Origin of the sequence: Chroococcus sp. FPU101 (assembly GCF_017312365.1) — a bacterium.
Taxonomy (GTDB): Bacteria; Cyanobacteriota; Cyanobacteriia; order Cyanobacteriales; family Microcystaceae; genus Chroococcus.
Map to the genome: position 1 here is coordinate 1 of NZ_BLJI01000008.1, position 57,671 is coordinate 57,671.

Annotated in this window: 43 protein-coding genes, 1 tRNA gene and 1 pseudogene (1 of these 45 running past the window's edge); 26 read left to right on the forward strand and 19 right to left on the reverse strand. The window is 38.2% G+C overall.

Annotated elements, in window-relative coordinates:
• Positions 1-157: 157 nt before the first annotated feature.
• The 3 genes from CFPU101_RS09510 to CFPU101_RS09520 all read right to left on the reverse strand — a co-directional run bounded on the left by CFPU101_RS09510 (position 158) and on the right by CFPU101_RS09520 (position 3,627).
• Positions 158-1,132 carry a tyrosine-type recombinase/integrase gene (locus tag CFPU101_RS09510; RefSeq protein ID WP_206815123.1) on the reverse strand — a complete coding sequence of 325 codons (975 nt, stop codon included), beginning with the start codon at positions 1,130-1,132 and terminating at the stop codon, positions 158-160.
• A gap of 130 nt (positions 1,133-1,262) precedes the next feature.
• Positions 1,263-1,336 (reverse strand) — tRNA-Pro (locus CFPU101_RS09515).
• A 47-nt stretch (positions 1,337-1,383) separates the two neighbouring features.
• Positions 1,384-3,627 carry a bifunctional (p)ppGpp synthetase/guanosine-3',5'-bis(diphosphate) 3'-pyrophosphohydrolase gene (locus CFPU101_RS09520; RefSeq protein ID WP_206815124.1) on the reverse strand — a complete coding sequence of 748 codons (2,244 nt, stop codon included), beginning with the start codon at positions 3,625-3,627 and terminating at the stop codon, positions 1,384-1,386.
• Positions 3,628-3,931: 304 nt separating this feature from the next.
• Between CFPU101_RS09520 and patD the strand changes: the two genes are divergently transcribed.
• From patD to CFPU101_RS09570, 10 genes and pseudogenes are all read left to right on the forward strand, one after another.
• Positions 3,932-4,294: a heterocyst frequency control protein PatD gene (gene patD / locus CFPU101_RS09525; protein ID WP_206815125.1), complete on the forward strand. Its 363-nt coding sequence runs from the start codon at positions 3,932-3,934 to the stop codon at positions 4,292-4,294.
• A gap of 16 nt (positions 4,295-4,310) precedes the next feature.
• Positions 4,311-5,954, forward strand: coding sequence for an ABC transporter ATP-binding protein (locus CFPU101_RS09530; protein ID WP_206815126.1), 1,644 nt, complete (start codon positions 4,311-4,313; stop codon positions 5,952-5,954).
• Positions 5,955-6,040: 86 nt separating this feature from the next.
• Positions 6,041-7,123 (forward strand): amino acid ABC transporter substrate-binding protein, encoded by a 1,083-nt coding sequence (locus CFPU101_RS09535; RefSeq protein ID WP_206815127.1) that lies wholly within the window; start codon positions 6,041-6,043, stop codon positions 7,121-7,123.
• A gap of 36 nt (positions 7,124-7,159) precedes the next feature.
• The gene (gene dcm / locus CFPU101_RS09540) at positions 7,160-8,155 is read left to right on the forward strand and encodes a DNA (cytosine-5-)-methyltransferase (protein ID WP_206815128.1); all 996 of its coding nucleotides are present in this window, start codon (positions 7,160-7,162) and stop codon (positions 8,153-8,155) included.
• A gap of 14 nt (positions 8,156-8,169) precedes the next feature.
• Positions 8,170-9,210 (forward strand): annotated as a pseudogene (locus tag CFPU101_RS09545) (HaeII family restriction endonuclease).
• Between the two features lie 89 nt (positions 9,211-9,299).
• A complete protein-coding gene (locus CFPU101_RS09550) occupies positions 9,300-10,448 on the forward strand; it encodes an amino acid ABC transporter permease (protein ID WP_206815129.1) in 1,149 nt (382 codons plus the stop codon).
• Positions 10,449-10,726: 278 nt separating this feature from the next.
• Positions 10,727-11,059, forward strand: coding sequence for a hypothetical protein (locus CFPU101_RS25520; protein ID WP_242577849.1), 333 nt, complete (start codon positions 10,727-10,729; stop codon positions 11,057-11,059).
• Between the two features lie 106 nt (positions 11,060-11,165).
• Entirely contained in the window at positions 11,166-12,359 is a 1,194-nt protein-coding gene (locus CFPU101_RS09560; RefSeq protein WP_206815130.1) for an amino acid ABC transporter permease, read from the forward strand.
• Between the two features lie 93 nt (positions 12,360-12,452).
• Entirely contained in the window at positions 12,453-12,902 is a 450-nt protein-coding gene (locus CFPU101_RS09565; protein WP_206815131.1) for a Fur family transcriptional regulator, read from the forward strand.
• A gap of 33 nt (positions 12,903-12,935) precedes the next feature.
• Positions 12,936-14,630 (forward strand): DUF3685 domain-containing protein, encoded by a 1,695-nt coding sequence (locus CFPU101_RS09570; protein ID WP_206815132.1) that lies wholly within the window; start codon positions 12,936-12,938, stop codon positions 14,628-14,630.
• Positions 14,631-14,878: 248 nt separating this feature from the next.
• On the opposite strand, the gene CFPU101_RS09575 is transcribed toward CFPU101_RS09570, so the two are convergent.
• The 6 genes from CFPU101_RS09575 to CFPU101_RS09600 form a co-directional block, all read right to left on the reverse strand.
• Entirely contained in the window at positions 14,879-16,225 is a 1,347-nt protein-coding gene (locus CFPU101_RS09575) for a histidine phosphatase family protein (protein ID WP_206815133.1), read from the reverse strand.
• A 120-nt stretch (positions 16,226-16,345) separates the two neighbouring features.
• The gene (locus tag CFPU101_RS09580; protein ID WP_206815134.1) at positions 16,346-17,122 is read right to left on the reverse strand and encodes a DUF928 domain-containing protein; all 777 of its coding nucleotides are present in this window, start codon (positions 17,120-17,122) and stop codon (positions 16,346-16,348) included.
• Positions 17,046-19,487, reverse strand: coding sequence for a CHASE2 domain-containing protein (locus CFPU101_RS09585; protein ID WP_206815135.1), 2,442 nt, complete (start codon positions 19,485-19,487; stop codon positions 17,046-17,048). The genes CFPU101_RS09580 and CFPU101_RS09585 overlap by 77 nt, the downstream gene beginning before the upstream one ends.
• Positions 19,488-19,490: 3 nt before the next feature.
• On the reverse strand, positions 19,491-20,423 hold the full coding sequence (locus CFPU101_RS09590) for a DUF1822 family protein (RefSeq protein ID WP_206815136.1): 933 nt from the start codon (positions 20,421-20,423) through the stop codon (positions 19,491-19,493).
• 10 nt (positions 20,424-20,433) lie between these two features.
• A complete protein-coding gene (locus tag CFPU101_RS09595; protein ID WP_206815137.1) occupies positions 20,434-21,060 on the reverse strand; it encodes a sigma-70 family RNA polymerase sigma factor in 627 nt (208 codons plus the stop codon).
• A 312-nt stretch (positions 21,061-21,372) separates the two neighbouring features.
• On the reverse strand, positions 21,373-22,767 hold the full coding sequence (locus CFPU101_RS09600) for an SGNH/GDSL hydrolase family protein (protein ID WP_206815138.1): 1,395 nt from the start codon (positions 22,765-22,767) through the stop codon (positions 21,373-21,375).
• 143 nt (positions 22,768-22,910) lie between these two features.
• On the opposite strand from CFPU101_RS09600, the gene CFPU101_RS09605 reads away from it, so the two are divergent.
• Positions 22,911-23,396 carry a low molecular weight protein-tyrosine-phosphatase gene (locus CFPU101_RS09605; protein ID WP_206815139.1) on the forward strand — a complete coding sequence of 162 codons (486 nt, stop codon included), beginning with the start codon at positions 22,911-22,913 and terminating at the stop codon, positions 23,394-23,396.
• A 36-nt stretch (positions 23,397-23,432) separates the two neighbouring features.
• Here the strand turns inward: CFPU101_RS09605 and CFPU101_RS09610 are convergent, their stop codons facing one another.
• From CFPU101_RS09610 to CFPU101_RS09620, 3 genes are all read right to left on the reverse strand, one after another.
• The gene (locus CFPU101_RS09610; protein WP_277988742.1) at positions 23,433-24,287 is read right to left on the reverse strand and encodes an SDR family oxidoreductase; all 855 of its coding nucleotides are present in this window, start codon (positions 24,285-24,287) and stop codon (positions 23,433-23,435) included.
• 72 nt (positions 24,288-24,359) lie between these two features.
• Positions 24,360-24,746 carry a photosystem I reaction center subunit IV gene (locus CFPU101_RS26250; protein WP_206815140.1) on the reverse strand — a complete coding sequence of 129 codons (387 nt, stop codon included), beginning with the start codon at positions 24,744-24,746 and terminating at the stop codon, positions 24,360-24,362.
• A gap of 261 nt (positions 24,747-25,007) precedes the next feature.
• Positions 25,008-25,604 (reverse strand): hypothetical protein, encoded by a 597-nt coding sequence (locus CFPU101_RS09620; protein WP_206815141.1) that lies wholly within the window; start codon positions 25,602-25,604, stop codon positions 25,008-25,010.
• Positions 25,605-26,009: 405 nt separating this feature from the next.
• On the opposite strand from CFPU101_RS09620, the gene CFPU101_RS09625 reads away from it, so the two are divergent.
• Positions 26,010-27,617 (forward strand): NAD(P)H-quinone oxidoreductase subunit 4, encoded by a 1,608-nt coding sequence (locus CFPU101_RS09625; RefSeq protein ID WP_206815142.1) that lies wholly within the window; start codon positions 26,010-26,012, stop codon positions 27,615-27,617.
• 174 nt (positions 27,618-27,791) lie between these two features.
• On the opposite strand, the gene CFPU101_RS09630 is transcribed toward CFPU101_RS09625, so the two are convergent.
• The gene (locus CFPU101_RS09630) at positions 27,792-28,973 is read right to left on the reverse strand and encodes an RtcB family protein (protein ID WP_206815143.1); all 1,182 of its coding nucleotides are present in this window, start codon (positions 28,971-28,973) and stop codon (positions 27,792-27,794) included.
• Between the two features lie 126 nt (positions 28,974-29,099).
• Between CFPU101_RS09630 and CFPU101_RS09635 the strand changes: the two genes are divergently transcribed.
• From CFPU101_RS09635 to CFPU101_RS09650, 4 genes are all read left to right on the forward strand, one after another.
• The gene (locus tag CFPU101_RS09635) at positions 29,100-29,693 is read left to right on the forward strand and encodes a rhomboid family intramembrane serine protease (protein ID WP_206815144.1); all 594 of its coding nucleotides are present in this window, start codon (positions 29,100-29,102) and stop codon (positions 29,691-29,693) included.
• A gap of 160 nt (positions 29,694-29,853) precedes the next feature.
• Positions 29,854-31,326 carry an amidophosphoribosyltransferase gene (gene purF, locus CFPU101_RS09640; protein WP_206815145.1) on the forward strand — a complete coding sequence of 491 codons (1,473 nt, stop codon included), beginning with the start codon at positions 29,854-29,856 and terminating at the stop codon, positions 31,324-31,326.
• Positions 31,327-31,437: 111 nt separating this feature from the next.
• Positions 31,438-32,712 (forward strand): S8 family serine peptidase, encoded by a 1,275-nt coding sequence (locus tag CFPU101_RS09645; RefSeq protein WP_206815146.1) that lies wholly within the window; start codon positions 31,438-31,440, stop codon positions 32,710-32,712.
• 11 nt (positions 32,713-32,723) lie between these two features.
• Positions 32,724-35,537, forward strand: coding sequence for a pre-peptidase C-terminal domain-containing protein (locus CFPU101_RS09650; RefSeq protein ID WP_206815147.1), 2,814 nt, complete (start codon positions 32,724-32,726; stop codon positions 35,535-35,537).
• On the opposite strand, the gene uvrA is transcribed toward CFPU101_RS09650, so the two are convergent.
• Positions 35,534-38,395 carry an excinuclease ABC subunit UvrA gene (uvrA, locus tag CFPU101_RS09655; RefSeq protein WP_206815148.1) on the reverse strand — a complete coding sequence of 954 codons (2,862 nt, stop codon included), beginning with the start codon at positions 38,393-38,395 and terminating at the stop codon, positions 35,534-35,536. The two genes, CFPU101_RS09650 and uvrA, sit on opposite strands and share 4 nt — an antisense overlap.
• A 117-nt stretch (positions 38,396-38,512) precedes the next feature.
• On the opposite strand from uvrA, the gene CFPU101_RS09660 reads away from it, so the two are divergent.
• Positions 38,513-40,576 (forward strand): thioredoxin domain-containing protein, encoded by a 2,064-nt coding sequence (locus CFPU101_RS09660; RefSeq protein ID WP_206815149.1) that lies wholly within the window; start codon positions 38,513-38,515, stop codon positions 40,574-40,576.
• Here the strand turns inward: CFPU101_RS09660 and topA are convergent.
• A complete protein-coding gene (topA, locus tag CFPU101_RS09665; RefSeq protein WP_206815150.1) occupies positions 40,573-43,224 on the reverse strand; it encodes a type I DNA topoisomerase in 2,652 nt (883 codons plus the stop codon). The two genes, CFPU101_RS09660 and topA, sit on opposite strands and share 4 nt — an antisense overlap.
• Before the next feature lie 308 nt (positions 43,225-43,532).
• Here topA and CFPU101_RS09670 point away from each other — a divergent pair, with 308 nt between their 5' ends.
• From CFPU101_RS09670 to CFPU101_RS09680, 3 genes are all read left to right on the forward strand, one after another.
• Positions 43,533-45,071 (forward strand): NAD(P)H-quinone oxidoreductase subunit N, encoded by a 1,539-nt coding sequence (locus tag CFPU101_RS09670; protein ID WP_206815151.1) that lies wholly within the window; start codon positions 43,533-43,535, stop codon positions 45,069-45,071.
• Between the two features lie 111 nt (positions 45,072-45,182).
• A complete protein-coding gene (locus tag CFPU101_RS09675; protein WP_206815152.1) occupies positions 45,183-47,360 on the forward strand; it encodes a DNA cytosine methyltransferase in 2,178 nt (725 codons plus the stop codon).
• 133 nt (positions 47,361-47,493) lie between these two features.
• Positions 47,494-49,578 carry a DNA phosphorothioation-associated putative methyltransferase gene (locus CFPU101_RS09680; RefSeq protein ID WP_206815153.1) on the forward strand — a complete coding sequence of 695 codons (2,085 nt, stop codon included), beginning with the start codon at positions 47,494-47,496 and terminating at the stop codon, positions 49,576-49,578.
• On the opposite strand, the gene CFPU101_RS09685 is transcribed toward CFPU101_RS09680, so the two are convergent.
• Positions 49,541-50,218, reverse strand: coding sequence for a riboflavin synthase (locus CFPU101_RS09685; RefSeq protein ID WP_206815154.1), 678 nt, complete (start codon positions 50,216-50,218; stop codon positions 49,541-49,543). The two genes, CFPU101_RS09680 and CFPU101_RS09685, sit on opposite strands and share 38 nt — an antisense overlap.
• A gap of 234 nt (positions 50,219-50,452) precedes the next feature.
• On the opposite strand from CFPU101_RS09685, the gene CFPU101_RS09690 reads away from it, so the two are divergent.
• Positions 50,453-50,956 carry a bifunctional nuclease family protein gene (locus CFPU101_RS09690; RefSeq protein ID WP_206815155.1) on the forward strand — a complete coding sequence of 168 codons (504 nt, stop codon included), beginning with the start codon at positions 50,453-50,455 and terminating at the stop codon, positions 50,954-50,956.
• A 1-nt stretch (position 50,957) separates the two neighbouring features.
• Positions 50,958-52,085 (forward strand): aldo/keto reductase, encoded by a 1,128-nt coding sequence (locus CFPU101_RS09695; protein WP_206815156.1) that lies wholly within the window; start codon positions 50,958-50,960, stop codon positions 52,083-52,085.
• 59 nt (positions 52,086-52,144) lie between these two features.
• Here CFPU101_RS09695 and CFPU101_RS09700 read toward each other — a convergent pair whose 3' ends face one another.
• Both CFPU101_RS09700 and CFPU101_RS09705 read right to left on the reverse strand, forming a co-directional pair.
• Positions 52,145-52,588 (reverse strand): orange carotenoid protein N-terminal domain-containing protein, encoded by a 444-nt coding sequence (locus CFPU101_RS09700; protein ID WP_206815157.1) that lies wholly within the window; start codon positions 52,586-52,588, stop codon positions 52,145-52,147.
• Between the two features lie 205 nt (positions 52,589-52,793).
• Positions 52,794-53,441, reverse strand: coding sequence for a class I SAM-dependent methyltransferase (locus CFPU101_RS09705; RefSeq protein WP_206815158.1), 648 nt, complete (start codon positions 53,439-53,441; stop codon positions 52,794-52,796).
• Positions 53,442-53,640: 199 nt separating this feature from the next.
• Between CFPU101_RS09705 and CFPU101_RS09710 the strand changes: the two genes are divergently transcribed.
• The gene (locus CFPU101_RS09710; protein ID WP_206815159.1) at positions 53,641-53,982 is read left to right on the forward strand and encodes a hypothetical protein; all 342 of its coding nucleotides are present in this window, start codon (positions 53,641-53,643) and stop codon (positions 53,980-53,982) included.
• On the opposite strand, the gene radA is transcribed toward CFPU101_RS09710, so the two are convergent.
• Positions 53,979-55,514 carry a DNA repair protein RadA gene (radA, locus tag CFPU101_RS09715; RefSeq protein WP_206815160.1) on the reverse strand — a complete coding sequence of 512 codons (1,536 nt, stop codon included), beginning with the start codon at positions 55,512-55,514 and terminating at the stop codon, positions 53,979-53,981. The genes CFPU101_RS09710 and radA overlap by 4 nt on opposite strands.
• A gap of 519 nt (positions 55,515-56,033) precedes the next feature.
• Here radA and rpaB point away from each other — a divergent pair.
• The 3 genes from rpaB to CFPU101_RS09730 form a co-directional block, all read left to right on the forward strand.
• Positions 56,034-56,768 (forward strand): response regulator transcription factor RpaB, encoded by a 735-nt coding sequence (gene rpaB / locus CFPU101_RS09720; protein ID WP_206815161.1) that lies wholly within the window; start codon positions 56,034-56,036, stop codon positions 56,766-56,768.
• Positions 56,769-56,772: 4 nt separating this feature from the next.
• Positions 56,773-57,417 (forward strand): cofactor assembly of complex C subunit B, encoded by a 645-nt coding sequence (locus tag CFPU101_RS09725; protein ID WP_206815162.1) that lies wholly within the window; start codon positions 56,773-56,775, stop codon positions 57,415-57,417.
• Positions 57,418-57,497: 80 nt separating this feature from the next.
• A protein-coding gene (locus CFPU101_RS09730) for a gamma-glutamylcyclotransferase (protein WP_206815163.1) crosses the window boundary here: on the forward strand, positions 57,498-57,671 show its beginning. It continues 405 nt past the right edge of the window; 174 of the gene's 579 nt are visible here — the first part of the coding sequence; the start codon lies at positions 57,498-57,500; its stop codon lies beyond the right edge, outside the window.

The following is a 57,671-nucleotide window of genomic DNA, read 5'->3' on the forward strand; positions in this document are numbered from 1 at the left end:
GTCGAACATTTATGGGACGAGATTCGAGAAAAGTATTTTTCTAACCGTCTGTTTCTAAGTTTGGATAAAGTTGAGGACACTTTGTGTCAAGCTCTTAAGGAACTTGATTCTCAACCCGAACGCTTACGCTCCATGACTTATTTTCCTCATTTGAGAATTACAGTCTAATTCGCAACTTAGTATCACTAATCGTTGTCCCACTCGGAGCAGGAAAAACTAGATCTTCTGAATTGTGGTGATCCATTTTACGTTCTTTGAGCATTTGAGCTATTTTCGCCGTCAGCGTTATGGTTCTATCTTTCCCCGTTTTAGTAGTTTTGCGGTTTCCTCTCGATACAGATTCACCGATCCAGACGCTTGAACAGTCATCAGCAATATGTTTCCATTTGAGAGCAACCGCCTCTCCAAAGCGGCATCCAGTCCCAAAAAGGAATGTCACAAAATCGGCGTAATGCCGATAGTAACGGTTATTTCTGAAGGTATCTACAATCGCTTGAACTTCGGTAACTGTAAATGGTTTAACCTTTTGTTTAGGAACAGGCTTGACTTTACCAATAACGTTAGACCAAGGATTGTGGCTTAAACTCTGTTCTGCCCACTTCCAACACGCTTGCACCAAAATAAGATAGTCTTTAGCTGTTCTAGTAGAAACTTGTTTCCGCAAGTATTGGACAAAACCATCTGCATCATCCTGATCAAGCAACTCTGCTGGTTTGGAAGGAAAATATCGTTCTAGATGCTTCAAAGTCGCTGTGTAGCGGCAAAGACTACCAGTGTGCAGTTCTTTAGCTTTTGTCTGTGCTTCTATAAACTGCTTAAATAAATCAGCAACATTTAGGTGCTTTTGTTTTGAAGAAGTTGCTTTAGGGGGCTTGTACTTAGAGAGTGTGGCATCAAAGTTACCAGAAGCAATATCTAGTTCGATCTGGGTAGCTTTTGAAAGAGCAACTAAGCGATTGACTTTAGAATCAGGCAAACCGACCGCAATTGCATACCGTTTTCCTCCATATGTAAATCGCAGTCTCAAGCGTCCATCGTCACTCTCAACTTTGACTAAGCTCGTGTCAGTGGAGACACCGTTCGTTGAAAGTTCTCTTAAGGAATGATATTCTGGTTTTATATTTCCTACCATTTTCCTACCACTATTCGGTTGAAAAACGCCTAAAAAGACCCAACCTAGTAGACCGTGTTGACACTAAAAGAGTGCTAACTCAGTGGTCTTAAAAGTCTTAAAGGCTTATCTGTAGTAGGATTTAAAGCAATCGGGATGACACGATTTGAACGTGCGACCCCTTCGTCCCGAACGAAGTGCGCTACCAAGCTGCGCTACATCCCGATATTTAGTCACTTCTTCGATTATATCATATAATGTTATTTTTTGGATTAGTCTCCATCAAATTGAGTGACGCGACGCACTTCTAAGACATCACTAAGATTTTTTAGACGTTGAATGCTGTTTTCCAGTTGTTCATGATCCCGAATTTCGATGCTGAGAGAAATTAACGCGGGTTTGCCGAAACTGGTTTTAACACCTGCATTACAGACATTAATATTTTGGTCACTTAAACGAGTTAATATGTCTCGTAGCACACCGACTCGATCGATCGCTTCTATTTGTAGATCAACTTGATAGGTTTGCGCTCGTCCGTTGGTTTCAACGGGGTTCCAGTGTACAGGAATCAGTCTTTCTCCATCAATTTGCTCAACATTGGGACATTTCTGACGATGAATGGCTATTCCTTTAGCCCCTCGACTGACAAAACCCAAAATCGGTTCACTAGGTAAAGGATTACAACATCGTGCAATATAATACACTAATCCTTCTACTCCTGCGATCGGTGATTTACTCTTCGTGGTTACATTAGTCGTACGGGTAGAGGTTTGGAGCAAAGAGGGATATTCTGGAACTTTGGTGGTTTCTCGGACACGGTTAACGACATTAAATAAGGTTAACTCTCCATATCCTAAACCTGCAAGTAAATCTTCTACTGACTGATAGTTGCATTGTTTGGCTACTGTTTGCATCCGTTCCGATTTTAGCAACGCTTCTAAGCCATTTTTTCCGAGTTCTTTTTCTAATAAATCTCGTCCACGAGCAATATTTTCGTCACGGCTACAACGCTTAAACCATTGACGGATGCGATGACGTGCGCTAGGTGTTACGACAAAGTTTAACCAATCTAAACTAGGATGGCTATTTTTACTGGTCACAATTTCAACGATATCACCATTCTCTAAGGGTGTATCTAAAACTGACCAACGTCCATTAATTCGCGCTCCTTTCATATGATGACCGACTTCGGTATGGATGCGATAGGCAAAATCAACGGGGGTAGCACCTCTAGCTAAGGCAATGACATCACCATCGGGAGTAAACACGTATACATCATCCTCAAAAAGATCCCCTTTGAGTCGATCCATGTACTCTTGTGCATCTTTAACTTCTTTTAAATCATTTTGCCATTCAATGAGTTGACGCAACCAAGTAAATTTATCATCATCCGATGTTGCCGTAAAATTCGATCCCCCTGTTTCTTTATATTTCCAGTGAGCCGCAATTCCAAATTCTGCGATGTGGTGCATTTCTAGGGTACGAATCTGGATTTCTAGGGGACGACCATTTAAACTAACAACAGAAGTGTGTAAGGACTGATAACGATTAGGTTTCGGTAATCCAATATAATCTTTAAAGCGTCCTGGAATGGGAGTAAAAACATCATGGACGATCGCTAAAGTTCTATAACACTCTTCATTGGTTTCGACAATAATTCTAACCGCAGCAATATCAAAGATTTCGTGAAACTCTTTTTCTTGTCGCTGCATTTTACTATAAATGCCGTAAAGATGCTTCGGTCGTCCTTTTATTTCAAGAATTTTAACACCAATTTTCTGTAAACGTTCTTTCAGAATATTAGATATTAAATCTAATCTAGCTTCTCGATCAACTCGTTTCTCTGCGATACAAGATTGAATCTCTCGATAAGACTCTGGTTCTAAATATTTAAAGCATAAATCTTCTAATTCCCATTTAAAACTTCCTATCCCTAAACGGTTCGCTAAAGGTGCAAATATTTCTCTAGTTTCAAGGGCGATGCGTTTTTGTTTTTCGGGGTCAAGCGGTTCTAAGGTTCGCATATTATGCAGTCGATCCGCTAATTTTACAACGATGACGCGCACATCTTTCGCCATAGCTAAGAACATCCGACGAAAGTTCTCTGCTTGACGTTCTGTTTTACTAGAAAAATTAAACTTTGATAACTTAGTGACTCCTTCCACTAACTGACGAACTTCTGTGCCAAAGCGTTCCTCAATTTCCTCTACTGTTACCTCTGTATCTTCTACCACATCATGCAGAAATCCTGCTGCAACCATCGCCCTATCACCACCTAGATCTCGCAGTAACCCCGCTACAGCAATAGGATGAGCAATATACGGTTCACCTGATTTTCGCCGTTGTCCCTCATGAAGTTTGTATGCAAAATTAAACGCTTGACAGATGAGATGACTATCTTCCTTTGATGTTCCTGATGCGTCATCTAACAAACATTGTTGTAGCCATTCGGGAAGCTCGACGGAAAAGCTGTCGGTTTCAGTTTTGTCGGGTTGGGTTAAGGTGAGCGTGTTCATATTCATTCAAAAGGGGTTTTGGGAGTCACTAACATTAAGGCGAGGAATTAAGCTGTTTATTTAATTTAGCTATTCTTTTCATTAATGTGTTGATCGATTAATGAAATAAGTACATTAATTTGATGCTAGGTTGACGAAGAATCAACTTCTGCCAATTTCTTTAGCATTGATGGAGGGTGGAAATCCGAAAAAAGCGGGTTTGTTTTAATGTTTTGAGCTTTAAAACAAAACTAGAACTGAATTGATCTTATGATCAGATGCACGAGGAACTTTATTTTACAAATTTTAACTCAGATTGTCATGTATGTTACCATCTTCTCATCAAAAAGTTTATCAAAATTTTAAGGAAGCGTTAAAAGCCCTACAGGAAGCCGTCAAACACTCATCTGAGGAGCGACAAACTACTTATCATCGAGTAGAACATTTGTTTTATTCTGAGGTGATCCCATTAACCGAAGCTGAAATTAATCCAGAAATTGTTTCGCGTTGGCGTTCTATTCAAACGGAACTACATCGAATGTTTAAACTTTTGGCAACTGATTGGTTATTTTTGTGGTCATCTCGACAGATGGCGACGAAACAAGAACGATTAAATGTATTTTGCGATCGCATTGAGCAAATGATCAAATTTTGTCGCATTTTATTAGAGGAGACGGATCAATCTTAACAAGGAGCAAAGACGCATGAAGCAACCGATATTAAGTGTAGAAAATTTAAAGATTGCTTATCCGAGTCACCTCAAAAGACCAAAATGGGCTGTCAATGACGTTTCATTTACCCTATCACCAGGGGAAAAATTAGGTTTAGTGGGTGAGTCGGGATGCGGCAAATCTACAATTGGACGCGCTTTGATGCGACTACTGTCCGAAACCACCGAAATTCAAGGGAATATCTTCTATCAAAATCAATCGCTTTTATCTTTGTCGGGATCAGCTTTACGTCTATTTCGAGGGGAAGTCGTTGGGTTAATATTTCAAGATCCAATGACTCGTTTAGATCCATTAATGACCATTGGGGATCATTGTATCGAAACCCTCAAAGCTCATCAAGGAAATCTTTCTTATCGTCAAGCCAAAGAAAAAGCAATTTCTATTTTAGAAAAAGTCAAAATACCGCCGAACCGTTGGAAACAATATCCTCATGAATTTAGTGGAGGAATGAGACAACGAGTAGCGATCGCACTAGCATTACTCCTCAATCCTAGACTGATTATCGCTGATGAACCGACCACCAGTTTAGATGTTACCGTAGCCGCCGAAATTCTTCAAGAATTGACCCGTTTGTGTAGCGAAGAACAGATGGGATTATTGCTGATTTCTCATGATTTAGCCATGATTGGAGAATACTGCGATCGTATTGCTGTGATGTATCAAGGTCAGATTGTCGAATCTGGCTCAGTCAATGATATTTTTTTACATCCTCAACACAATTATACTCAGTCTCTCCTCAAAGCCGCTTTACATCTTCAAGTCACTAAAAAAGAATTAAAAAAACCTAACTTCATCACTTCCCCTTTATTAAAAGTACAAGATTTAAAACAACATTACACCCTAGAAGGTAACTTTTTTGAACAATGGGTTACAAAAGAAAAAAAATTCATTAAAGCAGTTGATGGGGTAAGTTTTGAACTCTATCCTGGGGAAACATTAGGATTAGTTGGTGAGTCAGGTTGCGGTAAAAGTACTTTATCTCGTACCATCTTGCAGTTAATTCGTCCCACCTCTGGAATCATTCAATATGAAGAAGAAAATTTAAGTAGTTTATCTACTTCTAAAATGCGCTTCTTAAGAAAAAAGATCCAAATGATTTTCCAAGATCCTCATGCTTGTTTAAATCCGATGATGACAATTGGTGAAAGTATCGCTGACCCTTTGTTCATTCATCATCTAGTCACCACACCAGAAGCCGCTAAAAAAGAAGTTTTAGAAATGTTAGAAAAAGTTGGATTAACACCAACAGAAGATTATTATTGGCGATATCCGAAACAATTATCTGGAGGACAACAACAAAGAGTCGCTATTGCTAGAGCATTAATTACTAAACCTCAATTAGTGATTTGTGATGAACCTGTGAGTATGCTTGATGCGAGTATCCAAAGTCAAGTTTTAGAATTAATGTCTGATTTAAAGAAAGAATTAAAACTTACTTATTTATTTATTACACATGATCTGTGGGTAGCGCGATATTTTTGCGATCGTATAGCAGTGATGAATAGTGGTAAAATTGTAGAAATTGGTTTAACGGAAGATGTTTTTAATCATCCGCAACATCCTTATACTCAAAAGTTATTAAAAGCGGCTCCTTTAATTCGTTCTCAGTCGGCGTAGTTATTTGATATAATTCGATTTGTTAATAAAATGAGTAATAAAAAAGAGTGTAACTAATTACACCTTAGACAATTCAATCAATTTTTATGAAGAAAAATAGCAAATCTTATATTAGTCTAGTCGTTCTTGGAATTAGCTTATTGCTTTCTAGCTGTGGAGATGAAAATGCGCCACTAACAGACCAAAATTCTACCAAACCAAACCAGACAGCGACTAATATTCAAAATAATCGTTTAGCAACCATTAAACAGCGTGGTAGGTTGATTTGTGGGATTAATGGACAGCTACCTGGTTTTAGTTTTGTCAATGAAAATGGTGAATATTCAGGGATGGATGTCGATATCTGTCGTGCGATCGCAGCCGCTTTATTTGATGATCCCACTAAAGTAGAATACCGTACATTGAGTACTCAAGAACGCTTTACCGCCGTACAATCAGGTGAAGTCGATATCCTCAGCCGTAATACAACTTATACTTTAAGTCGTGATACATCAGTTGGTCTAGAATTTGCCCCCATTACTTTTTATGATGGTCAAGGAATTATAGTTTCTAGAGCCAGTGGGATAAAAACGATAGAAGCATTGAAGGGAAAAACCATCTGTGTACAGGCTGGAACGACCTCAGAGCTTAATCTGACTGATCAAATGCGAAAACGGGGTATCGATTATACACCCGTGGTTTTTGACGATGCTGATGCCATGTACGCCGCTTATCAACAAGGTCGTTGTCAGGGTGCCACTTCAGATCGATCGCAACTAAGTTCACGACGAACTGCTTTTCCAAAACCCGATGATCACATTGTTTTAGATGCAGTCATTTCTAAAGAACCTTTAGCGGTAGCAGTCGCTAATGGTGATACAGCTTGGTCAGATGTAGTGAAATGGACGATTTATACTTTAATAGAAGCCGAAGAACAGGGAATCACTTCCAAAAATATTGGTACTTTTACTAACAGTCAAGATCCGACGGTTAAACGTTTTTTAGGAACGGAAGGCGAGTTAGGGACAGATATGGGACTGTCTAATGATTTTGCTACTCGTATTATTACCCATGTGGGTAATTACAGTGAAATATATGAGCGAAATATTACTAAAAATTTAGGTCTAGAACGCGGTTTCAATCAACTTTGGACAAAAGGAGGTTTGTTATATTCACCTCCATTCCGTTAAATAAGTAACTATTACAGTACATTTTTTAGGTACTCAATGAGTTTATTTAATAGTCAAAAAGAACTTCAATTTATTGATTTATTTTGTGGCTTGGGAGGATTTCGCATTGCGGCCGAAATTGCTTGTAAAGAGCGAGGGATCAAACCTAAGTTTATTTTTGCTAGTGATATTGATTCTGATGCTCAAAAAATTTATCATGCTAACTTTGGTGAAAAACCTCAAGGTGATATTACCCAAATTGAAGCCAGTACTATTCCTGATCATGCTATTCTACTAGCTGGATTTCCCTGTCAACCGTTTAGCATTTGCGGTGACTTAAAAGGATTTGATGATATTCGCGGTACCCGATTTTTTGATATTGCTCGTATTCTAAAAGAAAAACAACCATCGGCTTTTATTTTAGAAAATGTTAAACAGTTAAAAGGACATCAACAAGGCAAGACCCTACAACGAATTATAGACACATTAAATACTTTAGGTTATTATACAGACTATAAAATTTTAAATGCTCTTGATTTTGGCTTACCTCAGAAACGTGAAAGATTATTTATCGTTGGTTTTAGAAAACATTACTCTTTTGTTTGGCCTAAACAAAAAATTAAAATGAAATCTTTATCCGAAATTCTTGAACAATCAGTTAATGAATTTTATTTTGCTTCAGAAAAAATACGTCAAAATCGTCTTGATAAAACAATAGGAAAAAAAGAATATAATGAACCTACAATTTGGCATGAAAATAAAGCAGGAAATATAAGTGTTTATCCTTATTCTTGTGCTTTAAGAGCAGGAGCATCGTATAATTATCTATTAGTTAATGGAGAAAGACGATTAACAGAGCGTGAAATGTTGCGACTTCAAGGTTATCCAGATTCTTATCAAATATTAGGGAGTTATCAAGCAATGCGTAAACTTGTGGGTAATACGGTTGCTATCCCTTGTGTTGTTGCTGTTATTCAATCTGTACTAGATATACTATTGAAAAATTCTGAACCAACTCCAATAGTTACGCAACTTAGCTTAATGGAAATGTAAGGAATAAATTAACTATGTCTAGTGTTCAAGAAGCAAAAGATAGACTTGACACAATTATCAAAAAAGCTAGAGTTGATTTTTATAAACCGATTCAAATTGCCGAAGTTCTGCGACGTTCGCGTTTACATAATGATATTGATATTTTAAATAAAGAAACTTATCAAAATAAATCTATAAGATGGAGCGATGAAATTACAAAACGATTAATTGGTAAAGTTTCTACGTCTTCAGCTAGATATCAACATGATGTATGGAACACAACAGAGATGCCACCAGAATTACTAGAAATTCTTGATAGAGAAAATCAAAGAACTCAAGGTGTAGTAGAACGTTATATTTATTTTAAATTTAGCGAAAGACAGAAAACAATTCCTTATATTGACAACACATCTTATAATCAATTTGAATTAAGTGATTTACTTAAATTATTTAGAGTTAATTCTGGTATAAAGCGAAGTATTGATAAAGCATATGAAATTATAACTGATAGTTTATTTGAAACACTTGTAATAGCACTTGATAATAAAATTACTATTAGTATTCCTATAGATAAACAAGATTTATTAAATGAATTTTCTGATTTAGCTAAAGTCTTACTTGGTTTACAAAAAGGACAGAATTCTTGGGAATTTGCAGCCCATATTTATCGAGTAGGTGTGACTAATGCAGCAGATAGAGGTCTAGATATGTGAGCTAATTTTGGGCCTGCAATACAAATAAAACATATTACACTTGATACAGAAAGCGTAAAAAAAATCACAGATCAAATTGAAAGTGATCATATCGTTATCGTTTGCCGTGACATTGATACAAAAATTATTCAATCAATAACGCAACAAATTAGTTGGGATCAAAGAGTTCGTGGTATTATTCAAGAATCTGAGTTAATTACTTGGTATCATCGTTGTTTAAAAGGTAGATACTCTAATGAGTTAGCAAATTCGTTAATTAAATGTTTAGCAAATAGTTTTAGAAAAGTATTTCCTCATTCAGTCGCTTTAGCAGATTTTTTAGAAAGAAGGCAATATTTCGATTTAATAGTTGATAGCTTTTGAATGACAAATAACGATATAAATAAGCTAAAAATATAAATATAGACTAAGAATAAAACGTTTTTCATTAAATTTAGGTTAATTTTTTAACAATGAACAATGATAAGTTTTCTTTTTTGAGAGATGAACGAGTATTAAAAGTTGCCGTACAAATCTTTGTTGTTTTATTGGTAATTGTTCTTGTTTTAATATTCGGTTACAATTTAATTCGCAATTTTCAAAATTTAGGTTTAAGTTTTGGCTTTGATTTTCTTAAACGTCCCGCATCTTTTGGCATTGGTGATGCTGCTATATCCTATCAACCAAACGATTCATATTCTCGGGCTATTTTAGTGGGTATAGTTAATTCTCTACGAGTTATTATTGTTGGGATTGTTTTAGCTACTCTTGTTGGAATCATCACAGGTATTGCTCGTTTATCCGATAATTGGTTAATACAAAAAATAGCTACAATTTATATAGAAGTTTTTCGGAATACTCCTTTACTCCTACAATTATTTTTCTGGTACTTTGCTGTTTTTCTTAGACTACCAACGGCGGAAAACACAATTAATTTTTTAAATCTGTTTAATTTGAGTAATTTAGGTTTATCTTTACCTTGGCCGAGTAATAAGATAGCATTAATTATTTTATTACTTCTTATCATTTTTAGTGTTTATTTATGGCAAAAACGAACACAAGCGGTTATGGAGCAAGATTCATCAAGTAAAGTTTTATCATGGATTTTATTAACAATAGCAACATCTATAATCTTAATTCTTATTTTTGGTTTAAACTGGCAAATTCCGCAATTTAATCCAACAACATTATCTTTTGTCGGAGGTTTAACCCTATCTCCAGAGTTAGCTACTTTAGTGATGGGTTTAACTTTTTATACGGCTGCTTTTATTGCAGAAGTGATAAGATGCGGTATAATATCTGTTAATAAAGGACAATGGGAAGCAGCAAAAGCCTTAGGATTAAAACCATATTTAGTGATGCAACTGATTATTTTTCCTCAAGCATTACGGGTGATTATTCCTCCTTTGACTAGCGAATTTCTCAATTTAGCTAAAAATTCAAGTTTAGCGATTGCCATTGGTTATAATGATGTTTATGGAATTGCTAATACAGTTGCTAATCAAACAGGACGCTCAATCGAAATGCTATTAATTGTTATGTCTAGTTATTTGATTTTTAATCTAATTATTTCAAGTTTGATGAATTTATTTAATAATTTAGTTCAAATCAAAGAAAGATAAATATTAAATTTGATAAACTTATTTAAGTTAATCTAAACATATTATGCGTGTTAACAAAGTTATTAATCTTATTAGTCAATTCTTACTAGGTCTATTATTTTTCTGCTTCATCAGCTTGTCACTAAATGGCTTAAACTAATTAGCTGTTGTTACAATACCTTAAAAAATGCTTGTTATAACAGAGAATAAAACTTCATTTACCTATATAATCTAATTAATTCTATAATGGAACAAACTCCAGAGAACTTAAAAACTTTGAATTAGTAGGAGTTAATCAAATGTCAGAAGATAGATTAGAAAGACTTGAAAAAATTGTTGAGTCTAATGCTAAATCAATCCAAGCTTTAAGTGATGCTGTAGCACAAGACCGCCAAGCACGTTCAAAAGAAAAAGAAGAAAAAGCCAGAGAGCAAGCACAGCTTTATCAGTATTTAGGAAGAATAGCGGCGGCTCAATCCTCTTTTTATGAAGTACAAGCGGATTACTATCATCAATTAGCTATCTTAGCAGAACGCCAGACCAAAGCTGAAGAAAAACAAGCTCAAATGCGTGAAGAAATTTTAGCCATTCTCAATAGAACAACACCGCAAAACGATATTAAACAAGCTTAATCACATCAATTTAGTTTGACTGCTCAATTAAGAGAAAATTTAGTTAGTATAACCCGAAATTTTTGTATCACGCTGATGATCAATCAGCGAGTATTTAACTTATAAAATGAATTACAATTCTTATATTAATTGGTTGAAAAATAACTTATTTAATACTTGGTATAATAGCTTACTCACAATTATTACTCTAGCTGTTGTATTTTGGTTTGGTTCAAGCTTCATACAATGGGTATTAACTGAGGCACAATGGAACGTTATACTCGCTAATCTAAGATTATTTTTTGTTGGTCGCTATCCACAAGATCAAATCTGGCGTATTTGGATAACACTCGGTTTAATTATTGCTCTGGCTGGTCTAACTTGGGGATATTTTACCCGTACAGGTAACTTATTAGATAGTACTAGCCTCATCATTTTAGGAATTTTATCACTAACTTGTATTACGCTGCCACTGGCACGCTTCGCGCACGCTATTCCCACTAAAATTTATTCTAGTCTATTACTTTTTGTTAACTTAGTCCTTTTAATCGCCACTGGATTTTTAGGAAGATATATCAGTAAGCGTTTTTCTTTCTTAGGTTCTTATTTATCTTTGTTATGGCTAATTAATTTTTTAATTATTTTATGGCTTTTGCAAGGTGGTTTATTTCTAAAACCGATTCGATTAGATGATTTGAGTGGTTTAATTCTAACGCTTTTAACAGCAATTATTAGTATTGTACTTTCTTTTCCGTTTGGTATTCTTTTAGCATTGGGAAGACAAAGCACTTTACCTGTCATTCGTTGGTTATCGATAGCCTATATTGAAATTATTCGCGGTTTACCCTTAATTGGCATTCTCTTTATGGCACAGGTGATGTTACCTTTAGTCTTATCACCCGATGTACGACTTGATCGCGTCATCAGAGCGATTACAGGATATACTATCTTCAGTGCTGCATATTTAGCCGAAAATGTCCGAGGTGGATTACAATCAATCCCTAAAGGTCAATACGAAGCAGCCAAAGCACTCGGATTAAGTACCCCATTATCTCTAGCTTTAATTATCTTACCCCAAGCCTTAAAAGCGGTCATCCCTTCAATGGTGGGACAGTTTATCAGCTTATTCAAAGATACATCTTTACTGGCGATTATTGGTTTAGTTGACTTACTCGGAATTTCTCAATCAATCTTAGCTAACCCTAAATATATCGGACGATACGCAGAAGTTTATCTGTTTATTGCCTTGATCTATTTTATCTGTTGTTATGCCATGTCGATCGCCGCCAGAAAGCTAGAAAAGAAATTAGCCACAGAATAGCCTAGAACTCCTTTGCATCGACAGTTACTCAAAAAATAAGCTAAACTGGTAATGAGTTTGTATAACAGAATCAAGAGATAGCTAGTCAGAAAAATGAACAATCAAGAGACATCCTCTAAACCGATTCGCTCATTGGATGATGCTTTGGAGCAATGTCAAACTTTAGGGATGCGTGTCAGTCGTCAACGCCGCTACATTTTAGAATTATTATGGCAGGCTAACGAACATTTGTCAGCCAGAGATATTTATGATCGACTTAATCTACAGGGAAAGAATATCGGTCATACTTCGGTATATCAAAATTTAGAGGCTTTGTCGAGTCAAGGTATTATCGAATGTGTTGAACGATGTGACGGAAGACTCTACGGGAATATTAGTGACTCCCATAGTCATGTGAACTGTATTGATACTCATCAAATTATGGATGTTCATATCGAATTACCCGAAGACCTCATCAAACAAATTGAAGCGCAAACAGGTGTAAAAATTACAGAATATCGGATCGATTTTTATGGATATAAAAACCAGAAGGCCGTAAACTAGCTAATAAAAATTGGTACAATTGGGTAGAAATTTGTGAGCGATCGCACTATTGGCCTATTATTAATTGATGATGACCCGATTTTTCGACTGGGACTCTCTCAAGGACTGGCATTTGTCTCCGATCTCCGAGTCACTGCGCAAAGAGACACCGTAACAATTCTTAATCAGTCTGTTGAGCCATTGCCAGATGTCATCATTTTAGATCCATTATTTCCTGCGTCTAGTGGCCCTAATTGGGTATTGTGTCAATTTTTGCAGCAAAATTACCCTAAAGCCAAAATTTTACTCCTTAGTTCTCAGCTTACACCAACTGATTTAGATCATGCTCAAAGATTAGGGTTGCATGGCTATTGTCCCAAAGGTACCAATTTAGATAACTTAATTGCTATTATCCGTCAAATTGCATCAGGTCAAGCTTTTTGGTCTTCTGTTTCCGCGACGACAAACCCCGTTTTATCGATTCGTCCTACCCATTGGCTGATTCGTGTGGCACAATCAGGAGTAGAACAAATCGACCAAGAATTAGCTAAAATTTTGGTTCAACTCAAAGATGTGAATTTGTCAAGATTTGATGAAATATATTGGAATGGCAGAAAACGCGAATTACTCTCCGCATCTTGGTTAATTCGGAAACTGTTACCCGTTGAAGTTACACCCAATATTACCCCAACTCCTGTAGAACTGCCAATTACACAACCCTTTTATCAGTCAGCATTATCTGTTGTCAATAATAGTTTACCTGTCATAAGTCAGTCTCGTTCTTTGAGTAGTGCAACTGTTTATGAAGAGACTTTAGAGAAACTTCGATATAGCTTAGACAATTTAACCGATGTTCCGCTAGAAATTGATATTCTACAAGCGGTGAGAAAACGGGAATTACTTTATATTGTTTTTGAACAAACTCGAAAAATCCTTGATGAAATTAAGTTTTTAGAACTTGAGTATACAGATTTATTGAAAAGAAAAGATTTAATTTTACTCGAAATCTGGCAAAAATCAACACATAAGTTCTTAGAAGTGAGTTACGCTGAACGAGATAATTTTTTCAGACAAGAAGTAGATCGAATTTTATTAAAAGATTTAAAATTAGTTGAAAATGATATTTTAACTAAGATTCCTTTTGTTAATGAATTATTTGCTTATTTTCTCTTTGATAAAAGTTTGGTGATTGATCAAGTTGAATATCGAGTTGATTCACCCGAAGAAATTTACAGAGCCGAAATTTTATTAGAAAATCTCATTATACAGATTTCTAATGGCGTGATTGCAACAGTTTTGAATAACTTCCCTGAATTGGAATTAATCAAAAAACATCTTTATAATAATCAATTTATTTCATCAAGAGAAGTGGCAAAATTTCGGAATGATTTATCTTGGAAATATCGCAAAGATAAATATATCGAACATCCACAAGATATTTTTGAAAGTAAATATCGTCTGTTTTATTTCAATGAAAATAATATTAAACAAGTTTTTATCTATGCACCTCGCCAAGATGAACTCTATCAATTAAATGGTATTCCCTGGTTAGTGACGATCGGATTAGAATTTAGAGATGCAGTTGCTCCTAGACTCAGAAGTATTTTTTCTTTCTTGGGTAAAGGCGTAGTTTATCTTCTAACTCAGGTGGTTGGCCGAGGAATTGGTTTAGTTGTACTAGGGATTCTGCAAGGAGTCGGCAATACTTGGCAAGAACTTCGTTACAGTCGCAATGGTCAACAAAAGTAAAATAACCTAAATTAGAGATAAGCAGAGATTGGTAAAATCTAATCTAAGTTAAATTCAGGCTTTTTAAGCTGTTTAACTTTCTTCTAAAGACTAAATCTTTTTAGGTTTTGATTGATTTTACCTACGAATGGTAGCTTTTTTGAGCATTTTGGGGGTAATTTCAGGACAATCCGAGCTTTCCACGTTCTGTATAAACGATCACCCTTACGTTAAAACACTTTGTCCATAGTAACGGATAAAAAGAAGAATTACAATGCTCCTGCGGCAGTTTTATCTAATACTCCACCACTGAGATGAGAAGTCAGATTAACTGCTTGTACAAGAGGTTGAGTATCAATCCCATCCAAATAATCAATCACGCTAACCGCACCATTTCCCTGTTTAACATTCCAAAAATGCTCAGGTTTTAAACCCAATAGATAACAGAGAATGACTTTATTAATTGCATCATGAGCGACAACGATTCCGATTTTATATTGTTCAGAATCACCATAGATTTTAACTATATTATTCCAACAAGCGATCGCACGATCCCATATTTGCTGTAAATTCTCGCCTTCAGGCATTTGTACGGTTTCGGGTTGAATTTTCCACTGGTGTAATAACCCTGGGAAAGTAGCCTCAATTTCGGTTTCTAATTTTCCTTCCCAGAGTCCATGACAAATTTCGGTTAAGTCGGGTTGTAGATCTAAAGGAATGTCTGGATGATGTTGTAGAATGATTTCTGCGGTTTCTTTAGGACGTGCTAGGGGACTACTAACCGCAAAATTAATATTAACATCTTTGAGAAAATCGGCAGCTTTTTGGGCTTGAATTTTGCCATTTTCATTGAGTGGGATATCTCGAATACCTTGGAATCTTCCTTCGCGGTTCCATTGGGTTTCCCCATGACGAATCAATAATAATCGTAGTCCAGTTTGAGCAGGACGAGAAGAGGGGAGAGGAATTCCTAAATGCGCGGTTTGATTAAGGGATTCAATTTGTACTGGATCGCCTAAACCACCCGAAAAATTTAAAATATTGATGCAGCAATTAGATTGATGAATAGCATGATATTTATTGGGATGGATACCGATCGCGCTTAAAATCAGACAGCGATTAATACCATTATGTCCGACGATTAAAATCGTTTGACCATCGTGTTTGGCTAAAACTTCACTCCAAAAATCTTTAGCTTGCTCATACAACGCAACTAGCGGATAATGTTCTTTTTCCCCATCAGCACTCGACACCATCATTTTAAACTCATGGGGGTTATGGTGCCAAAGACGGTAATCATCAGGAAAATTTTCTTTTACTTCATCTTTTCTCAGATTTTCCCACAAACGTAAATCGACTTCTAAAAGGCGATCGCTAACGTTAATTTCAGTAGAATGTGTTAAACACCCCTGAAGAATTTCGGCAGTTGTTTTAGCGCGTTGCAGGGGACTAGAATAAATTGCATCGATTTTAAGGTCTTTAAGAGCCTTTCCTACTTTTTCCGCGTCACTGCGTCCTTTTTCAGTCAGAACCGATAGATCCGATCGACCTTGGATTTTTTGCAAAGCATTAAAGTTACTTTGTCCATGACGTACAATAATCACCCGTGTAGCCAATCGATTTATCCTCCTTTAAACACAGCATATCCGAATTCTAGATTACAAGGAATACGACCCATCCGTAAACTGTTAATGAGCCGAAGAAAGCATCTAAGTTAACTATTGAGAAGTTTACAATTAACGATTGGGTTGATTTACTGGTTGTGATCCAATTTCAAAACCCGCCGACTCTAGTAAACTTTCCCAATCTTGAATTAGAGTTGTATCATTAGGCTTGCCATCCCGCATCAAAGTAGCCAGTTGAGTTAGTGCATCGTACCAAATTCCATTAGCTGCGAGTATGGCGATACGATCTCTTGGGGTCGCTTGTTGGATTTGATGTTCTAATTCTGGTTTAATACTAATGCGTTGAATCCATCCTTCGACAAAAATCGGATTATCTTTTTCACAATAAACTAAAAAATACCAGTGATAGAGTTGATCGGTTGTAAGAGTTGTTTTTGCTGCTGCTAGGGGGACACCGACAACACCTGATGCTAAGTGATCATGATTAATAGTAGTTTGATAGACGGTATTTTGTTGCTCATCCTGTAGAACAAATTCAACTAGATCATCATCTTGCAGTGAGTAAGGAATATAAAACCATAGACTAGGAGAACCTGAAATCGTTAGTCCTCCGACTGTTTCCATCGAGTTCATCTGCTGTGTTGGGACTAAAGCGGTTAAAGGTTGGGCAGTTGTTTGGCACATTTCACCACGACTAGCACCTCCTCTAGCACGTCCTTTCGGTAGTCCTCGGTTGGGTAATGGTGGCGGGGTAAAACTTAGTTTAGTTCCTCCAGATGATGTGACTTGTGCCGATGTCACTACAGAAAAACTAATTAGAGTTGTTAAGGTGAGCAGAAATATGATCGCGCGGAGGTAAGTTGGACGATGGCGTTGTTTGATGTTCATAAAAATTGCTCCTGTTTTGTGCCGAGATGAGATACGTCATTAGAGTACTGGTACCGATGATGGCTAATAGCGTTGGGATGAAAGGTAACCAACAACTACTCATGACTAAACTAAACCAACAGATGACATACCAACCTCCGCTCACCACTACAATACTTATCAGTCGTTTTTTCAAATTTTCTGTAAATCTTAAAGAAACAATTATCCCTCCGATGAAGGCACCGCCCCAAATACATAAAACATCACCCCACCTCGGCAAAAACCATAATAGGGGACGTTTGTCAAGAACTGCGCTAAGAATCTGACTGACTAAATGTGCTTGTAGCAGAACACCCGATAACTCGGCTTTGGGTGAATGGTTTGGACTATATGGGGTTAACCAATAATCACCGAAACTAGGAGCAGTAGTACCAATAAGAATAATTCGATCTCTGATGGCATCGGGATTAACTTTTCCTGTCAGAATGTCGGATAAGCTAACTTGAGCCGCTACAGGATCAGCTGCACGATAATTTAATAAGATTTGATGTCCCCAAGTTTCAAGGTTTTGATAAACTCCTTGATGATGATTAAGATTTTTAAAGACTGTTTGACCGATTTGTAAATTTTCGTCGGGCGTCCAACTCGGTAAAATGCCTTGACTTGCTAGATAATGAAAGGCAACTTGCACACTAAAACTATAGGAAGCTTGACACGGTGATGCGGGTTCGGGGGTTAATGCGAGTAAGTGACGACGGATTTTTCCATCAAGATCGAGCAAGAAATCGCTGAAACCCATTCTAGCTAATGGAATTTCTGGGGGTGGGGCAATGCCAGGATCATCGAGTGAGCGATCGCTAACTTTACAAACGCCAATCAGATTTTCTGCTTGACTAATTTGCTTTTCTATGCTAATTGTGTGGGCAGGAAAATCACGATAAATATCTAAACCGATCACTCTCGGTTGATACTTTTCTAATTTTTCGAGGAGTTGGAGTAAAGCGGGGTCACTTAAAGAGCCTTGTCGTTCTTTGGGGTTTTGTGCTTGGATATCTGCTTCGGTGATAGTGACAACTAATAAACGTGGATCGGTTTTTTCAGTGGGACGAAGTTGAATGAGGTGATCAAATGCCATCAGTTCTATATTTTGTAAAAAACCAAGATGGCGAGTCCCCAGAACTAATCCTGTTACTGCTAGGCTCATTAAAACAACCTTTCCTAGCTTTTGTTTTAAAGTCAATGCGGTTTGAGGGACAGGTTTAGCGGTTGCCCCTCGTAACGCTTGCCATGTTGGGGGCATTTGGGCAGGATTTTGATAGATAACGGGTAGCCAAGTCGCACAAGGATAATGATGTTCTAATCCTTGTAGTTGTTCTCTTGCTTGCCGAACTGATAAATAAAAGGATTCACCCTGAGAAAAAGCCATTAAGAAATATTTTAAAAAAGTTTGTGCCACCTGATCGGGTACAGGTTCGCGCATGACCAGAATTTGGGGAATGTGGAGATCTGCTAGTTCTTGAGCTAATCCTAATCCATCACAAGAATTGAAAATCGCCACTTTTAACCCTTTTTCGACGGCTTTTTTAAGAGCATATTTCATTTCTTTTAGAGTTAAACTATCGGTTTGATTAAGATAGATGCGATTTTTCGTTTCATCTAAATTGCTCGTCTCATGGTGTGGTGGACATTGTATGGCATAACCCGAACTATGTCCTGCGAAGAATAGAATATCCCATCCTTGAGCATCCCATAATTGTTCTGTCAGTTGTTGTCGTTCTGGCTCAATGAGAAATTGAATATCTGCGTCAGGTAGTTGTTTAAGAAGATGAAGATCTGCTTCTGTATTAATACCTGTACTATTTCCTAAAATGGCGAGAATTCGTACTTGACGGCGGGCGATCGTCGGTTGTCCAATTTGTTCATAAGCGGGTGAACTGAGGGCGATTTCAGCTTGAGGATAATGCTCAAACCAGTCCCACAGATGCCAAGGTAATCTTTGTAAAAGTGGATCTTCAGTCTGTAAAATAAGCCGTACAGGATCAGATGGGCTAATTTGTTCGAGCATTTTTTCTCGAATCGCCCGAAAACTCTCAGCATTAAGCCAATGATTAAAATATCTTAATAATGTTCGAGACGCTTCTATACAGTGATGAGTTAAAGAAACATTACTAATAATGATCGTTTTTGGTTCTAATCTTGTTGTTTTACCGAGTTGTAGATAGGAGGTTTGCCAAGCATGATAAGCCAGTGGAAGATCGGGTGCAGCAGGAAGTTTACCCATGATTTCGATGTTCGGCTGACTGCCTTCTTCACCCATTTGGAGAATGACAGGAAAACCGTTATCCCAATTGCCTTGACCCAATTTTAATACAACTAATTTCCCCATATTTTAAATGACAAAATGTTCGATAAAACTGTGATGACCCAGTGTGAGCATAATTTTAAAATATTCGCCGATTTCTCCAGTAAAAATTAATTGAATTCCATTGTCTGCTTGTCTAGCTTGTGCTTCCATAAATAAATGATCAGCTTGATCACAGATCATCAGTTGTAGTCCAAGGGGTAAATAAAGTTCAAATTCAGTCGGATAAACTTGTACATTGATCTCGACTCGATCTTCTGAAATAGCTTTGAGATTGATGACTAAGACGATTGTTTGATGACTAAAAGTGATTAATTTGCCACGTCTAATTTCAATAATAGACCTCCATTGGCTCGATTGAAGTTCAGCTAATGCCCCACCTCGAAAATTGAAAGCAGGTGTTACATGATGAGAGTTAAATAGGGTTTGATACGCTTCCCATCCCGCATCAAATAAATGGTTAAACCAGTGACTTAAGTTAGTTTGAGGAGTTGCGGTGTTTTGCAGTTGATGTAAATGAGTAAAGATTTCTTCAATCGGTTGTAAGTCGCTAATGGATAAGGTTTCTTCAAGGGCAGTGGGGGTAAAGCCTAATAATTTTGCTTCTGTGTGATCTTGATTAATTTGAACAATCACATAACCAATGCGAGAGTGCCACACTTCAGGAGGAATCACGCAAAAATGATCAGAAGTTTTAATGGGGCGACATTCTAAACGACCAATTTTCGGAATGTCAAGATCAGCAACATCAGCACATAGCCGTAATACTGGGTTCTGGCTATCACTATTGGCTAAATTTGTCTTTACACCTAGCATCTGTAGATAATCATTCACGACACTAACAGCGATCGTATTTAAACGAACCTGTTCAGCCTTTTCTAAAGTGGGTTGTTCGAGCGCGAACTGTTGTGCTGTAGAACGGATGGTTAGGGGAATTGGTAAAAGTAAGGCGGATTGCATAAAGTTTAATTTACAGGTATCCTTGCGATCGGCCAAATTCTCTAAGACAGGGCAAACATCGACGCTGATAAAAACTACTCAAGGTACTGGTTGAAACGCCCCACTCACAAGATAAGGTTTTCCAAGGTGTTTCGGGGGGTAATCGTCGTAAAATCAACATCTGACAGGTAATGTTTGGGTGATCTCTTAAACTAATTTGGCTTAATTGATTGTGTTCATCGGTTTCTACCCATTTTTTGATCTCGTCAAGCATTGGGGGAATATCTGGTTTCGCGCTTTGCTGTTCGACTAGACTAGAAGCATCAACCTCTGTAATTTGCTTTATTTGAGTTTGTTGTTTTTGATTTTCTAAACGAAAATCCTGTAATCGTCGCTTGAGATAAGCATTTAACCAAGTAATCACACTCGCTTGTTCAGGATCATAAGCTTTACAGGTTTTACTCTCACAAAGATTGTTGCAAAAATAAATCCAGGTCTGTTGTAAAGCATCTTCATAATAAGGCGTGTTTTCTTTCCAGAGTTTATTAGCGATTAAACGAATAATTTGCGTCAAATATTTTTGACGTGATGGGGAACCTATCGGATGACGACAGGCTTCTGCAATTACTTCGTTGAGTTGTTCTCGCAGAGTCTCCATGAAGCGAATACAATGTGAATAATAATTATTGAGCGATCTTATAAAATTCAGTGTATCGTTCTTGGGAACTCAAGGAACCGCTATGTTACGTTTTTGTAGCCTCCTGTTGTTTTCCTGATTACTTATCAGGTCAGCCAAATACTTTTACGCAATTTATTAAAATTTTTTTTCGTAATATTTTTAAACATCAAAATGCTTGACCCATACTCAACAAAAGAGCTAAAGGCGAGGGTGACGTGTTTCTATTTATCCTAAATAAAAACACTTGTCGCTAAATTTCTCATCTAAGTAAGTTTGAATCGTCTACGTTAGTTAATCTTTTAAATAATAATGTTGAGGGATAATTTGCATTTTTTCCCAATTGGTTAAAGTATAGTAAAGCTGTTGAGCAATTCCTTTATTTGCTTGATTAGTTAAATGAATCGCATCAATAAAAACGGGACTGGGGAACTTAGACGGCAAATAATAAAAGTTTTGAACTTTAACATGATTGGGATGTACTTTTGAGAGTTGTTGACCGCCTTGTGCTAATTTTTCATAAGATTTAGACATTTTCGTCAGATAATCCGTTCCTAATTGCTCACGGATGGTTCGTTCTTGTGAGGAAAGTCTTTCAATCGGAACACCTGTTATTTCAGGTTGAATGCCGACAATTACAGGAATATTGAGTCTGGCACAAAGACTAATCAACTGTTTTTGATTATCCTGATAGCGTTTAATTCTTTTGTTTAATTCTTGTTCATTTGTCGGTAAATGTTGAACCAGTGATTTACCTTCGACGGGCAAAACTAAACTATCATTTGCAATAGACGGTTGTGGTTTAAATAAAAGATAATTAACGCTTTTCACTAAATAAGTTTTGTCTAGCCATTGTTTTAAAGAAGAACTAAAAGCAGTTTTAAAATGTTCTGAAGCATTTTCTAAAAAGTCATCTAATTGAGGAACATCGGTTTTTTCTCGATAACTCGGTAAAATTAAATCGGAATAGCCGTCTAAAACAATAATTACATCTGGCTGATAGGGTAAGATTTCTAAAGCCAGTTGTGCTAATTCATTACCCGAACTATAACCTGGTACCGCCGCATTAATCACGCGATATTGTCCAGGGCGAATTTTAGCCGCTAGTTTAATGAGTCGTTCACGATCAGGTTTAAAAAAGGGAAACACATCAGGGCGATAGGTTTGAGGTGATTTAGCTTGGTTAGCTATCCGTTGTTGAAGTAGTGTTTCGAGGTGATGGGCGATCGTTTCTTCGTTTTTGGGTGTACCTTGTCCAAAGGCAGTTGATCCCCCTAAAAGAAAAATTCTAATTTCATTTTTCGGTTTAGCTAAGGGTAGAGGTGCTTGATCCCGAAATCCTTGAGCATTAATTTGCCAGTATGGTGTCTTTTGATTACTGAGTAGTTGATAGCCAAACGATGAACTACGTTTGACGACTAAATTGCCATCATCGGGTAATCCTTCGATGGGTTGTTGATTTTCAGTCAAAAATTTTAAGCGATAGGCTTCATTGACTGGTGAGATTCCTGCCACTTCATCGCCTTTACCACTGAGACCAAAAAACATTCTTGCACCCAATTCTAGTACTAGGATTGATGTCGGAATCGCAAGTCCTAACCAAAGTAGAGAAATTTTACGATTTGTTTTTTTCGGTCTGTAGTAAGAATTACGATATCGGTTTGATCGACGACGCAGTAATTTTAGCATTTAGTCTATTCCTCAATTTGATCAAGCGACTGGTATAGCCTCTGATTATCTTATGACGAATTGATGGCAAGGATTGCTCCCTGATACTTTGTCATGATAAATCTCGCTATAATCGGTGACTGTATAAAAATAAAGTAAATTTCATGGCTTATAAGTTACTATTTGTCTGTTTAGGTAATATCTGTCGTTCTCCTGCTGGGGAGAATATCATGAATCATCTTATCAAACAAGCTAATTTGAGTGATCAAATTATTTGTGACTCGGCAGGTACCTCTAGTTATCACATCGGTTCATCGCCTGATTCGCGGATGAGCACGGCTGCGGTTCGTCGCGGAATACCAATGCAGGGGGTAGCTCGCCAGTTTAAGCCGTCGGATTTTGAAGAGTTTGACCTAATTCTGGCGATGGATCAAGAGAATTATCATAATATTCTGGCGTTTGATCGACAGGGAAAGTATCGAGATAAGGTCAAAATGATGTGTGACTATGCAACTCATCATTCAATAAAAGAAGTTCCTGATCCGTATTATGGAGGAAAAGAAGGCTTTGATCGCGTTTTGGATTTGCTCTTAGATGCTTGTCGCGGGTTACTGGCTCAAATCGAACAAAAAATCCTGAAAACAGATTAAAGACGCACTTTCTATTACGTCTTTAACCCGATGTGCTTAACTATTAACAACGGTTCCCCCATTGGGATGTAAAATTTGTCCTGCGAAGTAAGACGAGTCATCAGAAGCTAAAAAGACGTAGCTTGGGGCAATTTCTTCGGGTTGTCCTGCGCGTTGCATAGGGACTTGTTTCCCGAAGTTGGCGACTTTATCTTCAGGGAATGTGGAGGGAATTAAGGGTGTCCAAATGGGGCCGGGTGCCACTCCATTGACTCTAATTCCTTTTTCGACTAATGATTGAGATAAGGAACGGGTAAAAGCAACGATCGCACCTTTGGTTGAAGAATAGTCTAGTAGTTCGGGACTGCCTTTATAAGCAGTGACCGAGGTTGTATTAATAATCGCACTACCTTTTTTGAGGTGGGGTAAAGCGGCTTTAGTTAAATAAAACATCGAAAAGATGTTTGTACGGAAGGTTCGTTCTAATTGTTCGGCACTAATTTTTTCAATGCTTTCTTGGGGGTGTTGTTCGGCTGCATTATTAACGAGGATATCAAGTTGTCCTAGTTCATCAACGGTTTTTTCAACGGCTTGTATACAAAAGGATTCATGGCCAATATCACCCGCTATAGTAAGACATTGTTGGCCGATTTCTTCTACAAGTTGTTTGGTTTTTTGAGCGTCTTCATCTTCATTAAGATAAACAATTGCGACATCTGCACCTTCTTTAGCATATGCGATTGCGACGGCTCGACCAATCCCACTATCACCACCTGTAATCAGAGCGACTTTATTTTGTAGTTTGCCACTACCTTGATATTGAGCATCATCAGATTTAGGACTCGGTGTCATTTCCGATTCTAGTCCTGGTTGCTGTTCTTGATGCTGGGGGGGGTTGTAAGGTTTGTTGATCGCTAGACATAATATTTACTAATAGTATTTACTTCATATTTAAAAAGCCCCTAAAGAGGGGCTAAAAACAACCTAACGGGCATCTGTACCCTGATTAGGTGATCCTTCCTTGGCAGTTGTATCTACGCCAGGGGCTTCTGCTTCTGCACCAGGACGGACTTCGCCTCGACTGGTCATCTCACCTTGACCTGTTCTGCGGGCGATGGGTTCAATGGGTGTATCGCGTCCGCTAGAAGTAGCTGTGGTGCGCTTCGATTTTTCAGTCGGTGCGCCCACTTCGTCTACTTCATTAAATGAGAAGTTATTGGTATTTACGCCTGCATAATTGATTTTATCAAAACGAACAATAATGGGATATAAGATACCTGTTCCTTTATCTACAGAAGCAACAGTTCCTACATCATTAAACCAGTAGGATTCTTTACGAAGAACTCTGACCTTAGAACCACGTTGAATCATGGGTGTATTCCTAAATATTTTAAATTTGGTTTTTCGCTTTGTGCGATACAAAGAGTATAGTTTTAATTTAGGACGTAGAGCTAGTTTCTCAATCACGCTTAAGAAATGTTTGTGTAATTGTCTAAAGGCATAGATCAGAAACTATCTTATCTATCGAAAGACATAAAAAGAGGAGTAAGATGCGTCTGATTAAAGAACGTCTACTTACTCCTGCGCCTAAACTGCTACTTTTGAACGATTGAACGATCAAACTTGTTTCGATTAGCGAATATTATCAGAAACGTCATCTGCTGCTGATTTAACGTTTTGTTTTAGATTTTCAAATCCTTTTTTGGCTCCTTCGGCGACACCTGATGCTGTATTATTCAATGATTCACCATATTGATTGATTTTATCGCCTACTTTATTAGCTGAAGCTGTTTCTTTAAGATTTTCGACTGCTTGTGGGGGAGTAGCGGCACGTCTATCTAAATTCTTTTTGGCTTGTTCAACTAAATAATTTGCTTTATCTCCAGTTTTCTCTTCTCCTGGTACAGTATCTTTAAAATTATTCATGGTGTCGGGTTTTAGCTCATCGGTCTGCGAGTAAGCTTCTTTCATTTGTTTAGCTTGAATTTTTTCAAGGGGATAGTTTGCCGATGAGGTAGTGGCATCATGTTTAGTGGGTTGTGCCGAATAGGGATTAGTAGAAGAAGCATTGGGACTGGTATTATCATCAGTCATCTGCTCATCAGAAACTTTAGAAGATGAATAGGTATTTCCAGAAGGGGTTTGACTACAAGCTGTATTAACCATTAAAACTAGACCAGCTAGGAATACAATTAGAATCCGAGCTAGTGAAAAACGTTTAATGTTCATGATATTCCTCCGAACTTTTTATAAAGCTTTTTGATTGGTTTAAAGATCTTAAAGATCGCTGATTTCTACAATAACCAATCATTTACGTCCTTTTACTCTACCTTTAGCTATTAATTCTTCTCCATCTTTAGAATGACTTACTTACATAAGAAAAGCAAAGTCTTTTTCTTAAAAACGACCTCAATTCATTGATTTAACTACGTTTTAAATCGCTGTAATTTTCAAAAATATAGAAATATTAAATAATACTATAGAATTAAATCTATTTATTAATATTTTTAGATTCACTTTTGGTTATGGTTTTAAACCTAAAATCTTAATCTTTACAATCTTCGCAAAACTTAACAAATGTTAATATAATAGAAAACAAAAAGACTAAGTATTATTTCCTAGTCATTCAATTTTATGAACGGTTTTCAAATTCCTTGGTTAACAGCCATTATCTTTTTTCCTTTAGTTGCGGCTTTTGCCATTCCTCTAATACCAGACAAGGAAGGTAAAACGACTCGCTGGTATGCTTTGTTGATTGGTTTAATCAATTTTGCTCTTATTATTAATGGGTTTTGGAGTAACTACGACATCACCAACACTCAATTTCAGCTTAGAGAAACTTATGCTTGGGTTCCTCAAATCGGCTTAAATTGGTCTTTAGGTGTTGATGGTGTGTCAATGCCTTTAATTGTCTTATCTGGCTTAATCTCAACTTTAGCGTTGTTAGCCTCTTGGAAAATTGAACGTAAACCCAAACTATTTTATTTTCTAATGCTCGTTCTCTATAGCGCACAGATTGGGGTTTTTGCGGCACGAGACTTATTATTATTTTTCTTGATGTGGGAACTTGAATTAGTTCCCGTTTATATCTTAATTTCTATCTGGGGTGGTCAAAAACGCCTCTATGCTGCGACTAAATTTATTTTATACACTGCACTTGCTTCTATTTTTATTCTAGTGGCGGCTCTTGGGTTAGCCTTCTATGGTAATCACTTTACCTTTGATATGGCTGAGTTAGGTCTAAAAGAATACCCACTCGGCTTAGAAATGTTGGCTTATGCAGGATTTTTAATTGCTTTTGGCGTAAAACTTCCAATTTTCCCCCTACATACTTGGTTACCTGATGCTCACAGTGAAGCTTCAGCACCCGTTTCAATGATTTTAGCGGGCGTTCTCTTAAAGATGGGGGGTTACGGCTTAATTCGGATGAATATCGAACTATTACCCCATGCTCATATTAAATTTGCACCCTTGTTAGTGATTTTAGGTGTGATTAATGTTGTTTATGGTGCTTTTGCTGCTTTTGGACAAACGAACTTAAAACGCCGTCTTGCTTCTTCTTCTATCTCCCATATGGGTTTCGTTTTGATTGGTATTGCTTCGTTCACTGAAATAGGCATGAATGGAGCCGTACTACAAATGTTATCTCATGGTTTGATTGCGGCGGCTTTGTTTTTCCTGTGCGGTAGTGCTTATGAACGGACTCATACTTTAATGATGGATGAAATGGGAGGGTTAGCGAAACAAATGCCGAAGATTTTCGCGCTATTTACAGTAGCATCAATGGCATCACTCGCATTACCTGGAATGAGTGGTTTTGTCTCAGAATTAACGGTATTTTTGGGAGTTGCTAACAGTGATGTTTATAGTTCTACTTTCAAAGTCGTTGTTATTTTCCTAACGGCGGTGGGTTTAATTCTGACTCCGATTTATCTATTATCGATGTTACGAGTGGTTTTCTATGGTAAAGAAAATTCTAATCTAGTTTTAGATGGGTTTTCCATTGATGCTAAACCTCGTGAGATTTTTATCACAGTTTGCTTATTACTGCCCATTATTGGCATTGGTTTATATCCAAAATTAGCCATGAGTACCTATGATTTGAAAACCGTAGAAGTAGCGGCTAAGGTTCGTGCTAATCTTCCAGTGGTAGTAAAACAAAAAGAAACCTCAAGAACAGCCAGTTTAATTTCTTTTTCTGCTCCCGTCATGGCTCCTCAAATCTTGGATGTCAGGAAGTAAAGAAAAAATTTAATCAAAAGATGAGGTGGGTTAGGCTCACCTTTTTTTGTACTGATTTAGAGAAAGATGATTAATAATTCCCAGTGAATGATGAAAGGTAATTTAATTAGTTTATAAGACCATCAGAGAATTTATTTTCTGGCAGTCTTAATGTTCTAACAATCACCTCAATAACTATCCTTTAACACACATCACTTGTTTAAGCGTAGCCACAATTTCGACTAAATCCGCTTGTTGATTCATCACTTGTTCAATGGGTTTATAAGCTCCTGGAATTTCGTCAATAATTTTATAATCTTTACGACATTCCACCCCTTCAGTTTGCTGAATCAAATCATCTAAAGAAAAGTGTTTTTTAGCTTGAGTTCGAGACATCAAACGCCCTGCACCGTGAGCGCAAGAACAGAAACTATCGGTATTACCTTTTCCTTTAATAATGTATGATTTGGCTCCCATTGAACCAGGAATAATTCCGTAATCCGTTTCTCTAGCACGTACCGCACCTTTTCGAGTCACATAAACATCTTCACCAAAATGTTGTTCTTTTTCGGCATAATTATGATGACAATTGACAGATAAAATCGGTTGAGTTGGTTTGCCACCTGCTAAATGTTTTTCGACAATCTGTTTAAACCGCGCCATCATAATTTCTCGGTTCATTCGGGCATAGTTTTGCGCCCATTGTAAATCACGCCAATAGGCCTCAAATTCAGAAGTACCCGCCACGAAATAAGATAAATCAGGATCATTTAATTTAATTTCTGCTAACTTAGCTAGATTTTTTGCGGTTGAAATATGACACTGAGCAAGCTGATTTCCAATACCCCGTGAACCTGAATGTAACATTAACCACACTTGGTCATCGGTATCTAAACAAAGCTCAATAAAGTGGTTGCCACCACCGAGAGAACCTAATTGTTTAATCGCTTTTTTGTCTAAGTTTTGTACTCCTTTGTGTAAATTTTTAAATTGTTGCCAACCTAACCAGTTAGTCACATTTTTTTCGATTTCTTTATTTTCATCAAAACCAACAGGAATAGCAGCTTCAACATCCAAACGGATTTTCTTTAACTTACCTTCTAATTGGTCAGCATGAAACGGTAATTTTAGAGCAGCGACACCGCAACCCACGTCTACTCCAACGGCTGCGGGAATGACGGCATCTTTTGTCGCAATGACTGAACCGACTAAAGCACCTTTTCCAAGGTGAACATCGGGCATTAAAGCGACGTGTTTGTAAACAAAGGGCAGAGAAGCAACATTTTTCGCCATCTGGGTTTCATGGGGGGCTAAGTCATGACCCGCCCATGACAGAATCGGTGATGCTGTCTGCATATCTAACGTTTTGTAAGGCATATATTTAATACTGTTGTATATTACAAGTATAATACATCAAGAGATGATGTCAAGTTCTTAAGATCTAGTCGTTGTTTTAAGAGGCAAGATAGAATAGAGACGACCTACCTCATTGAACCAATTGATATGAGCCGTCCCTTAAAAAATTCAATTCATCAAGAATTTAAAAACCAAGTCACAATTTTAGGTAGTTTTTTAGGTATTTTTTGGATTGTAGAAATTTTAGATCGTTTTGTTTTTCGTGGTCGGCTTGACGTTTATGGAATTATTCCACACAATATAATCGGCTTACGAGGAATTTTATTGGCACCGTTTTTACATGGTAATTTTAATCATTTAATTGCTAATTCAATCCCGTTTGTTATTTTGGGTTGGTTGGTGATGTTACAAGAAACCAGTGATTTTTTTATTGTTACTGGAATCACCATGCTCGTAGGTGGTTTGGGTGTTTGGTTTTTTGGTGTTCCAGGTTCAATTCATATCGGAGCAAGTATTTTAATTTTTGGCTATTTAGGATTTTTGTTATTAAGAGGTTATTTTCAGCGTAATTTCGCTTCGATTCTGCTCTCACTTGTAGTAGGTGTGTTGTATGGGGGAACGGTATGGGGTGTCTTACCCTCTCAACCGGGGATATCTTGGCAGGGACATCTATTCGGTTTTATCGGCGGTATTATTGCAGCGAGAATGATTGCTAGAGAAAAACGCAGATATGGTTCCTAATCAAGATGTTTTATGTTCTATGTCTTTGTGTGATCGCCTTAAGATTGCTGATATAATCGGATTAAAGGAATATTAAGATTAGTTAAATTTTCTTGAATCCATTAATCTATAGATCTATATAGCAACCCCTATCGGCTCCCTATAAGAGCTACTTGATCCCATGACTGCTTACGATGAGTTTTCACTTGAACCTTGTTCCATCAATTCATCCGACAAGCCCGAGGAAGCTTGCGGGGTCTTTGGTGTTTATGCCCCAGAAGAAGAGGTTGCTAAATTAGCCTATTTTGGTTTGTATGCCCTACAGCATCGGGGTCAAGAATCGGCGGGGATTGCCACTTTTGAAGGAGACACTGTACACTGTTACAAAAACATGGGGCTAGTGTCTCAAGTTTTTAAAGAAGATATCTTAAAAACCTTGCCAGGTGATTTGGCTGTTGGTCACACTCGCTACTCGACGACAGGATCAAGTCATCGGGCCAATGCTCAACCGGCTGTCGTTGAAACTCGTCTAGGAACTCTTGCTCTAGCACATAATGGTAATTTAGTCAATACCTTAGAGCTTCGTCAAACCCTAGAAAAACGGGGCTGTGATTTTGAGACAACAACCGACTCAGAAATGATTGCCGTAGCGATCGCACAAGAGGTCAATAGCGGACAAGATTGGCTAGAGGCGGCGGTTAATGCCTTTAAACTCTGTTCAGGAGCCTATAGTTTAGTCATTGGGACACCCTCTGGATTAATTGGGACAAGAGATCCAAACGGAGTACGCCCACTGGTACTTGGCGAAATCGAAACAGACGACGGAAAAACCCGTTATGTTTTAGCTTCTGAAACCTGTGGTTTAGATATTATCAGTGCTACATATATTCGAGATATTGAACCGGGGGAACTGGTTTGGATTACTGAAGAGGGCATCACCTCGCAATATTGGGCCCAATCAGAACGAAAACTTTGTATTTTTGAAATGATTTATTTTGCTCGTCCTGATAGCATCATGCACGACGAGAGCTTATATACCTATCGTATTCGTTTGGGAGAACAACTCGCCAAAGAATCCTATGTAGATGCCGATTTAGTGATGGGTGTTCCAGATTCGGGAATTCCTGCGGCGATTGGATTTTCGGAAGTCTCAGGAATTCGTTATGGTGAAGGACTCATTAAAAATCGTTATGTGGGACGTACTTTTATTCAACCAACGCAACACATGAGAGAACACGGGATACGGATGAAATTAAATCCCCTTAAAGATGTTCTCAATGGAAAACGCGTGATTATTGTTGATGATTCAATCGTCAGAGGAACCACCAGCCGTAAAATAGTAAGAGCCTTACGAGAAGCAGGGGCAACCGAAGTTCATATGCGAATTTCCTCGCCACCCGTCACCCATCCTTGTTTCTATGGTATTGACACCGATAATCAATCACAATTAATTGCCGCAACTAAAACGGTTGAAGAAATTGCTCAACAAATCGAAGTCGATTCACTCGCCTATTTAAGTTGGTGCGGTATGTTAGAAGCAACAGGCAAAGATCCAAATAGTTTTTGTTCTGCTTGTTTTAATGGTGATTATCCAATTCCCATTCCCAATAGCGTTAAAGGTTCTAAATTAATGTTAGAAAAACTGGGAGTCTAAATAAAGCGCGTCTCCATCATGGCGCGTTTTTAAAGATTAACATTTTTTTAAAATCAATTTTGAAGTAACCTGATAAGCTAGACAGAGAAACTTATCAGGTTATTAATAGCAATGTCTAGCCTTTTAGAGCAAAACTTAAATACTAATAACTCAACAACCACTTTAGAAAAGGCCTTCGCTACAGCACAAAACCTATTGTGGAACTTTAGTTTAAGCGGCGATTTTAATACCGATCTTCGTTATATTTTTGGTCATCAAATCCAAGATACAACAGCCCAAGCCATTTTTCAAGCCCTAACGCGACAAAGGGCATTTTCTCTAGAAATTGTCGCCCAAAGTCAGATTAATAACGCTTTAGGTGCCTATGCTCAACAAACTAATACCATCTATTTATCGCAAGAATTTATTGCCGAAAATATTAACAATTATCAAGCAATTGCAGCCGTTTTACTCGAAGAAACAGGTCATTACATCGATTCTCAACTCAATCGTGTCGATACACCGGGAGATGAAGGAGAACTTTTTGCTGCGATCATACAAGGACAAACTTTAGACACAGCAACACAAAATCGGATTGCTCAAGAGGACGATCAGTATACAGTAAATATAGATGGGCAAGAAATCCAAATCGAACAAGCAACCCCAGGGGTAAACCCTGCCTTTGATCTGATTGGTTTAACTCAATTACGAAATGATCCCCAATTTGCGGGAATCGATGGCAGTGGGTTAACTGCTGTAGTCATTGATACGGGATTAGATCGAAATCATCCATTACTACAACCCCACTACCGAACGGGTGTTGATTTCGTCAATGGTGGTGACAATCCAGTCGATAACGAAGGACATGGTACACACGTATCAGGAACCGTCGGTGCAGTTGATGAAAATATCGGTGTAGCCCCACAGGTGGGATTAATTGGCTTACAAGTCTTTCAAAACGGAGGCGGGGCATCGAATTCAGACATTGAAGAGGCTTTAGAATGGGTCTATAATAACCGCCAGCAATACAACATTGTCGTCGTTAATATGTCCTTGGGAAGTGGCTTTTACTCCTCACCTAACCAAGTTCAAGGCGATATATTATCCGATGACATTCGTAGACTAGAGGAAATTGGTGTAACAGTTGTTTCAGCAGGGGGAAACTCTTTTAAAAACAACGAATATCAAAATTATGGCGCACCAGCGATTTACAGTACCCTCGCCGTCGGTGCCGTTTGGCAAGATGGAGTTAATCAAGGAGTTTCATTTGGCAGTGGTGCGATCGACTATACTACAGGAACCGATCGTGTTACCAGTTTTTCACAGCGTCTAGTTGCTAATAACACCATATTTGACCTGGGGCTTTTATTAATAGCACTTATCCAGGGGGAGGACAAAATAACCTAGCAGGTACTTCAATGGCATCCCCCCACGTCGCGGGTGCAGTGGCACTAATGCAAGAAGCCGCGCTACAGTTTGGAGGACGATTGCTGGCACCCTCGGAAGTTGTAGAAATAATGCGAGGAACTGCCGATAGTATTTATGATGGAGACGATGAAGATGATAACGTCCAAAATACGAATGTTTCCTATCCACGTTTAAATGTCTATCGGGCGATTACAGAAATTAAAAACCGCTTTGGTAATATTACCCCACCCCCACCAGGAGGCGGTTCAGGTGATGCCAATGGAACGTTTGTCGGTGCAATTATCGGCCCGACGTTAGATGGTTCTCCCGTCAATCCAATTTTAGGTTCAATTGGAATTGATGGACTTTCGACCAATATTGGTAATACCGATGTCGATATTTATCGGTTTCAACTCGTTTCACCTGGAAACGTTACGATTGCTTTAGGCACTAATCCCAATAATCCAGCCGATTTTAATACTCAATTACGTCTTTTTGATAGTAATGGTGCGGAAATCGCTTTTAATGATGATAATGGGACAAATACCTTTTCGACGATTCAAGCCGCTTTAAATACAGGTACCTATTATGTTGGTGTAAGTGGATTTAATAATAGGAGTTATAACCCAAGTGTCGCGGGAAGTGGTGTCGGGGGAGAAACAGGAAATTATTCTTTACAGTTTAGTCTCAATAATGCTGATCCCAATGGGTTATTAAGTGGTGCAGTTGATGTTAATTTAGGAAGCACTCAAGATCCCTTAGTCTTCGATGGTTTAATTGGTGCTGATTATGGTGTACCCGTTGGTGTCGCGGATGTCGATTTATTTAAAATTGTAGTACCCGATAACGGTACTTTATTTGTCGATATTGATACGCCGTATAACAATGATTATGTTGATTCATTTTTACGTGTTTTCGATGAAAATGGTAATCTTTTAGTCGATAGTGATGATGATTTATCCTATGATCGAGCAGGAAATCTGACAGAATTTACCGACTTTTCATACCCTAATCTCGTTTTTGAAGATCCCTTTGATCGACAATTCTTTAACGGACACGAAACCGATAGTTTTGTCGCGGGAACGGTTGATAGAGGTGATGTCTACTATATTGGTGTTTCAGATTATTTTAATAGTGATTACGATCCCACCACATTAAACGGTCGTCGTAATAGTGGAGATGGTGGACAATATCAATTAAACGTAACTTTTGTTAATAATGATCTTAATGGCAGCATTACCCAAGCGATTTCAGATACTAGTTTACCCATTGTAAATCGTGCTGGGACGATCGGAGCCGATGGTGATCCAGTAACAGGAGGATTATCTGATGTTGGTGACAAAGATGTTGATTTTGTAAAAGTTCGTTCGGCAAGTACAGGAATTTTAGAAATTGATATTGCTTCTTCTATCAGTAATCCTATTGATAGTGTCGCCTTTATTTACGATGCAAATGGAAATCAATTAGCCCTCGATGATGATCGCTCATCTCTAGATCTTAATCCACTGATTCAATATCCCATTGCTGCCAATCAAGATTATTATGTCGCAGTCACGGGATACGGAAACAATAATTTTGATCCCTTTGCCCTCGGTAGTGGTACGGGTGGTGATACGGGTGAATATACCTTTAATAGTCGTCTGCGTCCCTTATCAGATGTGATCGTTCTTTCGGATAATGCAGTTAATTATGGTGCGGTACAAACCCTATCTTTTTATCAAAAACTCTTTTCTGAATTGGGTAAAGATAATGGTTTAGTTACAGGGGCGACGGATGTAGATATTTACCGTTTTACTCCTAACATCACGGGTAAAGTTGAGATTCGAGTTGATGCGAATGAAGAATTCGGGGCTGATACTTTCTTACGTCTGTTTGATATTAATGGGAATGAACTGGCTGTTAATGATAATGAGGCGAGTAATATTAGAGGAAGTGTCTTACGAGTTGATTTATTTGCAGGTACCCCTTATGTCATCGGGGTTAATGGTGCAAGTCTTGAAGCACGTAACTATGATCCGATTACAGGGGCAGGAGGAGCCGCAGGAAGTGAAGGCACTTATAATATTATTGTTCAACAAGCGATCGATCCTGCACAATATGGGGCTTCCTATCCCGATTTGATCGTCAATATTGGCTATAATTTACCCGCTCTCAATCAGCATTATCAAGATATTGGACGCTTAGAGGGCAGAAGTCCAGACTTATTCGATGAATTGCGTTATACGGCATCAAATCCTGATTTAATTCCAGTATTCCGTCTTGATCCTGCGGGTGCGACTCAACATTATATGCAATCGGGATATTTTGAAAACCGTTCCTTATTTGCTTTCGATCCGACTCAGTATGTAGCATCTAATGTAGATTTAATCGGTGTTTTTGGATACAATTTTACAGAAATTACCCGTCATTATGTACAATCTGGGTTTTTTGAGTCGAGAAGTCCAGACTCATTCGATGAATTGCGTTATCTAGCTTCTAATCGTGATTTAATTGGAGCGTTTGGACTCAATCTGGGCGCAGCAACCCAGCATTATATACAATTGGGTTATCAAGAACCTGGACGCTCTTTAATCTCTTTTGAAGCCGATCGTTATATTGCCTCCAATCCAGATTTAATCCAAGCTTTGAGTTACAATTTGCTAGAGGGAACGATACACTACATCAATCGTGGTGCCTTAATTGAAAACCGTTCTACAACGAGTTTTAATCCAGTTAACTATCTGAATCGTTACTCGGATTTACAGGCGGTTTTTGGCGGAGATTTAACGGCAGCGACTCGTCACTTTATTGAATCAGGTTATTTTGAAGGACGAAGCGGTGTTTAATCTGATTTTGCAGATGGATATTGTTTTAGAACTTCTTTAAGATACTTTCCTGTATAGGATTTTGGGTTTTTGGCGATGGTTTCGGGTGTACCAACGGCTACGAGTTCTCCTCCTTTATCGCCTCCTTCTGGCCCTAAGTCAATCACCCAATCTGAACAGCGAATGACATCTAAATTGTGTTCAATGACAATAATCGAATTACCTTTATCTACAAGACGCTGTAAAACATTCAATAAGTGATGCACATCATAAAATGATAAACCTGTTGTCGGTTCATCGATGAGATATAGCGTTTTACCAGTAGGACGACGTGATAACTCAGCAGCTAGTTTTACCCGTTGTGCTTCTCCTCCTGAGAGGGTGGGCGCACTTTGTCCGAGTTTACAATAACCTAAACCCACATCCACCAACGTTTGTAGACGATTAACTGCTTTGGGAATGTTTTGGAAAACGTCTAAAGCTTCTTCTACCGTCATGTTTAAAACATCCGCGATCGAAAAACCTTTATACTTGACTTGTAAGGTTTCTCGGTTATATCTAGCCCCTTTACAGACTTCACATTGGACATAAACATCGGGTAAAAAATTCATTTCAATGACATTAACACCTTGTCCAGAACACGCTTCACATCTTCCCCCTTTAACATTAAAAGAAAATCGACCTGCTTGATATCCTCTTGCTTTTGCTTCGACAGATTGGGTAAAAATTTCTCGAATCACATCAAAAACGCCAGTATAAGTCGCAGGATTAGATCGAGGGGTTCTACCAATCGGAGATTGATCAATAATAATCACTTTATCAACCGCATCTAAACCCTTAACTTTCCCCAATTGTTTCGGAAAAGGAACTTGTCGGGTTAAATGATGTTGTAGTGAAGGATAGAGGAGTTCATTGATTAGAGTCGATTTTCCCGAACCTGAAACTCCAGTGATACTAACCAGTTTTCCTAGAGGAATTTCGACATCAAGATTTTTTAAATTATTTTCGTGACAGTTTTCTAAAATTAGTGAATATCCATTACCATCGCGTCGTTGACTGGGGGTACCAATGACTTGTCTACCTGATAAATAAGCCCCCGTTAAAGATTCTTTCGCTTCGAGTAAAGTTTGTAAATCGCCTTGACAGATAATCTCACCGCCATGTATCCCTGCTTTTGGCCCAATATCAACTAAATAATCAGCAGCGCGAATCGTTTCTTCATCGTGTTCGACGACAATTAAAGTATTTCCAATATCTCGAAGTTTTTTAAGAGTTTCTAACAGTTTGCCATTATCTCTTTGATGTAAGCCGATACTTGGTTCATCTAAGACATAAAGCACACCCGTTAAACCTGCACCGATTTGTGTAGCAAGACGAATTCGCTGTGATTCTCCACCCGATAATGTCATTGCTGCCCGATCTAATGTCAGATAATCTAAACCCACATCAATAAGAAATTGTAATCTTGCTTTAATTTCTTTGATGGCTAATTCTCCAATTAATGCTTGTCGAGTCGTTAGGTTTAAATGTTTACTTCTGTCTAAACAATCTCGAATTGGCACACTTGATAAATCAGTAATACGATATTGTCCTAAACGAACCGCTAAAGCTTCGGGTTTTAGTCGTTTTCCTTGGCAAACATCACAAGGCTGATTGACAATATATTTTTCTAATTTTTGTTTAACGATTTCTGAAGTACTTTCCTGATAACTTCTATCTAAAATGTTTAAAATTCCTGCAAACTTTTTATGATAGCCTTTACCAGAGTTGTAGCGAGAGTCATCCTCAAAATAAATCGGCTCATCACTGCCATGTAATAAAATGTTTTGTTGTTCTTTGGTTAAGATTTTCCAAGGGGTTTGTAATTCAAATCCATAGGCTTGACTAACACTATATAACAGTGATAAATAATAGGAATTGTCTTTATCTGACCAAGGCGCGATCGCAGAGTAAACGGGTTGTCCAGGATCAGGGATAATTAATTCAGCCGAAAAAGTTTTAAAAGTTCCTAAACCGTGACAATTAGAACAGGCACCATAGGGAGAATTAAAGGAAAATAAACGAGGGGATAATTCTTCCATCACTGCACCATGTTCAGGACAGGCGAAGTTTTCTGAAAAGACAATCTCTTGGGTTTGATTTTCTGCTGTTTCGTCGGGTAAAATTTCAATAACCGCTAATCCGTTAGACTGTTTTAAACACGTGCTTAAAGAGTCTACTAATCTTTCTTGAATGCCTTCTTTTTTAATCAGTCGATCAATAACAATCTCAATATGATGGCTTTGGTTTTTTTCGAGTTCGATAGAGTCGGTTAATTCTCTGACTTCTCCATTAATCCTGATTCTGGCAAAACCTTGGGACGCTAGACTAGATAGTAATTGTTTATGGGTTCCTTTTTTGCCTCGCACTACTGGCGAAAGAATTTGAAAACGGGTACGATCGCTCAGTTCTAAAATACGATCGCACATTTCATCAATGGTTTGAGGAGCGATATTGCGATCGCAAATCGGACAATGAGGTTCACCCGCCCGACCAAATAATAGGCGAAAATAGTCGTAAATTTCTGTAACTGTTCCGACGGTTGAACGCGGGTTATGTGAGGTCGATTTTTGATCGATGGAAATGGCTGGACTTAACCCCTCAATGGCATCCACATCGGGTTTATCGAGTTGTCCTAAAAACTGTCTTGCATAGGCACTCAGAGACTCGACATAGCGTCTTTGTCCCTCTGCAAATATCGTATCAAAGGCTAGAGAGGATTTACCCGAACCTGATACCCCAGTAAATACAATGAGTTGATCTCTGGGTAATTCTAAATCAACATTTTTTAAATTATGTTGTCTTGCGCCACGAATTCGGATTGAGTTGCTGTTTGACATAGTACACAGCTTAATAGTCCTTAATCATCATAGCGTTGTTTTTTTATACTTTGTGATAGGTTATTTTAGTTGATCGACAAGGTACACTGACAAACAAAGAAGATTAAATTTAAGATTATGTCGAATCGTCTCGCTCAATCTCAAAGCTTATATCTCCGTAAACACGCAAATAACCCGATTGATTGGTGGTATTGGTGTCCTGAAGCACTTCTTAGGGCAAAACAGGACAATAAACCGATTTTCCTTTCGATTGGTTATTCTAGCTGTCACTGGTGTACGGTGATGGAAGGTGAGGCGTTTTCGGATAGTACGATCGCAGAATACTTAAATCGTCATTTTCTCCCGATTAAAGTCGATCGAGAAGAACGACCCGACATCGATAGTATTTATATGCAAGCACTACAAACGATGATCGGTCAAGGGGGTTGGCCGCTTAATATTTTCCTGACACCCGATGATTTAGTACCGTTCTATGGGGGGACTTATTTTCCTGTTGAACCGCGTTTAGGTCGTCCTGGTTTTCTACAGGTGTTACAATCGGTGCGTCGTTTCTATGATGAGGAAAAAGAAAAGCTCAATCAGTTTAAACAAGATATTCTAGAAATTCTCCAACAATCGACGATCTTACCCCTTAGTGAAGCAAATTTATCGGCAGATGAATTATTATTTCGTGGTATAGAAATTAATACGGGTGTGATTAGTACGAGTGCTAACAATTTTAATAATCCCAGTTTTCCGATGATTCCCTACGCTGCATTAACCCTTCAAGGGAGTCGCTTTGAGTTTCAATCTCGCTACGATGCAACCACTACCGCTACTCAAAGAGGGGAAGATTTAGTATTAGGGGGGATTTTTGATCATGTTGGAGGTGGTTTTCACCGTTATACCGTCGATGCAACGTGGACAGTTCCCCATTTTGAAAAGATGTTGTACGACAATGGTCAAATCGTCGAGTATTTGGCTAATTTGTGGAGTAGTGGCAAAGAGGAGCCCGCATTTAAGAGAGCGATCGTAACTACAATACAATGGTTACAACGGGAGATGACGGCACCTGAAGGCTATTTCTATGCAGCACAAGACGCAGATAGTTTTGTTAATCCTAGCGCGTTAGAACCCGATGAAGGGGCGTTTTATGTGTGGTCATACGAAGAGTTAGAACAGATTTTAGATGATACGGAATTTGCGTTACTCAAAGAAAACTTTACAATAAGTCCTCAAGGGAACTTTGATGGGAAAAATGTTTTACAGCGTCGTCAAGAAGGGAAACTATCAGAAGCGGTTGAAAGTGCATTAGATAAATTATTTACGGTTCGTTATGGTGTTTCATTACATCAAACCGTTCATTTTCCACCTGCAAGAAATAATGAAGAAGCTAAAACCGTAGAATGGCCAGGGCGTATCCCCGCAGTCACCGATACTAAAATGATCGTAGCTTGGAATAGCCTGATGATTTCAGGTTTAGCGCGGGCTTATGGAGTTTTTGATGATATTTTAGCTTGGAGTTTAGCCACTAATGCAGCACAATTTATTTTAGATCATCAATGGGTGGCAGGGCGTTTAATGCGTCTCAATTACGAAGGAGAAGCATCGGTGTTAGCACAGTCGGAAGATTATGCTTTTTTCATTAAAGCATTACTCGATTTACAGGCAGCGAATCCTTCTGAAACCTTGTGGTTAGAACACGCGATGAGAATTCAGCAAGAATTTGATGATTTATTTTGGTCATTGGAAATGGCTGGTTACTACAACACATCATCGAACAATAGTCAAGACTTAATTGTTAGGGAAAGAAGTTATATTGATAATGCTACACCTTCAGCCAATGGGGTAGCGGTAGCGAATTTAGTCCGTTTAGCCAGATTAACCGACAATTTGGAGTATTTAGAACGGGCTGAACAAGCTTTAACGGCTTTTGGAGCAATTTTAGCCCAATCACCCCAAGCTTGTCCAAGTTTGTTTGTCGCCTTAGACTGGTATCGTTATGGAAAGTGTGTCCGTTCTACAGCAGAAACCTTAAAACGTCTGGTACCGCAGTATTTTCCGACAACTGTTTATCGAGTTGATGCTTCCTTACCCAATCATTACACAGGTTTAGTATGTTCTGGCTTGTCTTGTTTAGAACCTGCCACCAGTTACGATCAATTATTGGGACAAATGCAACAAATATCATTAGCACCCTAAGCTTTTTTTCGAGTGGTTCGAGTAGAAGTTGTCTTTTTAGCGGTGGTTGTTTTTTTAGCGGTTGTCGCTTTAGTGGTTGTTTTGGTCGTAGTTTTTTTGTTAGATGCTTTAGTAGATAAAGCATCTAAAGCTTTATCTAGGTTGATAGTTTCTAGTGTTTCTCCTTCTGGCATTTTGGCGTTGGTTTTGCCATGTTTGATATATGCACCATAGGGCCCACTATAGATATTGACTGGTTCATTGTCTTCGGGATGTAAACCCAGTTCTTTAAGTGGTTCTTTTGTACTGGTTTTGCCGCGTCCTCGTGTTGATTTCGGTTCCGCTAATAATTGTAAGGCTCGTTCTAGAGTAATGGTTAGAACATCATCACCTGCTTTAATAGAACGATATTCTTTGCCGACTTTACCCTGGTCGTGAACCACATAGGGGCCGAAACGTCCTAAACTGGCTTGAATTTTGCCATCGGTAGCGGGATGTTTTCCTAGTGTACGAGGGAGAGAGAGTAACCCAACAGCAGTATCTAGGGTGAGTTCTTCAGGTTTTGTGCCTTTGGGTAAAGAAGCGCGTTTTGGTTTTTTGTTTTCTTCAGTGACTTCCCCAAGTTGAACATAGGGGCCATAGGTTCCTATAAGAACAAATATCGGTTCTCCAGTTTCAGGATGAATACCTAATTGTTCGGGGCCTTCGGTTTTTTGTTTGAGGAGGACTTCGACTTGTTCGGGGTTTAAGTCAGATGGAGTTAAGTCAGCTGGAATTGATGCGGTAATCGTATCTTCCCCTAGTTGTACTTCGATATAGGGGCCAAATTTACCAATTTTTACGATCGCATTTAAGTTTTCTAGATTAATTGCCTTAGCGGTACTGGGATCGATCTGGCTTTCTCTGACTTTAACCTGATTTTCTAGTCCTTTTTCCCCTAAATAAAAAGTTTCTAGATAGGGTAACCATTTCGCCTCACCAGTAGCAATTTCATCTAAGGTTTGTTCCATTTTAGAGGTAAAACTGGTATCAACTAAATCGGGAAAATGTTCCTCTAATAAGCTAACGACAGCAAATGCGGTAAAGGTGGGAATCAAAATTTTATTCCGCATCTGAACATAACCGCGATCAATAATCGTACTAATAATACTCGCATAAGTACTCGGTCGGCCAATTCCTTCGCTTTCTAAAGTTTTGACTAAAGATGCTTCACTATAACGGGCGGGTGGTTGGGTTTCGTGTTCGATGACATTCAGTTTTTTACATTTAGGGGTGTCACCGACTTTCAGATCGGGTAAAATTACCTCACGATCGTCTAATGCGGCATCAGGATCATCTAACCCTTCCACATAAGCGCGGAAAAAGCCAGCAAAATCGATTTTTTGACCCGAAGAACGAAAACCCGCATCTTCTACTTGTATATTAACCACGACTTGAGTTAGACGCGCTTCAGCCATCTGAGAGGCTACAGTACGTTTCCAAATGAGGTCATACAAAGCAAATTCATTGCCAGATAGTCCCGTTTCTCTGGGTAAACGAAACTCATTTCCAGAGGGGCGAATGGCTTCGTGGGCTTCTTGTGCGCCTTTTGCTTTGGTGGTGTATTGACGCGGTTTCGGACTGAGATACTCTTTTCCATACATTTGTGCTACACAAGAACGGGCGGCCGCGATCGCCTGATCAGACAGATGAACCGAGTCGGTACGCATATAGGTAATGTAACCCTGTTCATACAAACTCTGAGCAACTCGCATGGTATCCCGCGCCGAGAGTCCTATTTTGCGGTTTGATTCCTGTTGTAACGTCGAAGTGGTAAAAGGTGGGGCAGGTTTGCGAGTGACGGGTTTTTCTTCAACTTGGGTCACTTTCCACGTTTTATTTTGAATGCGTTCTTTAAGAGCGATCGCATCGGCTTCATTCAAAACAACAACATTACGCCCTTTAATAATTTGCCCCGTCGTCGGCTCAAAATCACTTCCTGTAGCGACTTTTTTGCCCCCCAGAGTCACCAAACGCGATTCAAACCCATTTTTTTCTTTTTCTAAAAGTGCCTTCAAATCCCAGTATTTTGCCTCTTTAAAGGCGCGTCTTTCCCGTTCTCGTTGCACGATCAGACGAACGGCGACTGACTGAACACGACCTGCGGATAAGCCCCAAGAGATTTTTTTCCAAAGCAGAGGCGATAGAGTATAACCCACCAAACGATCTAGAATACGGCGAGTTTCTTGGGCGTGTACCAGATTTTCGTCGATCTTACGGCAATTCTTCAAAGCGGCTTGAATGGCTTCGCGGGTGATCTCATGAAAGACCATTCGTTTGATTGGGACTTTGGGGTTTAGTAGTTGTAATAAATGCCAACTTATGCTTTCTCCTTCGCGGTCTTCGTCTGTCGCCAGAATCACTTCATCCGCGCCTTTTAGGGCTTCTTTGAGTTCTTTAACGATTTTTTGCTTCGATTTGGGAATCACGTAGAGTGGATCAAAATGATCGTTGACATTAACACCCAGATTAGCCCAGGGTTTATCTTTATAGGCTGAGGGGACTTCTTCGGCAGACGCGGGAAGATCTCGGACGTGTCCCATTGATGCCTGAACTCGGTAATCTGAGGGCAAATAATTACTAATGGTACGGGCTTTGGTTGGTGATTCGACGATAACCAGCTTGGACATGGGCTACTACTTATTAAAGACCTGCTATAACTCTATTACTACTATAGATACCGACATAAAGGGAAGAGAAACAATCCAAGGTACAATCTTTTGTAACGGTTTTTTAAGATGAGGAGGTTTAAAAATAGCCTCACAATTTTTTGATTGTAGTCGTTGTCAAACAAAATTGGCAGAATTTTTTTGAGTCAATAGGTTAGGATCGACTGGAATAATCAAAACCTGAGACTTTACGGCTTGATTGGTACGCCACGAATGACGGGTGTACCGTGTCCTCTTCTAAAATACTTAGTAAATTTTTATTGAGCCTTATGGATTTTTCTAGTGTTGTTGCGTCTCAGTTAAATGTAGGAACAATTATCCCCGAAATAATTGTGACTTTAACTTTGATGGTCATTCTGCTCGGGGATCTGATTTCAGGGCGTAGTGCATCACGTTGGCTGCCTTATGCTGCGATCGCAGGGTTACTCGCTTCCGTTGTTTCCCTCTGTTATGCTTGGGATAATCCCAATCCCATCTCGTTTTTAGGGGCTTTTAATGGCGATAATCTCAGCATTGTCTTTCGCGCTATTATTGCCCTCTCAACGACGGTAACGATTTTAATGTCGGTTCGCTATGTCGAACAGTCTGGAACCTCTCTAGCCGAATTTATTGCCATTATGCTAACGGCTACTTTAGGGGGGATGTTCCTTTCTGCGGCAAACGAATTAGTAATGATTTTTGTTTCTTTAGAAATGTTGAGTATTTCGTCTTATTTGATGACGGGATACATGAAACGTGATCCTCGTTCTAATGAAGCTGCCTTAAAATATTTACTGATTGGGGCATCTAGTTCCGCGATTTTCCTTTATGGTATATCTCTACTGTATGGTTTATCGGCTGGTGAAACCACTTTAAACGGTATTGCTGCACAAATTACCGATTTAAGCAGTAAAGAATCATTAGGTTTAGCCATTTCTCTCGTTTTTGTTATTGCGGGAATTGCTTTTAAAATTTCTGCGGTTCCTTTCCACCAGTGGACACCCGACGTTTATGAAGGTTCTCCAACTCCAGTAGTGGCTTTTCTTTCGGTTGGTTCAAAAGCAGCAGGTTTCGCGTTAGCCATTCGTTTATTAGTCACCGCGTTTGCCCTAGAAACGAAAGAATGGCAGTTTATTTTTACTGCTTTAGCTATTCTTAGTATGGTACTGGGGAATGTAGTTGCTTTAGCCCAAACTAGCATGAAACGGATGTTAGCTTATTCTTCGATTGGACAAGCGGGCTTTGTGATGATTGGTTTAATTGCGGGAACAGATGCAGGTTATTCGAGTATGATTTTTTATCTACTAATTTACCTGTTTATGAACTTAGGAGCATTCATCAGTGTTATTCTGTTCTCCCTACGCACAGGAACTGATCAAATAGCCGAATATGCTGGATTATATCAAAAAGATCCATTCCTAACCCTGTGTTTAAGTATTTGCCTTTTGTCCCTGGGTGGTATTCCTCCCCTCGCTGGATTTTTCGGTAAAATCTACATTTTCTGGGCAGGTTGGCAAGCGGGTTTATACAGTTTAGTTTTAATCGGATTAGTCACCAGTGTTATTTCGATTTACTACTATATTCGTGTTGTCAAAATGATGGTTGTTAAAGAACCTCAAGAGATGTCAGAATCGGTTAAAAACTATCCTGCGATTAACTGGAAATTATCGGGAATGCGTCCGATACAAGTTGGAATGATGATTACTCTAGTCGCCACATCTTTAGCAGGAATCTTATCAAATCCTCTGTTTACTCTAGCCACAGATTCGGTAACCAGTACCCCTATGTTACAATCTCCTGCTGTTACTGCTCAAGTTTCAAAAAAGTAATTCCTTGACATTTTTGATTGTTTAAAGAGGCGTTTCATGTTGAACGTCTCTTTTGTTTTTAATAGAATTTAATAGTTATATAATAGAATAGCAATTCTTATTCTTTCTCATGTGAAAAATTATCCTTACAAATTTATTGATTTATTTGCGGGTATTGGAGGTTTTAGATTAGCTTTTGAACAAGCAAATTATCAATGTGTTTATTCATGTGAAATTAACGAAGCTTGTCAGAAAGTTTATTTGGAAAACTTTGGAGAAATACCCAAAGACAATATTACAAAAATTGATATAGATAAAATTCCTTCATTTGATGTTTTAACCGCAGGTTTTCCGTGTCAACCTTTTAGTATATCGGGAAAACGGCATGGCTTTCTGGATACAAGAGGTACTTTATTTTTTCATATTTGTGAAATTATAGCAGCTAAACAACCTAATGTTATTGTTTTAGAAAATGTTAAACATTTAATTCATCACGATCGAGGTAGAACATTAGATACAATACTCTACTCATTAGAGGATTTAGGATATTTAGTAGATTACAAATTATTGAATGCTAAAGATTTTGGTGTTCCACAAAACCGAGAAAGAATTATTATTATCGGTAGTAAAAATAAAAAATTTGATTTTAGTCTTATTAGAACAATCAAACCTACACCAATTTTAAAAGACTTTTTAGATAACACAAGTGAATTTGAATATCTACAACCAAGTGAATATACAATGATCGAAAATCCTAAACAGCAAGATTCAGGATTAATTTTTGTTGGTTATCGTAATAAAAATATTTGGAAAAAAGGAATTAGACCTAATACTGAACATCTTTCTAGAGTTCATCATCAACCTAATAGAATTTACTCTGTTGATGGTGTGCATCCGACAATACCGTCTCAAGAAACTTCAGGAAGATTTTTTATTTATTTACCTCAAGAAAATACTGTACGGAAATTAACAATTAAAGAATGTTATCGTTTAATGGGATTTCCTCATGATTATAAAATTCATTCTAATTTAGCGGAAGCTTATAAACAGATCGGGAATTCTGTTTGTATTCCTAAAATAAAAGAAATTGCAAGACAAATTAAATTCCAAATTCTAGACAAATTTAACGAAAAGCAAACTATTCAGTTCAACTTACCCACAACAATACAATTAGAATTACCACAAATTAACTGTATGAATCATAAAGAAAAACTTTTAGAAATCTACGATAATACAGCAAATATTGAAAACGTACAAGCATTACTACCAAATGAATATCTCCTATATATTGCTGATATTGCTCAAAATTGTTTTAAACAAAAAGGCGTATATACAGTTTTAATTACTTTACTGGTTCATAAAATTCTTGAGCCAAAACAAGATATCAGATATCATCAAGCAGAAATGTCAAAAGGCTTTTCAGGTAGAACAATTGATACTAAATATATAACTCCAACTTTAAAAGAATTAGGACTTCCTGCAATGGCTGAAAGTGGCTGGTTGACTCGTTCACTTGAACAGCCTTATCCATACACTCTGGATTATAATGGGAAAATTAGTAATCAAAAAGTTAAAAAAGCTTTTTTAGAAATCATTGATTTTATTGAAAGAAATCCACAACAAACTGAAAATATTGTAAAATGTATTTTCTATGATGTTAAGAAAATTACTGAAGCTGATGTGATAAAAACCACTAAACTTGATAACTCTGAAAAGCTAGATATCAAAACAATAATAAATGCTTTAGAATATCACTTTAACTTTAATTATAAAACTCATGGTGCTTCTAAATTACCTGTTTTAGCTTTTTATGCAATTTATCAGCGTTTAATAGAAGAAATAGAAAGATATAAATCATGTACATTGAAACCACTGGGAAGCCATACTGCATCTGATAGAACATCTAGAAGTGCAGGCGATCTTGAAATCTTAGATAAAAATAAGAAACTTATAGAAGTTTTAGAAATTAAACATAATAAGCCGATAGACTTACAAATTTTATTAATTGCCAAAGATAAAATTATTAAATTTAATCCAAGAAGATATTGTATATTTACAACAGCTAATATTAATCAAGTAGACAGTAAAAAAATTGATGATGAAATTCAGAGTATAAAAAATAGTCATGGCTGTCAAATTATTATCAATGGAGTCATACCTACTCTTAGTTATTATCTTAGATTACTTCACTCACCAGAAATGTTTATCGAACAATATTCATCATTAATTGAAATCGATCAAGAACTTCAATCTATCCATAAACTTAAATGGAATGAAATTTTATCAACAATAACAGAAAAAGAAAGCTAATATTTAATAAAACTTAAAAAATCTAAAATCTTGATTCCATCAACGATACAAGAAGACATAATCAAACTGAGGATGTTCACAAAATCATTTTTTTTCTACAATTGCTGGATAATCTTGCATGAAAGTGACTATCATGACTGACAGCATTCCCTCTTTAGATGTTATCCTCAACTGTTGTCAAAGAAGTTCTGTAGGAAAACTTTTACCCAATGCTTTCTATGTCCACACTTGCGCTTTAACGTCTCTCGACCCTATCTTACAAGAATATGAGCGTCGCGGGAGAGTTACAGAAATCACGCAAAAAGCCACTCTCGTCAAATTTAGTTTAGATAAACCCAATATCTCTTATTTATTCTACCCAGACTTCGATCAAGACCCTCATCCTAGTTTAACGCTGAGTATTGTTGTTGATCTCAACACTCTAGACTATAAAGAATGGAACTATCAAGCATCCGATAACCCACCTATTTTGCATCGTAAAGAAACCTTTGTCACACCTGACTATCCTTTGTATCCAGAATTTGCCCATTTAACTCGTTTAGAAGTTACATTAGGACTTTTAGAACAGTCTCGCATGATTGGAACCCGCCAAGAATGGGAATACCGTCTTAAACGTTTAGGTATTGCGTTATTAGGGCATTATTTAGTTTGTCCCCTTAATCTTCAGTATAATCGATCGGTGATTATTGATCGCCACAAAGCAGCAATTTTTCGTAAAAGTCTATCACGTCCTGTTCGTTTAGCATTAGAGTCAGGGTTATTTTCAGAACATACCACTTTTTTTGATTATGGTTGTGGATATGGGGGAGATATCGAACACATTTCCCAACAAGGTTATCAAAGTTCGGGATGGGATCCTTATTATTGTTCTAATAGTAATTGTCTTCCCGCAGATGTTGTTAATATAGGTTATGTGATTAATGTTATTGAAGATTCTAAAGAACGACGCGAAGCTTTAATCAAAGCATGGGAATTAACCCAAAGAGTTTTAATTGTTTCAGCACAAGTTTTAATTAATGATAGTAATCAGGGTTTGGTCGCTTATGGTGATGGAATTATTACCCGTCGAAATACGTTTCAAAAATATTACGAACAGGAAGAATTGAAAGTATATATCGATCAGGTTTTAAATGTAGATTCGATACCCGTTGCATTAGGAATTTATTTTGTATTCCGTGATTTGACACAAGCTGAAGCGTTTCGTCTGTCTCGTTTTCGTTCTCGTGCGACAACTCCTAAAGTTAAAATATTACTCAAACGTTTTGAAGATTATGAAGATTTACTTAAACCTTTAATGAATTTTTATACCGAACGAGGACGTTTACCCGTTTCAGGTGAATTAGAAAATGAGTTAGAACTAAAAGCAGAATTTGGTGGTTTTAAACGTGCTTTTCAAGTCATCTCACAAGTCACACAACCCGAAGATTGGGAAATTATTTCCGAAAAACGTCGTCAAGATTTATTATTATATTTTGCTTTAAGTAAATTTAGTGATCGTCCTCAAGCAAAAGATTTAGATTTAATACGAAAAGAAGATATTAAAGCCTTATTTGGAGGATATCAGCAACTTTGCTTGATGGCAGATCTCATGTTAGCGAGTTTGCGGGATTTGAAGAAACTTTCTGATTTGTGTACTGCAATTTCTATAGGTAAAAAATTTAAAAACTCATTAATCATTCATATTAGTGCTTTAGAAACTCTTCCGACTTTACTCAGATTATATGAAGGATGCGCGAGTGAAACGATTGGACGATTAGAAAAGGCAAATATTATTAAATTATCTTTCCGTCAAGCTAAAATTACTTATCTTTATTATCCTGATTTTGATTTAAATCCTCATCCGACTTTACAAACCAGTATGGAAATTGATTTAAAAAGTTTACAAGTCCGTTATCGAGATTACTATGATGATGAGAATCCACCGATTTTACATGAAAAAGATTGCTTAGTTTCTCCAGACTATCCCAATTATGAAAAGTTTGCTAAGTTAACTCAACAAGAACGAGACTGGGGACTGTTGGATGATTTAAAAGCCATTAGTCATCAAAAAGAATGGTTAAATTGTCTAGAGTCTCACTGTGCCATGATTAAAAACTATAAACTGTATTGGCGTAAAGATGCTGATTCTTATCAACTTCGACTCTTGAAATCTCAAATCAATCAAAGAAAAAAGAAACCAATTAAAGATAACCATGTTCAGCGAGAAAACCTAGACTAACATCTTCTGAATGAGATGGACTTCTGATTAATTTTTCGACATATTTACCTAATATATCCCCTTCTAAATTAACCCAATCACCTGTTTTAAGTGACGATAAATTCGTTTCTTGATATGTATGGGGAATAACAGAAACTTTAAACCAATTTCCGTATTGGTCACAATCAGCAACGGTTAAACTAATTCCATTAACTGCAATACTTCCTTTTGAGACAATATAACGAGCAATAAATTTTTCCCATTCTTCAGTTAATGTTGATGGTGCAGTAAAAATCATTTCCCAAGATGTTTCAGTCGAAAAAGATTCTAATAGCGATCCTACTCCATCAACATGACCCGTGACAAAATGACCCCCTATTTTACTCCCAACTCGTAAAGATGTTTCTACATTAACCGATTCTGCGCTCTCTAGACGTTTTTCTAAAGTTGTCCGCGATAGGGTTTCGGGTGAAGCAGTCGCAATAAACCCATCGAGTAAAATTTCTTCTACGGTTAAACACACTCCATCGACTGCCACACTATCACCGATCGCTAAATCGGATAGTATAATAGAGTGTGCCGTTTCAGCGATCAGTACCATAAATCGATCTTGTTCAAAGGGTTTAAGTTTTCCAGTCGCTTGAATTAATCCTGTAAACACGATTTTTTTCTGAGAAAATAGTATAGAGTGACCCGACCTTCTAGAACAAGATAGATTTTTTCTGAAGTTCTTTGAAGATTTCTCTAATCCTAGGGCATACTGTGAGTGTAGCGTATCTGTGAACCGATCCTCACAGAGTCTTCTTAGACTGCTAGGATAGTCTTCAATGGTCGCCGCTAATTGTCTCCTTGTTCCTTCTATTCCCTTGGTGCTGATCCAACAAAGAGAGGCTGTATGATCGAAATGAAAGTTGCTGGAATTGCTTTAGACGCGATGACTCGTAGTCCAATTGTTTTACTTAAAGATGGAACTGATCGCCGTGCTTTACCGATCTATATTGGACAAGATCAAGCTAAAGCAATTATAGGGGCATTAGAGCAACAGAAACCCCCTCGCCCTTTAACTCATGATTTGATGGTTAATTTTTTTGAAGTTTGGGGCATGAAACTCGAAAAAATTATTATTCATTCATTACAAGATAATACATTTTATGCGGTATTATGTTTAGCTCAAGGTGAAACTAAAAAAGAAATTGACTGTCGTCCCAGTGATGCGATCGCCATTGCTTTACGAACCGACAGCGCAATATGGGTGATGGAAGAAGTAATAGCTGATGCTTCAATACCAGTAGATAGAGACGCAGATGAAGAGGAACGAAAAGCGTTTCGTGATTTTGTCTCCAATCTTAGCCCAGAAGAACTGATTAAACGAGCCAAGTTTAACCCAGAAAACGGTTAAAATGCAATATCGACGGTTTGGCAAAACGAATTTACAGTTATCGGTTTTTTCTTTAGGAACGATGCGCTGTTTAGAGTCTCAGTCTATTTTTGAGGAAACTTTAGCACAAGCGATCGCACTTGAAATTAATCATTTTGAAACTGCAAAAGGATACGGCAAAAGTGAAGATTATCTAGGAACTAGCTTAAAAAATTTATCGATTCCACGAGAAAAATATTATATCACCACGAAACTTTCACCAACGGCTGATCCGAAACAGATGACCCAGTGGATCGATGAATCTTTATCTCGTCTTAACTTAGATTATATTGATTGTCTGGCTTTACATGGTATTAATACTTGGGATCATTTGAGTTGGATCACATCCGCTAATGGCTGTATAAACGCATTACAGCAAGCAAAACAAGCAGGAAAAGTCAATCATATCGGGTTTTCGACACACGGATCTTTGGATCTCATTCTTGCTACTCTCGAAACCGACTTATTTGAATTTATTAATCTTCATTACTATTATTTCTTGCAGCGTAACTACCGCGCTATTGAACTCGCATCAGAAAAAGATCTCGGAATTTTTATTATCTCACCTGCGGATAAAGGAGGCCGTCTTTATACACCTCCCGAAACGCTCTTGAAATTATGTGACCCCTTAACCCCGCTAGAATTTAACTATCGGTTTTTATTGAGCGATCGTCGTATTACTACCCTCAGCATCGGCCCTGCTACCCCTAAAGAACTCCTAGATCCCCTGCAAGTGGCTGATAATGTCTCCCCTCTCACAAATGAAGAAAAGACCATCCTAGAAAGCTTAGAAACGCATCTGGAGACCGTTTTAGGGAGTGAGCAATGCCATCAATGTTATCAATGTTTACCCTGCCCTGAAGCGATTAATATTCCAGAGATTTTACGGCTACGAAATTTGGCTGTAGGTTATGAAATGACTGATTTTGCTCAATATCGCTATCGAATGTTTGAAAATGCGGGTCATTGGTTTGCGGGGAATAAAGGAAGTCGTTGTACAAAATGTGGTGAGTGTTTACCGCGTTGTCCCGAAAATTTAGATATACCTACTTTACTTTTTGATTCCCATCAGCGTCTAAATGGTGCATCTCGTCGTCGTTTGTGGGAATAATAACAAAGGGTTAAAGTAAATATTTGTTCTTTAACCCTATTCATTCAAGACTTAACAGATTATTGACCAACTGCACTACGCATGAAGTTGATCCGTTCTTGGAAATCTAGCTGTTTGATTTTATCGGTAAACTCTTGGGTTTGGTCAGGTAATTTATAATCATCAGGTACTTGAATTACCGTTCCTTCTTCCATGCCACGCGCTATTAATAACCAGCTTTCCATTCTAGCACTGCTATCAAAAGCCTGATAAGCTTTTCCGATTTCATTATCCGCACCCTGAAGCATATCCCGTTGCGCTTGTAGTTGTTCTTCGGGGGATAAAACTTTAATTTGATCATAAAGCGTATTACCCATCGTTTCTACGGAAGTGGGAGGTGCGGGATTAAGTTCATCTTTAATGTCTAAATAACCAAACCAGAGTAAAGCAAGTTGTGTATCGACATCATAACCTTGAAAGAGATCTAAAGCTTGCTGAGTTGTCGGATTAGCGGTGTAAGTCATGAGATTTTCCTTGAGGTTTAACAGTTTTTTTGACACGACAAAGAAGTATTTTTTCTTCTCTTACACAACTTAACAACTGCTCTACTAGAAACAACCCGATAAAAGATAGATCTCTTATTTACTAAATTAGACCGATGTCACACGTGGGAAAAAGTATATGCTATTACAAAAAATTTTAGGGTTTGATGACAAACCCTAATTAGAATTAATCCTGTCGATAAGCAATCACCGCATAAAATGGATCAGCACCCCCCATCCCTAACATTTGGAGAATATTGGGAACAACTGAAGTACGGTTAATTACTTCGGGTTCACTAAAACCAGGAACCATCTGAAAATAGCTTTTAACCAATTCTACGCGACTGGTTTCGGTTCCATCGCGCCATGCTGCGATCGCTTTTTGATAAAACATTCGGTTAGAAAAGCTTATAATAACCAGTCCACCTGGTTTTAAAATACGGTGAATTTCAGCAAAAATCGCTTCAGGATACTGGATATACTGCACCGAAACCGCATTCAAAACAGCATCGAAACTTTGGTCTGGATAGGGTAACTGAGGATTTTTGTTAAGATTTTGGATAATATAGTGGTTTAAACGCGGATTTTTTGCCAATTCTTCCTCATTTAATCCGTGTCCCTCAACATGAGCAAATACTACATCATCAGGAAGATGCGACACCCAACTACTCATCATGTCTAAAATACGAGTATTAGGTTTGAGTCTTTCTCGATAGAGATTCGTCAGTTGATCGATAAATCCTTGATCAACATGAGTCACAAACCGAGGATAGGAATAAAATAAATCGTCTGTGGTGTCGTCTAACTTGGTGCGTTGTTCAGGTCGCAATAACATAACAAAAAGATGTATAAGAGGAATCCTTTTTACAATTATTAATAATTTGTTTGAGAAATGGGGAGTCAAAAGACTGACTTTGTAGAATAGAAGAAACTAGGACTTTCAAAAGTCCTATCGGTTTGGCTAAACCTTGTACAATGTTGACCAACAATCTCTCATTCACGGGTGACGACTTTTTAGTAACGGTATTATCTCTATGAAAAACCTTAAAATTTATGTAATTGCAACTGTCTTTGTGCTGGTACTATTGGTTGGAACAGGTGTTTTATTGACCAGTGGTAAAGCAGTCGGACAATCTCTTTTTGGAAAAAGCTTTGCAGAAAAAGAACTCAGAAATTATGTATCTTCCGTCATGAGACAACAACTCAATGGGGTTAGTTGTCAACCTGTTGATACAGATTCTAATGGCTATGTTTCCTGCGACTACACCACTGTAGCCGAACCAGAGACCACCCATTCAATTGAGTGTTCAGCTTGGGGGTTAGATGGCTTCCTCAACCGAGGTTGCAAAGCCCGTTCAATTCTACCCGTTCGCTAATTATCTTCTGAAAAAGATTGTTCATCTTCTTCATCTAACGCCATTCCCTCACTATAAGGACGTTGTTGCGGAATGGCGGCAATAATCGCATCAATCACTTTACCCACTGGGATGATCTCTAGTCCCGTATCATCGGGGTAAACTTGTCCTTTGGGGACGATCGCTCTTTTAAATCCCAGTTTGGCGGCTTCTTTTAAACGGAGTTCCATCTGGGAAACGAGGCGAACTTGTCCCCCTAACCCGACTTCCCCGATTAAAACAGTACGGGGATCGACCACGCGATCCCGAAAACTGGCTACAACTGCGATCGCAATCCCTAAATCGGCGGCGGGTTCTTCCACTCCCAACCCCCCCGCAGAAGCGACATAAGCATCAAGTTTAGAAAGCGGAATGCCCACTCTTTTTTCTAAAACAGCGAGAATTTGTTGTAAACGGCTATAATCAACGCCTGTAGTGGAACGACGCGGCGAAGCGTAACTGGTGGGACTGACTAAGGCTTGTAATTCAACAACAATGGGGCGTGTACCTTCACAAGCTACAATGGTCGCGGTACCAGGTGAAGCATCATCCCGACTACCTAAGAATAACTCAGAAGGGTTGGTGACTTCGACTAAACCATGGTCGACCATTTCAAAGATACCGATTTCATGGGTAGCCCCGAAACGGTTTTTTACTGAACGTAATAAACGATGGGAGGCATAACGATCGCCCTCAAAATAGAGTACCGTATCAACTAAGTGTTCCAAAACGCGAGGCCCTGCGATCGCCCCTTCTTTTGTCACATGACCGACAATAAATAAGGTAATATTTTCCCGTTTAGCGACTTGCATCAAAGCTGAGGTACATTCTCTGACTTGGGAAACTGAACCGGGGGCAGAAGTGAGGGCTGCAAAATAAAGGGTTTGGATACTATCAATGACGGCAACTTGGGGTTTGAGGGATTCGAGTTCGCGTAGGATTTCTTCTAAATCGGTTTCGGGTAAAACATAAAGATGATGATCAATATTCTGCGTTTCTAATGTAGCCTGTTTCTTTTTGCCATTACCGTTCGTTTCTTCTTCGACAACTCCGACTCCTAAACGTTGGGCGCGTAATTTAATTTGTTGCCCTGATTCTTCGGCAGAAACATATAAAATTCTGGGTAAACGTTGGGCGAGTTGGTGGGCTGCTTGTAGTAGTAGTGTCGATTTTCCGATCCCCGGATCACCCCCAATGAGAACCAATGAACCAGGGACAATTCCGCCCCCTAAAACTCGATCTAACTCAATATACCCTGAATTAAAGCGTGTTTGCTCAAGTTGCGTAATTTGGGAAAAACGCTGAGAGATTCGAGGTTGTGCGGGGCCTTCGGTTTTCCCATGAGTACGGGTGTTTGACTGCCAACCCCCTCGATTGGTCAGGGGATTATTATTAGAAGAGAGCATCTGTTCTTCTAGAGTGCCATAAGTGCCACAATTGGGGCATTTTCCAAACCATTGAGGAGACTCGGCGGCGCAAGCTGTACAAATATAAATCGTGCGAGATTTCGCCATATTTTTCAGAAAAGTTGAAAAATTTTGATAATAGTACCGTTATTTGTCAAGCTTGAGCAATAAAGGTAAATTTTTTCATCATCTTTCTATTGTATCGAAAAGCTAGACACAAGTTGAGTGAACTAACCGCGCCAAAATAAACATTGACTGATTCCTCTAGGACTAATACTAAATCCGAGTTCGATTAGGGATTAAAATCGCTGTCTCAAACAATAAGTCGGATAAAACGTTCTTCCAATCTGGGTTTTAGACCGTTTTAATCAACTTCACCATCTTTAATGATTAGAAAATAAATTAAGAAGTTGTTGATGGCAACAACTGATATTCTGACACTAAATACTGCTTCCGTACCGCCTTGCCTCTCCTCAGCTTTTCCCAAGGCTTAGTCGTATTCCTAGCAACTTTAATAAAAGCCTAAGATTACGCTCTACGATAACGATAAAAGGATATTCTAGAAAGGTAAATCATAACTTAACTTCAAAAAGAGTAACTGTAATTCATTAAGGAGTGTTGAGTAACTTGGAAGCTCACAAAGAAAAAATCCTTGTAGTAGATGATGAAGCAAGCATCCGACGCATCCTAGAAACTCGTCTTTCTATGATTGGCTATGATGTTGTAACGGCGGCTGATGGTGAGGAAGCCTTAGATACTTTCCGCGATACCAATCCCGATTTAGTCGTTCTCGATGTCATGATGCCTAAACTAGATGGTTATGGAGTTTGTCAAGAACTTCGCAAGGAATCAGACATCCCAATTATTATGTTAACGGCTTTAGGTGATGTTGCGGATCGGATTACTGGACTCGAACTAGGTGCCGATGACTATGTAGTTAAACCCTTTTCGCCCAAAGAACTCGAAGCCCGTATTCGTTCGGTTTTGCGACGTGTGGATAAGAACGGCGCGCCAGGGATTCCTAGTTCTGGAGTGATTACGGTTGGATCGATTAAAATTGATACGAATAAAAGACAAGTTTATAAAGGAGATGAACGCATCCGACTGACAGGGATGGAATTTAGTCTGTTAGAACTTTTAGTCAGTCGTTCGGGTGAACCGTTTTCGCGTTCCGAGATTTTACAAGAAGTTTGGGGCTATACTCCAGAACGTCATGTAGATACCCGTGTGGTTGATGTCCATATCTCTAGGCTTAGAGCTAAACTAGAAGACGATCCAAGTAATCCAGAATTGATTATTACGGCTCGTGGAACAGGTTATCTTTTTCAACGCATCTTAGAACCAGGGGAAGAGAAAGATTAATTTCATGTCTCAAGGTGATCCAAATCGTATTATCAGATTATTGCCCTTGTTTGCTGGTGGTTTGGGAGGTTTACTGTTACTGATTAATCGTTTCAGTACAGAACAGTTGTTACCCTCTCAAGCCCGTTCCGATGTATTAGGGGTGATTTTAAGCGGTGTGTTGATTTTAATCGGCTTATTGTGGCGACAAATTCAGCCCCGTTCCCCTGATGCGGTTACTTTAGTCGGTGAGTCGGGCATGGAATTCGCCGAAAATCTACCTGAACCGATACAAACGGAACTCGCTTGGGCATCCCATATTTTATTAACGAATACGGTGACTAAAACCTTGGTGGTTTATTATCAAGGAAAAATTTTACTCAGACGCGGCATTTTAGCACCCAACAAAGATGTAAAGCCAGGTAAAATCCTACAAAGAGTCATGGAAACTCAAAAACCCGTTTATTTAGTGAATTTGAAACTCTATCCAGGAAGCATTGAATTTGATTATTTACCTGAAAACACACAAGGTGTAATTTGTCAACCTATTGGTCAAAAAGGTGTATTAATTTTGGGTGCCAATGCCCCGCGTAGCTATACCAAACAAGACGAAAACTGGATCGAAGCGATCGCAGATAAGTTAGCTGTGACACTTGATGAGTTAAGCTAGAAAAAAGATTTTTGATGATTGATGAATTCAACATTAATATTAAGTTAAGTCATTAGCCGAACCCTAAAGCAATTAGTCCAATGAACTTGGAGTTTGAACATCAAATCACCGATTTACAGTCTCATCATCTAACCCGTCACTGGCAACACGTCAACCCAGATGAATCCAGTTTTTATTATTTTGCCTATGGGTCTTGTATGTGTCCTGTAGACTTGAAACGAACGGTAGGAGAAAATGTCTATTCCTATGTCGTT

Bases quoted from the DNA above. Each gene is read 5' to 3' on its own strand.
- CFPU101_RS09510 (WP_206815123.1), bottom strand. From the start codon at position 1,132: ATGGTAGGAAATATAAAACCAGAATATCATTCCTTAAGAGAACTTTCA.
- CFPU101_RS09520 (WP_206815124.1), bottom strand. From the start codon at position 3,627: ATGAACACGCTCACCTTAACCCAACCCGACAAAACTGAAACCGACAGC.
- patD (WP_206815125.1), top strand. From the start codon at position 3,932: ATGTTACCATCTTCTCATCAAAAAGTTTATCAAAATTTTAAGGAAGCG.
- CFPU101_RS09530 (WP_206815126.1), top strand. From the start codon at position 4,311: ATGAAGCAACCGATATTAAGTGTAGAAAATTTAAAGATTGCTTATCCG.
- CFPU101_RS09535 (WP_206815127.1), top strand. From the start codon at position 6,041: ATGAAGAAAAATAGCAAATCTTATATTAGTCTAGTCGTTCTTGGAATT.
- dcm (WP_206815128.1), top strand. From the start codon at position 7,160: ATGAGTTTATTTAATAGTCAAAAAGAACTTCAATTTATTGATTTATTT.
- CFPU101_RS09550 (WP_206815129.1), top strand. From the start codon at position 9,300: ATGAACAATGATAAGTTTTCTTTTTTGAGAGATGAACGAGTATTAAAA.
- CFPU101_RS25520 (WP_242577849.1), top strand. From the start codon at position 10,727: ATGTCAGAAGATAGATTAGAAAGACTTGAAAAAATTGTTGAGTCTAAT.
- CFPU101_RS09560 (WP_206815130.1), top strand. From the start codon at position 11,166: ATGAATTACAATTCTTATATTAATTGGTTGAAAAATAACTTATTTAAT.
- CFPU101_RS09565 (WP_206815131.1), top strand. From the start codon at position 12,453: ATGAACAATCAAGAGACATCCTCTAAACCGATTCGCTCATTGGATGAT.
- CFPU101_RS09580 (WP_206815134.1), bottom strand. From the start codon at position 17,122: ATGAACATCAAACAACGCCATCGTCCAACTTACCTCCGCGCGATCATA.
- CFPU101_RS09585 (WP_206815135.1), bottom strand. From the start codon at position 19,487: ATGGGGAAATTAGTTGTATTAAAATTGGGTCAAGGCAATTGGGATAAC.
- CFPU101_RS09590 (WP_206815136.1), bottom strand. From the start codon at position 20,423: ATGCAATCCGCCTTACTTTTACCAATTCCCCTAACCATCCGTTCTACA.
- CFPU101_RS09595 (WP_206815137.1), bottom strand. From the start codon at position 21,060: ATGGAGACTCTGCGAGAACAACTCAACGAAGTAATTGCAGAAGCCTGT.
- CFPU101_RS09600 (WP_206815138.1), bottom strand. From the start codon at position 22,767: ATGCTAAAATTACTGCGTCGTCGATCAAACCGATATCGTAATTCTTAC.
- CFPU101_RS09605 (WP_206815139.1), top strand. From the start codon at position 22,911: ATGGCTTATAAGTTACTATTTGTCTGTTTAGGTAATATCTGTCGTTCT.
- CFPU101_RS26250 (WP_206815140.1), bottom strand. From the start codon at position 24,746: ATGATTCAACGTGGTTCTAAGGTCAGAGTTCTTCGTAAAGAATCCTAC.
- CFPU101_RS09620 (WP_206815141.1), bottom strand. From the start codon at position 25,604: ATGAACATTAAACGTTTTTCACTAGCTCGGATTCTAATTGTATTCCTA.
- CFPU101_RS09625 (WP_206815142.1), top strand. From the start codon at position 26,010: ATGAACGGTTTTCAAATTCCTTGGTTAACAGCCATTATCTTTTTTCCT.
- CFPU101_RS09630 (WP_206815143.1), bottom strand. From the start codon at position 28,973: ATGCCTTACAAAACGTTAGATATGCAGACAGCATCACCGATTCTGTCA.
- CFPU101_RS09635 (WP_206815144.1), top strand. From the start codon at position 29,100: ATGAGCCGTCCCTTAAAAAATTCAATTCATCAAGAATTTAAAAACCAA.
- purF (WP_206815145.1), top strand. From the start codon at position 29,854: ATGACTGCTTACGATGAGTTTTCACTTGAACCTTGTTCCATCAATTCA.
- CFPU101_RS09645 (WP_206815146.1), top strand. From the start codon at position 31,438: ATGTCTAGCCTTTTAGAGCAAAACTTAAATACTAATAACTCAACAACC.
- CFPU101_RS09650 (WP_206815147.1), top strand. From the start codon at position 32,724: ATGGCATCCCCCCACGTCGCGGGTGCAGTGGCACTAATGCAAGAAGCC.
- uvrA (WP_206815148.1), bottom strand. From the start codon at position 38,395: ATGTCAAACAGCAACTCAATCCGAATTCGTGGCGCAAGACAACATAAT.
- CFPU101_RS09660 (WP_206815149.1), top strand. From the start codon at position 38,513: ATGTCGAATCGTCTCGCTCAATCTCAAAGCTTATATCTCCGTAAACAC.
- topA (WP_206815150.1), bottom strand. From the start codon at position 43,224: ATGTCCAAGCTGGTTATCGTCGAATCACCAACCAAAGCCCGTACCATT.
- CFPU101_RS09670 (WP_206815151.1), top strand. From the start codon at position 43,533: ATGGATTTTTCTAGTGTTGTTGCGTCTCAGTTAAATGTAGGAACAATT.
- CFPU101_RS09680 (WP_206815153.1), top strand. From the start codon at position 47,494: ATGACTGACAGCATTCCCTCTTTAGATGTTATCCTCAACTGTTGTCAA.
- CFPU101_RS09690 (WP_206815155.1), top strand. From the start codon at position 50,453: ATGATCGAAATGAAAGTTGCTGGAATTGCTTTAGACGCGATGACTCGT.
- CFPU101_RS09695 (WP_206815156.1), top strand. From the start codon at position 50,958: ATGCAATATCGACGGTTTGGCAAAACGAATTTACAGTTATCGGTTTTT.
- CFPU101_RS09700 (WP_206815157.1), bottom strand. From the start codon at position 52,588: ATGACTTACACCGCTAATCCGACAACTCAGCAAGCTTTAGATCTCTTT.
- CFPU101_RS09705 (WP_206815158.1), bottom strand. From the start codon at position 53,441: ATGTTATTGCGACCTGAACAACGCACCAAGTTAGACGACACCACAGAC.
- CFPU101_RS09710 (WP_206815159.1), top strand. From the start codon at position 53,641: ATGAAAAACCTTAAAATTTATGTAATTGCAACTGTCTTTGTGCTGGTA.
- radA (WP_206815160.1), bottom strand. From the start codon at position 55,514: ATGGCGAAATCTCGCACGATTTATATTTGTACAGCTTGCGCCGCCGAG.
- CFPU101_RS09725 (WP_206815162.1), top strand. From the start codon at position 56,773: ATGTCTCAAGGTGATCCAAATCGTATTATCAGATTATTGCCCTTGTTT.